This is a genomic window from Nocardioides immobilis (assembly GCF_003515065.1).
Taxonomy (GTDB): Bacteria; Actinomycetota; Actinomycetes; order Propionibacteriales; family Nocardioidaceae; genus Nocardioides; species Nocardioides immobilis.
The window spans coordinates 1-56105 of sequence record NZ_QXGH01000031.1; the positions used below are offsets into that span (position 1 = coordinate 1).

The window sequence follows — 56105 nt, forward strand, 5'->3', positions numbered from 1 at the left end:
GAGGTGGCCGAGGAACTCAACGACCGCCCCCGCGCATGCCTCGATGACCGGTCCCCATCGCAGCTCATGCGACGATGGCGGCAACAACTCATCACTATCTGATTCGCGACGATCGCTGGAAACCGCCTCCGTTACCGCCGCAGCGACGTCGAGGCGTACATCGAGCAGAACGCCGACCCCCGGGACATTGCCTGACGGCGAGCTAATGCGCCGGCAGCTTGGATTGTCACTTCGTTCGTCGGCGTTCATGCTGCCCTTACGATCCGATGACACCACCAGCACAGTCCGCAGCATGGAGGTACACCTCATGGCCGACCTGCCGCCCCGTTTCGTTGTCCAACCGCGGCGACGACCGATCCCTAGCCTCTCGTCAAGGGGGCGCTGAGATGGCACGTAGGCGCATCCCCATCGGTGGGTACGGCGAGATTTCCTACACCCAGCGAGGACGAGTGTGGCGGGCCATCACGCGAACCCGCGACCGCGACGGCGTTCTGCGCCAGGTCACAGCCAGCGGCCCAAGCAAGGAGAGTGCCCGTCGCACCCTTGTCGCGGACATCGAGTTGCGCCACGAGACTGGCGCTGGTGTCAAAGCGGATGGCATAGCGCCTGATACCAAGATCTCTGTGCTTGCCGATGAATGGATCAAGGAGTGCGAAATGCGAGACCTGAAGACAAGGTCTCTGCGGATCTACCGCGACTCGGTTCGGCTCCACATCAAGCCGTACATGGGCGAATGGCTGGTCGGTGAGGCGACCACCGGTGCAGTCGATCGGGTGCTAAAGGAGCATCGTGACTCAGGCCGTGACACCAGCGCTCTGCGCAAGCAGCTTAATCAGATGTTCGCCCTGGCCGTACGTCATGACGCGCTTGCATCGAACCCGGTCACCAACGTCGCGAAGATCAAGCGCAGGAAGCCGAAGGTGCGAATCCTGGCGGACACGGCCCAGGTCGCGGAGATCCGCGGCCTGATTGAGAAGTGGGAGACAAAGGACCGTCCCGGCCCCAAGGCGTCTCGCGACTTGCGCGACCTGACCCTGCTGCTGATGTCGACCGGCGCCCGGATCGGCGAAGCCCTGGCACTGCGATGGCAGGACATCAACCTTCTGGCCGAGCGCCCCTACCTGATGATCACAGGCACCATCATCCAAGAGAAGGGCATCGGGACCTGGCGTCAGGAAGAGGGTAAGTCGTTGCAGGCGACCAGGCCGTTAGAGATCCCGCCGAGTGTGGTGACCATGCTCCTGGAGCGCCAGATGGCGCAGGGGCACAACCCCATCGACAGTGTCTTCCCGAGCCGTGTCGGCACGTGGACCCCGTACTCCACGATGTATCGGCGCTGGAATGACGCGACGAGGGGGACGAAGTACGACTGGGTGACATTCAAAACGTTCCGCAAGCAGGTGGGGACCCTGATCGCGCGGGAACTCGGCGCGAAGGTCGCCAAGGACCAACTCGGGCACGCCAACGAGGTGACCACCGAGACCTTCTACATCGCGCAGAGCGTCGATGCTCCGAAGGTCTCGGGACTCATCGAGAAGTTCATCCGAGACTCTGCCCCCAGCAGTTGACCCCCAGCCGATCTAGGCCGTCACGCGTGTCCGACGAGGCCTCACACGTCTGCCGCTACCTGGAAAAGCGCCTGGTCACGGTTTCAATCCGTGACCATAGTGTGACCAAAGCCGGATTTGGCAAATCCAAAAGGGCCCCTGCCTGGACGTTTGCCCAGGTCAGAGGCCCTTTTCTCGCTCCCCCGGTTGGACTCGAACCAACAACCCTCCGGTTAACAGCCGAATGCTCTGCCAGTTGAGCTACAGGGGACCGGCGTCCGGCTCAGCCGGACAGCCCGCACAGATTAGCAAGGTCCGTCGGCGCCGATGAAATTGGTAGGGCCCTACTCCCCCACATCGCCGCGTGCCGACGCGAGTGCCTCGTCCACGACCGCTGCGACGGCGGGATCGGCGGGATCCAGGCCGTCGTCGTACTCGACGAACCACGCGATCGCGCCGGACCCTGCTGGCGCGCGACGGCCGAGGACGCGGACCGCGAGCCGGTCGCGGACCGGTACGTGCCGCTGGACCACGATGCTCGCGGTCACCCGCTCCCGGACCAGCGACAGCAGCCGGTCCGGGTCGACCAGCGCGACGCGGTGCTCGGGCTGCGGTGCGCCGTAGGTGCCGATCTCGACCACGCGGAGCACCCGTTCGTCACTGTCCCACTCGGCCGTCGCGATCTCCTCCCAGGGCAGCCGGGGCGGCTCGCGGTCCGGCAGGTAGAGCGCGTCGCGAGTCGCTGCCGTTGCGCTGCCCTCGGGGCTGGCGGCCCACGCGAGCACGCGTTCGCCGCGGGCGACCGACGGCAGGTCGCGCCTGCGTCTCATCACTGATCGAGCCTGTCGAGCCTCACGAGCCGATGATCCGGTCGCGCAGGGTGCGGCGGTGCTGCTCGAGGGCGGCCAGCTCGCCGAACATCTTGTTGTAGTCGTTGGGGTGCTCCACCGGGTTGGTGCGCTGGAGCCGCGACTTGATCTCGGCGATCCGGCGCAGCGTCGTGAGCTCGAGCAGGCGGAACACGTGGAGCGCGACGTACGACGCATCCGGCTCGCGGGTGGCGCGGATCGGCTCGACCGCGAGTGCGCTCACCGCCGTGAGGACCTCCGGGTCGGTGGCGCTGTCCCGGATCTTGCTGACCCAGCCCGGGTCGCCGTCGCCGGCGGCGGGACCGCCCGCGGCCTCGACCAGTGCCCACACCGCGCGGTAGGTCGGATGGGTGAAGTCGTTGGCGCCGATGTCGCCCGTCGTACGGCCGATCGCCAGCGGGTGCTGGAGGACGAGCTTGAGCGTCTCGCGCTCGATGCCGAAGCGCGGGTCGAGCAGGTTCGGCACTGCCGGGCGGGCCGGCCGCTCGGCATCGGGCGGGACGTCGCGCCGCTGCCCGCGCTCGTCGGGGCAGCTCCCCCGCTTGGCCACCAGGCGCACCTCGGACAGGACCTGGTTGGTGTCGATGTCCGCGCCGATCATCTTCGAGATCTCCTGCGCAAACGCCGTCACCTTCGACTGGTCCCGCACCGAGGAGACCAGCTGGGCGGCTTCGCGCATGGCATCGATACGGCCGTCGGCACGGTCGAGGTCGAACTTGCCGATGACGTTGGCCAGCACGAACCGGTACAGCGGCTGCCGGGTCGCGATCAGCTCACGGACCGCGGCGTCGCCCGACTTGATCCGCAGGTCGCAGGGATCCATGCCCTCAGGCGCGACCGCGACGTAGGTCTGTGCGACGTACTGGTGGTCGCCCTGGAAGACCTTGATCGCGGCCTTCTGGCCGGCGGCGTCGCCGTCGAACGTGAAGATCACCTCGCCACGGAACTCCTCGTGGTCGGCGAGCAGCCGGCGCAGGACCTTCGCGTGGTCTTCGCCGAAGGCGGTGCCGCAGGTCGCGACCGCGGTGGTGACGCCGGCCAGGTGGCACGCCATCACGTCGGTGTAGCCCTCCACGATCACGGCCTGCGAGGAGCGGGCCATGTCGCGGCGAGCGAGGTCGACGCCGTACAGCACGTGGCTCTTCTTGTAGATCGCGGTCTCGGGGGTGTTGAGGTACTTCGCCTCGATCTTGTCGTCGTCGAAGATCCGGCGGGCGCCGAAGCCGATCGTGTCGCCCGACGTCTCGCGGATCGGCCACACCAGCCGCCCGCGGAACCGGTCGTAGGGCCCGCGGCCGACCGCGACCAGCCCTGCAGCAACCGCCTCGTCGAGCGAGAACTTGCGGTCGCGCAGGTGGTGCCAGAGGGCCTCGCTGTCGCGTGGGGCGAAGCCGACCCCGAAGTGCGCGGCGGAGGCCTGGTCGAAGCCGCGCTCGGAGAGGAACTGGCGCGCCTTCAGGGCCTCCGGTGTGGCGAGCTGACCGGCGTAGTACTCCTGCGCCACCGCGTGCGCCTCGATCAGCCGGCGCCGCTGCGGACCCTTGGGCCGGTCGTCGTCGCCGCCCTCCTCGCGCCGCAGCTGGACGCCGTACTTGTCGGCCAGCCGCTCGACCGACTCGACGAAGGTGAGGCCGTCGACCTTCATGACGAACGCGATGACGTCGCCGCCTTCTCCGCAGCCGAAACAGTGGAATCCTTTACCTGGGCGCACGTTGAACGAGGGTGACTTCTCGTCGTGGAACGGGCACAGACCCTTGAGCGAGCCACCCCCCGCGTTGCGGAGGGTGACGTAGCCGGACACGACCTCTTCGATCTTGGCCTTCTCGCGCACGGTCTGGATGTCGTCATCGCGAATCCGACCGGCCATGCTGGCGATCCTAGGCGCAGCCCCCGACGTCAGTACTCACCGCTCATCACGTTGGCCAGCGGTTCCCCTGCTGCGAACCGGTGCAGCTGGTCGCGCACCAGGCGGTAGGCACGCGGCCACATCGCGCTGCTGGCGCCGCCGACGTGGGGTGAGACCAGCAGGTTCGGGACGTCCCAGAGCGGACTGTCGGCCGGCAGCGGCTCCGGATCGACCACGTCGAGAGCGGCGTGGATCCGCCCGGACCGCAGCGCCGCGACCAGGTCGTCGGTCACGACGACCGGTCCGCGCGACACGTTGACGAGCAGCGCGCCGTCCTTCAGCCGGGCCAGGAAGCCGGCGTCGACCAGGCCGCGGGTCTCCGCCGTGAGCGGCACGATGAGGACGACGACGTCGGCTTCGGGGAGCAAGTCGGGCAGGGCCGAGATCGGGTGGACGCCTTCCCGCGCCGACCGGGCGACCCGCACCACGTCGACCTCGAACGGCACCAGCCGTGCCTCGATCGCCGCCCCGACCGCGCCGTACCCGACGATCAGGACTCGCTTGTCCGCGAGTGCCGGGCGCCAGCCGGGCGACCACTCTCGCCGGTCCTGGGCTCGGACGAACCCGGGAATGCCTCGGAGCGAGGCCAGGATCAGGGTCAGGGCCAGCTCCGCCGTCGACGTGTCGTGGATGCCGCGGCCGTTGCAGAGCGTCACGCCGGGCGGCACCCGGTCGCGGAGGTTGTCGACGCCCGCGGTCAGGGTCTGCACGACCCGCAGCGCCGACATCCGCGTCATCACCTCGGCCACCGCGGGACCGACCTGGTACGGCGGCACGTAGAACGCGACGTCGCCGACGGTGTCGGGCACGTCCTCGGTGGGATCGACCACCTCGTAGCGCAGGTCGGACGGCGGATCATCGAGGACGTCGGGCGCGAACGGCAGCCAGACCAGCGGGGACACGGCTGGCGAGTCTACGACCGGTCGCGGCCGGTAGTCTCCGGCCGGTGGAGGTCGTCGAGGAGCGGTACGGCGCGGCCGACCGTGAGCGGATCGTGCCGGAGCCGCCGAAGCGGGTCGACGCGCCGGAGCGGAAGCCGTTCGAGCGCGACCGCGCGCGCGTCGTACACGCGGCGTCGTTCCGACGGCTCGCGGCGAAGACGCAGGTGGTCGGGCCGCAGAGCGACGACTTCGTCCGCAACCGGCTGACCCACAGCCTCGAGGTCGCCCAGATCGCGCGGGACCTCTCGCGCGCCCTCGGCACCCACCCCGACATCGCCGAGACGGCGGCGCTCGCGCACGACCTCGGGCACCCGCCGTTCGGGCACAACGGCGAACGCGCCCTCAACCGGCTCGCCGTCGACTGCGGCGGGTTCGAGGGCAACGCCCAGACGCTGCGCCTGCTCACCCGGCTCGAGGCGAAGACGTCGGACGCCGCCGGTGGATCGGCGGGACTCAACCTGACCCGGGCGACGCTCGACGCCTGCACGAAGTACCCCTGGCCGATCGCCGACGCGCCGCAGCCCGGCGGCGTGCACAGCGACGGCATGACCCGTGAAGGCACCAAGTTCGGCGTGTACGACGACGACCTCCCCGCCTTCCGCTGGCTCCGCCAGGGGGCGCCGGACGGTCGCCGCTGTGTCGAAGCGCAGGTCATGGACCTCGCCGACGACGTCGCCTACTCGGTCCACGACGTCGAGGACGGCACCGTCGCCGGCAAGATCGACCTCACCCGGCTCGACAGCGCGGCCGTCTGGCAGACGGTCCGCGCGTGGTACGCCCCCGACACGACCGACGACGCACTCGACGACATGCTCGCCCGGTTGCGGCGGATCGGCAGCTGGCCGACCACGTCGTACGACGGAAACCGGGGCAGTCTGGCCGCGCTGAAGAACCTGACCAGCGACCTCATCGGCCGCTTCTGCGGTGCCGTGCAGCAGGCGACGTTCGCGGCGAGCGACGGCCCGTTCGTCCGCTACCACGCGGACCTGGTGATCCCGGAGGAGACCTGGGCCGAGATCACCGCGCTCAAGGGCATCGCGGCCTACTACGTGATGCAGGCCGACGAGCGCGTCGCCCTCCAGCAACGCCAACGGGAGCTGCTCGCGGAACTGGTCACCGTGCTGCTCGACCGGGCCCCCGACGAGCTCGACGAGACCTACCGTGCCGACTGGAACGCGGCCGCCGACGATGCCGGTCGGCTCCGGGTCGTCATCGACCAGGTCGCCTCTCTCACCGACGCCTCGGCCCGCGGCTGGCACGCGCGACTCACCGAAGGCCGGTGAGCAGGCGGACGAGCGACGTAGGATCAACCCAGGTCGACCGAACGCCGTCGCAGCCTGTGCCGGGCAGCCGACCGTCAGGGAGAGGCGGCGCCATGGGTGCCCCGCATCAGTACCCGTACCCGCATCGCTACGCCCAGCCGCTCGGAGCACTCCGGCTGCGGCTCGCACCAGGCTTCGGCGGAGCCGAGGTGGACGGGGCCTGGTGGCCGTACGGCCGGGACCTGACCCGTGAGGTGCCGCACCTGGTCGACGACTTCCCGAAAGGACGCGGCCGGGTCGACCGCGTCGTCTACGCCCCCGACGACTGGGACGTCGTCGCCACCGAGGTCTTCACCGGCCACGGTCGGGTCAAGGTGGGCTTCCTGCCCGCCGACCGCCCCGGAGGACTGGTGCTGCTCCGGCTGACCGGCTCCGGGATCGTCCGGCTGCGCGTCCTGTGGACGCCACCGGACCCGTCGATCCGGTTCTGACCGCGCGAACCTCGACTCGCGCCGTCCGACTCAGTACGTCGTGACGTGCACGTGGTCGTAGTGGTTGGCGGTGGTGGACCCACGGTCCTCCATGCCGCGCCAGCCCTCGCCGGAGCGCTCCACGGACCAGATTTGCTGGGAATAGATCAGGTAGCTGACGCCGAGCTCGGAGTAGTGCTCGCGGATGAACTCCGCGACCTGCCAGCCCCGGTCGCCGGACACCATGATGTCGACGGCGATGCCCTGGGCGTGCTCACCGTCGCCACGGAAGGTTCCGTAGACGGTGATCTCCGGGAAGTTGGCGCACACCGCTTCGTGCACCTTGACGATGTTGGGGCTCACGCCCGGCGAGACGGAGCTGCCGTTGGTGCACTCGCCGCCGATCGCGAACGGCTTCTCGGCGCTGAGGTAGCCGGCGGTGACCCAGCGGGCCTCGCCGTCGAGGACGATCTCCTCACGGCCCTTCAGCGAGCGGCCGGTGACGAGCACCTTCTTGCCGCTGTCGAGCACGCCGACCTGCTTCGCCTTGCCGTCGGGCCGGGTCCACAGGTTGAGCTCGGTCGTCGTCCACCGCTGGGTGTCGGCCCGGTTGACGGCCTGGCGAACCGCTGCAGGGGCCAGCATCTTGTCGGCCTGGCTGAGAGGAGCGACGGCTTCCTGCTGGACCACGCCACGCGTGCCACCGTTGTCACGGGAGATCGTGCCGAGCTCGCGCCGGTCGATGCCGATCCCGTTGGCCGCGAGCGACGAGTCGTCGGCCAGGAGGTCCTGGGCGGGCTGAGAGCCCGCGACGCCCACCGCCACGACGGCGCCGGTTGCTAGTACTGCCAAGGGGGCCGCGATGAACGCTGCCCGAGGCCTGCGTTGCGCGGTCTCCCGCTTGTGGCTGTGAGTGCATGCCACGCGCTGATTCCTTTGCTTTCGCCTTGTTCTGTCAGATGCCCGGGCCACCGTAGCGGCCCGGACATGAACATCGACTAAACCAGACGACTTTTCCACAGGCGAATCCTCGCCCGTTGTTTCGGGGTGTTCCCCGTCACCCTCCGGTGGTCTCGTCCACCGCTTCCTGGAGGTGGCAGTCGCTCCCGTCGGCGTCGTCGAGCCAGCCTTCGGGGAGCACGACCCGGCTCCTCGGAGAGCCCTGACGACCCCGCGGAGCGCCCAGCTCGGACACCGGGAAGGGCTCGCTCGGGTCGAGGTCGGCGAGCAGTCGGTCGAGGTCCGCGAGGGTCGAGACGAGGCCGAGCGAGCGCCGCATCTCGCCCCCGGCACCGAAGCCCTTGAGGTACCAGGTGACGTGCTTGCGGAACTCCTTGCAGCCCCGCTCCTCCCCCATGTGCTCGACCAGGAGCTCGGCGTGGCGGCGCATCATCGCTGCGACCTCGCCGAGGGTCGGCAGGGTGGTGACCTCGGTGCCCTCGAAGGCAGCGGCGAGGTCGCGGAACAGCCACGGCCGGCCCAGGCAGCCGCGGCCGACCACCACGCCGGCGGCGCCGGTCTGCTCGACCATCCGGACGGCGTCCGCGGCCTCCCAGATGTCACCGTTGCCGAGCACGGGGATGTCGACGTGATCGACCAGCCGGGCGATCGCGTCCCAGTCGGCCTCGCCTGAGTAGGCCTGCGCGACGGTGCGCCCGTGCAGGGCGATCGCCGCGCAGCCGGCCTCCTGGGCGATGCGGCCGGCGTCGAGGTAGGTGAGGTGGTCGTCGTCGAGTCCCTTGCGGGTCTTGATGGTGACCGGCACGCCGTACGGCGTCGCGGCCGCGACGGCCTCGTCGAGGATCCTCGCCAGCAGGCCGCGCTTCCAGGGCAGCGCGCCACCGCCGCCCTTGCGGGTCACCTTCGGCACCGGGCAGCCGAAGTTGAGGTCGATGTGCGCCACGCCGTAGTCGGCACAGAGGATCTCGGCGGCCTTGCCGACGTACGTCGGATCGGTGCCGTAGAGCTGCACCGACCGGACCTGCTCGGCCTCGTCGAACACGAGCATCCGCTGCGTCGTCGCGTCGCCCTCGACCAGCCCGCGGCTGGTGATCATCTCGCAGACGTAGAGCCCGGCGCCGTACTCGGCGCACAGCCGGCGGTAGGCAGCATTGGTGATCCCCGCCATCGGGGCCAGCACGATCGGCGTCGGGACATGCAGCGGCCCGAGCTGGAGGCCCGGGTACGGCGCTGCGGTGGTCGACGTCACCCGCCCATTGTCCGGGCGCGGGGCCGGTGGGGCGAAATCAGCCGGGCTCAGCCGTCCTGCTGGCCCTGCCTGCCCTTCTTCTTGTCCTTCTTCTTGTCCGGCTTCTCGATCGGGGTGATCTCGCCGGTCCACGTGATGGGCGGCAGCTCACCGACCAGGTCGAAGGCGGCCGCGTCGAGCTGCTGGTCGACCGGCAGCAGGTAGACGAAGCAGAGGTCGGCCGACTTGCCGGGGCGCAGCTGCTCGGGCAGGTTGCCGCCGGGGCAGGGCTCGAAGATCTCCTTCTGGAAGTCGAGCGGCTCGTACATGCTCGCCGAGCTGGAGAGCCCGTAGAGCGGCACCAGCAGTGCGCTCACGTCGGTCGGGCCGACGTTGGTGGCCGTCGCGTGCACGAAGTAGGGCACCTGGCCCTTCATCTGCTGGCTGATCACCCAGCCCTCGAACGACTCCTTGTAGGTGGTCTCGTTGATCTTCTCCACCGTGAGGTCGAGCGCGACGACCGTGTCCTGCCGCGGGCGCCAAGCGATCGTCGCCTCGTCGCCGAAGCCGAGCACCGCGCCCGGCTCGGTCAGCGTCACCCCGTCGGGCACCGGCAGGTAGCCGGTCGGCGCCACCTCCGTGCTGGTCTCCTCCGTCACCGTCGGCTCGGTCGTCGGGTCGTCCTTGTCCTCACCGTCGCCGTCGGAACCGCCGCACCCGGCCAGCAGCCCGAGCGCGAGCGCCAGGACGATCACAGGGCCGAGCGTCGCAGCACCCGCACGCATCGTCATCGAGGAGACAGGGGTCACGGGCACATTGTGGCAGCAAAGCCGCGCCGAGAGGTCGGAGGTCAGCAGCCCACGAAGCGCTCGGCGAAGTAGGACGTGAGCCGGTCGAGGCTCACCCGCTCCTGCGCCATGGTGTCGCGCTCCCGCACGGTCACCGCATGGTCGTCGAGCGTCTCGAAGTCGACGGTGACGCAGTACGGCGTACCGATCTCGTCCTGGCGCCGGTAGCGACGGCCGATCGCACCCGAGTCGTCGAAGTCGACGGTCCAGGCGCGGCGCAGCTCGGAGGCGACGTCCTTGGCCTTCGGCGTGAGGTCGGCGTTGCGCGACAGCGGGAGCACCGCGACCTTGACCGGCGCGAGCCGGGGGTCGAGGCGCAGCACCGTGCGCTTGTCCACGCCGCCCTTGGTGTTGGGCGCCTCGTCCTCGGAGTAGGCGTCGACGAGGAAGGTCATCAGGCTGCGGGACAGGCCGGCCGCCGGTTCGATGACGTACGGCGTGTAGCGCTCCCCCGCCGCCTGGTCGAAGTAGCTGAGGTCCTGGCCCGAGGCCTCGGCGTGCGTCGAGAGGTCGAAGTCGGTGCGGTTGGCGATGCCCTCGAGCTCACCCCACTCCGAGCCGGCGAACTTGAAGCGGTACTCGATGTCGACGGTGCGCTTGGAGTAGTGGGAGAGCTTCTCCTTGGGGTGCTCGTAGTGGCGCAGGTTGTCGGCGGCGACGCCGAGGTCGACGTACCAGGCGGTGCGGTTGTCGATCCAGTACTGGTGCCACTCCTCGTCCTCGCCGGGCTTGACGAAGAACTCCATCTCCATCTGCTCGAACTCGCGGGTGCGGAAGATGAAGTTGCCCGGGGTGATCTCGTTGCGGAAGCTCTTGCCGACCTGGGCGATGCCGAACGGCGGCTTCATCCGGCTCGAGGTCACCACGTTGGCGAAGTTGAGGAAGATGCCCTGTGCGGTCTCGGGGCGCAGGTAGTGGAGGCCGGACTCGTCCTCGATCACGCCGAGGTAGGTCTTCAGCAGGCCGGAGAACTGGCGCGGCTCGGTCCAGGCACCGCGGGTGCCGCAGTTGGGACAGGCTACGACCGCGAGGTCGACGTCGTCCGGGTTGCCACTGTGTCCATCCTTCTTGGCCTTCTTCTCGGCGTACTCCTCCTGCAGGTGGTCGGCGCGGAACCGCTTGTGGCAGGACTGGCACTCCGTCAGCGGGTCGCTGAACGTCGCGACGTGGCCGCTGGCCTCCCAGGTCTGGCGCGGCAGGATCACCGAGGAGTCGAGGCCGACCACGTCGTCGCGCATCTGCACCATGGACTTCCACCACTGGCGCTTGATGTTGTCCTTCAGCTCGACGCCGAGCGGGCCGTAGTCCCAGGCGGAGCGGGTGCCGCCGTAGATCTCGCCGCACGGGTAGACGAATCCCCGCCGCTTCGCGAGGGAGACGACCTGGTCGACGGCGGAGGGAGGCGGCTTGGCCACGGTGATTCCTTCTCTATGGGGCTGCCCGGCCGGCTGCCGGGAAGTCGTTCGTTGGTCGAGGAGCTCGCACTGGCGAGCGACACGAGACCTTAGGTTACGCGGGCGTCGTGGACGTTCAGAACCGAGTTAGGCTCCACGACCTCGTAGGCGCTCGGCTCGTCGACGGCCCGGCTGAGGATCGGCACCGCGCGGAGCTTGACGTCGTACGACGAGAGCGCCCGCCGGTAGGCGCCGACGCTCTCCCACCGGGTGGTGAGCACCCAGAGCCCGGGGTCGTCGAGGTTGCGCCCGATCTCGCCACCGAGATAGCCCGGCCGCTCGGCGAGCGCGTCGTGGGCGCCCGCGAGGTCGGCCCGGAACGCGGCGGCCGCGTCCGAGGGGTCGGACGGCACGCGGAACCTGTTGACGACGAGCACGCGGCGACCCTACTGTCTATGACAGTTGTCATAGATACCGAGTGGAGCCACCGTGACGCAGACCGAGCCGACCACCGCGCCGACCTGGCAGAAGACCGCCTGCATCCTCTGCGAGTGCAACTGCGGCATCGAGGTGCAGGTCGAGGACCGCCGGCTGCTCCGGATCCGGGGCGACAAGTCGCACCCGTCGTCGGAGGGCTACACCTGCGAGAAGCCGCTCCGGCTCGATCGCTACCAGAACGGCACCGAGCGGCTCACCTCTCCCCTGCGCCGCCGCGCCGACGGCTCCTACGAGGGGATCGACTGGGACACCGCGATCGCCGAGATCGCCGACCGGCTGCGCCAGGTCCGCGACGAGCACGGCGGCGACAAGATCTTCTTCTACGGCGGCGGCGGGCAGGGCAACCACCTGGGCGCCGGCTACGGCCAGTCGCTCCAGGCGGCGGTCGGCGCGAAGTACCGCTCCAACGCGCTCGCCCAGGAGAAGACCGGCGAGATGTTCGTCGACGGCCGGCTCTACGGCGGCCACACCAAGGGCGACTTCGAGCACGCCGAGGTCGTCGTCTTCGTCGGCAAGAACCCGTGGCAGTCGCACTCGTTCCCCCGCGCCCGGCCGGTCCTCAAGGAGATGGCCGCCGACCCCGGCCGCTGCATGGTCGTGATCGACCCGCGACGCAGCGAGACCGCGGCGATGGCCGACATCCACCTCCAGGTGAAGCCGGGCACGGATGCGTGGTGCCTGGCGGCACTCGGAGCGGTGCTCGTCCAGGAGGACCTCGTCGACCACGCGTTCATCGCCGAGCACACGACGGGAGCCGAGCCGGTGCTCGCGGCGTACGCCGACGTCGACGTCGTCGACTACGCCGCGCGGTGCGGCGTACCCGAGGACCTGATCCGTACGACGGCGCGGCGGATCGCGGCCGCGAAGAGCGCGTGCACCTACGAGGACCTCGGCATCCAGCAGGCCCCGCACAGCACGCTGAGCTCCTACCTGAACAAGATGCTGTGGATCCTCACCGGCAACTTCGCCAAGAAGGGTGGGATGTTCCTGCACTCGATGTTCGCGGCGATCGCGGGCTCGGGCGGCGGAGGCGGCGCCCGTCGTACTCCCGTGACGGGCGCCCGGATCATCTCGGGACTGGTGCCGTGCAACTCGATCGCCGAGGAGATCAACACCACCCATCCCGACCGGTTCCGGGCGATGTGCATCGACAGCGTCAACCCGGCGCACTCGTTGGCGGACTCGGCGAGCTTCCGCACCGCGATGCGGTCGCTGGACCTCACCGTCGTCGTCGACATCGCGATGACCGAGACGGCGCGCGAGGCCGACTACGTGCTGCCGGCGTCGAGCCAGTTCGAGAAGTGGGAGTGCACGTTCTTCAACGTCGACTTCCCCGCGAACGTCTTCCACCTCCGGGCCCCGCTGATGGAGCCGCTGGAGGGCACGCTCCCGGAGCCGGAGATCTACGCCCGCCTGGTTCGTGAGCTCGGGGTCGTCGACGACGCGACGCTGACGCCGCTGCGCACGGCCGCGGAGCAGGGGCTGGCGGAGTTCGCCGAGGCGTTCTTCGGTGCCGTCACGGCCGAGCCTCAGCTGATGGGCGTCGCCGCGCACGTGCTCTACGAGACACTCGGCCCCACGCTCGGCACGGCCCGCGGCACCGCCGCGATCTGGGGCCTCGCGCAGCTCTGCGCCATGAACCAGCCCGCTGCAGTCGCGCGCGCCGGGTTCACGGGGGCCGGGTTCGAGCCGGGCAACCGGCTGTTCGAGAAGGTCCTCGAAGGTGAGGGCGTGGTCTTCACCCGCGACGACTACGAGCACGCCTGGGACTACGTACGACGCCCCGACCGGCGGTTCACCCTCGAGGTGCCCGAGCTGATCGAGCGGATGCGGGCGCTCGCCGACGAGCCCAGCGCCTGGACCACCGAGGACTTCCCGTTCGTTCTCTCCGCCGGCGAGCGGCGGGCGTTCACCGCCAACACGATCATCCGCGACCCGTCCTGGCGGCGCCGCGACGCGCAGGGGGCGCTCCGGATCAACCCCGACGACGCGGCGTCGTACGGCGTCGCCACCGGCGACTCGCTCCGCGTGGTGACCGAGCGCGGCAGCGCGGAGGCCACCGTCGAGGTCACCGACACCCTGCAGCCCGGCCACGTCTCGCTGCCCAACGGGATGGGCGTCGAGCACGCGGACGGCACCCCGGGGGTGGCGCCCAACGAGCTCACCTCGCTGCACCACCGCGACTGGCTCGCCGGCACGCCGTGGCACAAGTACGTGCCTGCCCGGCTCGAGCGCGTCTGAGGAGCCCCCACGCCGGTTTGACTCACCCGCCTTGCGCAGTTGAGAATGATTCTCATGCGCTTGTCCGTCGTTCTTCCTGCCGTCGCCGCCCTCGCTCTCGCCGCCTCCGGCTGCTCCGCCTTCGACGAGGGCGGCCCCAGCACCGATGACGGAGTGACGGTGGCGGCCGCGTTCTACCCGCTGGCGTACGTCGCCGAGCGGGTCGCCGGCGACCACGCCGAGGTCGAGCTGCTGACCCAGCCGGGCAAGGAGCCGCACGACCTCGAGCTCGACGTCGACGAGACCGCGAAGATCTCCGCGGCCGACCTCGTCGTGTTCGAGAACGGCTTCCAGCCCGCCGTCGACGATGCAGTGGAGCAGAACGCCGAGGGCGTCGCCCTGGACGTGGCGGACGTCGTGGACCTGGTCCCCGCCGAAGAGTCGCACGAGGAGCACGCGGAGCACGAGGGCGAGGAGGAGCACGACCACGGCGACGCCGACCCGCACTTCTGGCAGGACCCGCTGCGGCTCGCCGACCTCGGCGACGCAGTGGCCGACGAGCTCGCCGAGATCGACCCCGACAACGCCGACGACTACCAGGCCAACGCCGTGGACCTGCGCAGCGACCTCGAGCGACTGGATGAGCAGTACGTCGCGGGCCTCGCCGACTGCGAGCGTGACACGATCGTGGTGTCCCACGACGCGTTCGGCTACCTGGAGAAGTACGACCTGCACATCGCCCCGCTCGTCGGCCTCTCCCCCGATGCCGAGCCGTCGCCGGCCGTGATCGGGGACCTGCAGGAGCTCATCGGCGAGGAGGGGATCACCACCGTGTTCAGCGAGCCGCTGGAGCCCGACCTGGTCGCGGGCCTCGCCTCCGACCTCGACCTCGCGACCGCCACCCTCGACCCGATCGAGGGACTGGCGGACGCCGACAGCGACGAGGACTACGGTTCCCTGATGGAGACGAACCTCGAAGCCATCCGAGAGGCCAACGGATGTCGGTAACCACCGACTCCGCGACACCGGCCGTCTCGATCACCAACGGGGCGGTCGAGATCGGCGGACGTCCGGTGCTGCGTGGGATCGACCTGTCGGTGGAGGTCGGCGACTTCCTCGCACTCATGGGGGCCAACGGGTCCGGCAAGTCCACGCTGGTCCGTGCGCTCGTCGGGCTGCGCCCGCTGAGCGTCGGCGAGGTCCGGATGTTCGGGACGCCCCTCGACGACTTCGCCGAGTGGCCGCGGATCGGCTTCGTCCCGCAGCGCGCGACGGCCGCCTCGGGAGTGCCGGCCTCGGTGTGGGAGGTCGTGGCCGCCGGCAGACTGACCCGTCGCCGTCTGCTCCGTCCGCTGTCGCGCGCCGACCGCGCGGCCATCGAGGAGGCGCTCGAGGTGGTCGGCCTCGCCCACCGCCGGCGCGACGCCGTCAGCCACCTGTCCGGTGGCCAGCAGCAGCGCGTCCTCATCGCCCGTGCGCTCGCCGGCCAGCCCGACCTGTTCTTCCTCGACGAGCCGACCGCCGGCGTCGACCTGCCCAACCAGCAGGCACTCGCGGGGGCGCTCGCCGCGCTGAAGGCGCGCAAGGCGACCGTCGTCCTCGTCGCCCACGAGCTCGGCCCGCTCGCTCCCCTCGTCGACCGCGCGGTCGTGATGCGCGACGGCCGGCTCGCCTATGACGGACCGCCCCTGCGCGACCACGAGGCACACGAGCCCTGGTTCGGGGAGCCGCACACGCACCATCACCACCACGCGCGCTCGGTGCACCACGACCACGCGCCCCAGGTCACGTCCCCGCTCGACCCGCCGAACGGATCCCACCGATGAGCCCGGCCGAGCTGTTCGCGCTGCCCTTCATGCAGCGCGCGCTCATCGCTGCCCTGTTCACCGGCATCGCGGCTCCGGCAGTCGGGACCTTCCTCGTGCAGCGGCGGCTGGCGCTGATGGGTGACGGCATCGGTCACGTGGCCGTCACCGGCGTCGCGATCGGGCTGATGACCGGCGCCTCTCCCATCTGGGCCGCGGTGCTGGTCGCCGTCGCCGGGTCGGTGCTGATCGAGATCATTCGCGAGCGCGGGCAGACCAACGGCGACGTCGCCCTGGCTCTGCTGTTCTACGGCGGTCTGGCGGGCGGCATCTTCATCACCGGGCTCGCGGGCCAGAGCGCCGCGAAGCTCAACACCTTCCTCTTTGGCTCCCTCACCACGCTCTCGGTCGACGACGTCATCGTGACGATGGTGCTGGCCGCCGCGGTGATCGTGCTGTGCCTCGGGCTCGCGCCCCAGCTGTTCGCCGTGGCGCAGGACCAGGAGTTCGCCCAGGTGGCTGGCCTACGGGTCCGCTACTACAACGTCCTCGTTGCCGTGCTCGCCGCCGTCAGCGTGACGGTGGCGATGCGCACGGTCGGCCTGCTGCTGGTCTCCGCACTCATGGTGGTGCCGGTCGCGACCGCCCAGCAGGTCACCCGCTCCTTCCGCACGACGATCGGCGCGGCGATGGTCCTCGGCTGCGTGGCGTCCGTCGGCGGGCTCGTCGTTGCCGCGGTCGCGTCGACGAACGACATCAACGCCCAGACCGGCCCGACGATCGTGCTGCTGGCGCTCGCCGGGTACGTCGTCGCGTGGCCGGTCGGCGTGTGGCTCCGGCACCGGGCACGGCTGCGCGCGCCGTTCCCCAGCGGCGGTACGACCGAGCACGAGACCGCGCCGGAGCACGCGCACCAGCACGGGCCGGGCTGCGGTCATCTCGCGGTCCCGCACGACGACCACGTCGACTACGTGCACGACGGCCATCGGCACGCGGAGCACGCCGGGCACTACGACGAGCACTAGCCCGGCGCGGCGGCCGTTCGGCTCAGGTCAGTTGTCGGTCATGCCGGGCAGGCATCCGGGCACCCCGGCGGTACGGCCGAGGTTGAACGCCTCGATCCGCTGGAACGAGTCACCGTGGTCACCCGACATGCCCCACGGCACCTCGTCGGCGATGAAGTTGAGACCGTCGACGATCTCCTTCTCGTCGCCTTCCTCGAACGTCAGGTTCCCGTCTTCACGCTGCCCGTAGAGCACAGCGCCGGCGAGGCAGTCGGCCTGCAGCTCGTATTGCTGCGACTGCAGCTCCATCGAGAGATCGGCCTGGATCGCGTGACCCCACTCGTGGGCGATGATCAGGTAGGGCCAGGCGTCGCCGATCTCGTAGCCGAGCTCGATCAGCGTCTGGTCCCACGCGACGTAGTCGCCGTCGGGGCAGTAGAACGCGTTGCCCGGCGGCAGCGCCTCACCGAAGCAGGTGGGCGCGTTCGCCTCGTCGTAGCCGTCGTAGAGGCCGACCACGTTCGGCGCCGTGTAGCGACCGGTGAAGTAGTCCTTCCAGTGCCGCTTCCACCAGTCATCGGTGATGAGGACGGCGGTCTCCACGTCCTCCGCCAGCTCCGCCATGTCGACGCTGCCGGTCGGTGAGATCGTCATCTCGACGGTGCTCTCGGTGGTGGACGGGTCGCTCGGCGCGGTGGTGGTGCTGGTCGTCTCGGTGTCCTCGGCGCCCCGGGTCTCCGTGACTGTCACGGTCTCGGGGTCGCTCGCCTCGTCGTCCCCGTCGCCGCCACAGGCGGTCAGGAACAGGGACACGGCAACGGTGAGGGCGGTGAGGACGCCGGCGCGGGGAGAGCTCATGACGTCGAAGCGTACGGCTCGCGGGCGTGTGTCGGGGGCCGAATCGCCACTCAGGCGGGATCGGCTCCGCCGTACCTCCGGTCGCGCCGCGCGTAGGTCTCGACCGCCTCCCACAGGTGGCGCCGGTCGACGTCGGGCCACAGCACGTCGGAGAACACGAGCTCGGCGTACGCCGCCTGGTAGAGCATGAAGTTCGAGAGCCGCTGCTCCCCCGACGTACGCCAGATCAGGTCCGCGTCCGGCAGCTCGGGGACGTAGAGGTAGCGCCCCAGGGTGCGGTCGTCGATCTTGGCCGGGTTGAGCTTCCCGGCCGCGACGTCCTGCGCCATCGCCCGGGCCGCGTCGCCGAGCTCGGAACGGCCGCCGTAGTTGACGCACATCGTGAGCGTCAGGACGTCGTTGCCCTTGGTCATCTCCTCGGCGACCTGGAGCTCCTTGATGACCGACTTCCACAGCCGCGGCGCGCGGCCGGCCCACCGCACCCGCACCCCGAGCTCGTGCATCTCGTCGCGGCGCCGCCGGATCACGTCGCGGTTGAACCCCATCAGGAACTTGACCTCGTCCGGGCTGCGCGACCAGTTCTCGGTAGAGAACGCGTAGGCGGAGATCGCCTTCACCCCGATCTCGATCGCCCCCTCCACGACGTCGAAGAGCGAGTGCTCGCCCTGCTCATGGCCCCGCGTGCGCGGCAGCCCGCGCTCCTTAGCCCACCGCCCGTTGCCGTCCATCACGATCGCGACGTGCTCGGGCACCAGCTCTGCCGGGATCGCCGGCGGCCGGGCGCCCGACGGGTGCGGGGTCGGAAGGCGGGGCTCGGTACGTCGCTTCGGCGGTGCAGTGCGTCGGGAGGCGCGGGTCACGGCTGCAGTTTGTCAGGGGGTGGGCGTCGTACCCGCCATTCGGGTCCCTCATCGGACTGATCTGCGACAGGAATGCCGGGTGCGACACCCCGACCGCGCCCAGGCTCAGCGCTCGACGTACGCCAGCGACCTCAGGCCCCGCTCGAGCTGCCACTGGACGAACGCGGCGACCAGCCCGCTCGCCTCACGGGCGTGACGGGGGTCGGCGGCCTCCACGACGGGCCAGTCGCCCGCGAGCAGTCCGCCCAACAGCGTCAGCGTCTCGGTGGCGGGGCTGGCCGAGCCAGGGATCCGGCAGGTCGCGCACAGCACCCCACCCATCGCCGGGTTGAACCACCGGTGGGCGCCGGGCGAGCCGTCGGCGGCGGGGGTGGGCACGCGCCCGCAGTGGGCGCAGTCGACGCACGACGGGGCGTAGCCGGCGACGGCCAGCGACCGCAGCAGGTACGAGTCGAGCACGTGACCGGGACGCCGCTCGCCGGTCGCCATCGCCCGCAGCGCGCCGAGCAGCAGCTGGAACTGCTGCACCGCCGGCTCCCGCTCCTCGACCACCAGTCGCTCGGCGGTCTCGAGCATCGCGGTGCCGGAGGTGTAGCGGTCGTAGTCCGCGCCGACGGCGGCGGCGTACGCCCCGCGGGTCTCGGCCTGGGTGATCGTGTCGAGGTTGCGGCCCTCGGCGAGCTGGAGGTCGACGTGGGTGAACGGCTCGAGCCGGGAGCCCCACCGCGAGGTCGTACGACGCACGCCCTTCGCCACCGCGCGGACCCTGCCGTGCTGGCGGGTCAGCAGCGTGATGATGCGGTCGGCCTCACCCAGCTTGTGGGTGCGGAGGACGATCGCCTCGTCGTTGTAGAGAGGCACCTACCTATTGTGCTCGCCCTGCGGTCAGTTGGCCGTACGACGGGTCCGACGCGCCGGGCGCCAGCAGTCGAGCACGAACTTCGTCGCCATCAGGTCCAGCCGCTCGGGCGACCGCCTCCACTCGAGGATCGACCCCGCCCGGTCGAACGTCGCGTTCGGCAGCTCCTTCGCCAGCATCTCGGCGTCCGACGTCGGGTGCAGCGGGTCGCGCGGGTGGCCGACGACGAGCGTCGGCGCCTTGATCCGGCGACGCTCGGAGGCGGGCGGCGCCACCCGGCCGAAGAAGAGCCCGTGGACGTACGCCGCGAGCGGGCCGGGCTTGTGGTCGACCGAGTCGAGGCCGATCCCGACCCACCACGGCACGATCCCCCGCGGCACCCGCCGGGTGACGAACCGGAGGCTGGTGAACGCGATGGGCAGCACCCGCGCAGCGAGCAGGAGCGGCGCGAACGACACGATCGCGACCTCGAGCGCGTTGTCGAGCACCGGCATCTCTACCAGCAGCCCCCGCACCCGCTCCGGCGCGATCGCGGCCACCTCGAGAGAGACGTTGGCTCCCAGCGAGGTGCCGCCGATCACCGCCTCGCCGGCGCCGACCTCGTCGAGCAGCGCGACGACCTGGTGGGCGAACGCCGTCACCGAGTAGGCGAACGGGTCGTCCGGCCGGTCCGACCGGCCGTGGCCGAGCAGGTCGAGGGTGACCACGTGGGCACCGGCCGAGGCCAGCGACCGCGCGAGGTGGTCGTGCATCCGCCGGGGCATCAGCAGGCCCGGCAGCAGCACCACCCACATGTCGCCGGTGCCGTACTCGGTGTACTCCAACCGGTCGCGACCGCCGTCCGTCTCGAGGAAGTACTGCCCGACCCGCTCGGACGCGAGGTGTCGTTCGCTCACGGCACCATCCTCGCAGGTAGGTCAGCCGACCTGCGGGATGGTGATGGCCTGCGCGCGGTTGGCCGCACACACGACCGCACGCAGCGAGGCGGTGACGATGTTGTGGTGGATGCCGATGCCCCAGACGATCTCGCCGGAGATCTCGCACTCGACGTACGCCGCCGCGACCGCGTCGCCGCCTGACGAGAGCGCGTGCTCGGCGTAGTCGAGCACCCGGATGTCCGCGCCCGCCTGCCGCATGCCGTCGACGAACGCGGCGACCGGACCGTTGCCGAGGCCGGAGATGACCCGCTCCTCGCCGCGGACGACGAGGTGCACCTGCTGCTCGTCGTCGCCCTCGGCGTCGGTCACGGAGGTCCAGCTCGCCAGGGAGTACGGCTCGTCACGGTGGAGGTACTCGGCCTGGAAGATCGACCAGATCTCCTCCGGCGTCACCTCGCCGCCCTGGGAGTCGGTGTGCTCCTGGATGACCCGGCTGAACTCGATCTGCGCGCGGCGCGGCAGGTCGAGGCTGTGCTCGGCCTTGAGGACGTAGGCGACGCCGCCCTTGCCGGACTGGCTGTTGACCCTGATCACGGCCTCGTAGGTACGGCCGACGTCCTTCGGGTCGATCGGGAGGTACGGCGCCTCCCAGGGGATCTCGCGCACGGAGATACCCTGCTCGGCGGCCCGCTTGTCGAGGTCCTCCAGGCCCTTCTTGATCGCGTCCTGGTGCGAGCCCGAGAACGCGGTGTAGACGAGGTCGCCGGCGTAGGGGTGGCGCGGGTGGACCGGCAGCTGGGTGCAGTACTCGACCGTGCGCCGGATCTCGTCGATGCCCCCACTGCCCGCGAGGTTCACCTGCGGGTCGATCCCCTGGCTGAACAGGTTCATCGCCAGCGTGACCAGGTCGACGTTGCCGGTGCGTTCGCCGTGGCCGAACAGGCAGCCCTCGACCCGGTCGGCACCGGCCATCAGCGCCAGCTCGGTCGCCGCGACCGCCGTACCCCTGTCGTTGTGGGGGTGCAGGCTGATCGCGGTGACGTCGCGCCGGGTCAGGCCGCGCCCGAAGTACTCGATCTGGTCGGCGTAGGTGTTGGGCGTCGACATCTCGACGGTCGCCGGCAGGTTGAGGATGATCTCGCGCCCGGGCTCCGGCTGCCACACGTCCGAGACCCGCTCACACACCTCCAACGCGAAGTCGGTCGGCGTCTGGGTGAAGATCTCGGGGCTGTACTGGTAGCCGAAGTCGGTGTCGGCGAGCAGGTGCTCGGCGTGCTTCATCACCCACTCGGTGCCGCGGGTCGCGATCGCGATGCACTCGGCCTCGGTCACGTTGAAGACCACGCGCTGGAAGAGCGGCGCGGTGGCGTTGTAGAGGTGCACGGTCGCCTTGTCGGCGCCGACCAGCGACTCGACGGTGCGCTCGATGAGGTCCTCGCGGGCCTGGGTCAGCACCGAGATCCGTACGTCGTCGGGGATCTTGTCGCCCTCGACGAGCTGGCGCACGAAGTCGAAGTCGGTCTGGCTCGCGGACGGGAAGCCGACCTCGATCTCCTTGTAGCCCATCCGGACCAGGAGGTCGAACATCTTCATCTTGCGGGCCGGGCTCATCGGGTCGATGAGCGCCTGGTTGCCGTCGCGCAGGTCGGTGGAGAGCCACCGTGGCGCCGCGGTGATCTTCTGGTCCGGCCAGGTCCGGTCAGGGACGGTGACGGGCTCGAACGGGGTGTAGCGGTGGATCGGCATGCCGCTGGGCTGTTGCGGCGGAATGGTGGTCATGGCTTCCTCGGCTGAGTTTTCGAAGGGGCGCCGGTCGCGCACGACACTCCGCAGCGAGGGGGTCCGGCTTCAGACCTCGCTGCGGCAACGAAGAAGCAGTGCACGCATCATGACGATCCTCAGGTTAGCATCCGACGACGAGGTGCGGATCGGGGGACACGGCCTGATCGGGTCGATAACGTTCCGGCCCATGGCCCGGGAAAAAGACAGCGGAGTGACCGAGGTTCGGTTCCATCACAGCGACTCGCTGCCCGCCGTGCTCGGGCAGGCCGAGTGCTCGCTGCTGGTCTCGACGTACCAGGCCGGACAGCTGGTGGCCGTCGGAGTCAGCGAGGAGAGGGTCAACTTCTCCTTCCACCGGTTCGACCAGGCGATGGGCGTGGCGGTCGGAGCGGACCAGGTCGCGGTGGGAGCACGGGGCCAGGTGTGGTTCCTGCGTGAGCACTCCGAGATCGCGCCGCAGCTGGAGCCCAAGGGTCGCCACGACCGCTGCCTCCTCGCACGCTCATCCACGGTGACCGGCGGCATCCAGGGCCACGAGCTGGCCTGGGGCGCGCCCGGCGGTGCAGACAACGAGCGCCCGCTGTGGATCGTCAACACCCTCTTCTCCTGCTTGGCGACGATCCACCCCGACTACAACTTCGTGCCCCAGTGGCGGCCACCCTTCATCTCCGAGCTCGCCGCCGAGGATCGCTGCCACCTCAACGGGATGGCGATGCGGGACGGGGCCCCCGCGTTCGTGACGGTGATGGCGCGCACCAACGAGACGGGCGGGTGGCGGAAGCTGCCCAAGAACAGCGGTGCCGTGCTCGACGTCGCCACGGGCGAGCCGGTCACGACCGGCCTGACGATGCCCCACTCCCCCCGCTGGCACGACGGGAGCCTGTTCGTGCTCAACTCGGGCCTCGGCCGGCTCGAGCGCGTCGACCCGTCGAACGGTTCCCGCGAGGTGGTCGCGCTCCTGCCCGGCTACGCGCGCGGGCTCGCGTTCCACCGCGGCCTCGCGTTCGTCGGGCTGTCGCGGATCCGCGAGACCGCCGTCTTCGGCGAGGTGCCGATCGCCGAGTTCCACGACCAGCTCAAGTGCGGCGTCGGCGTGATCGACATGAGCACCGGCGCGACCGTGGCGACACTGGAGTTCGCCACCGGTGTCGAGGAGATCTTCGACGTACAGGCCGTGCCGCAGGCGCGGTGCCTCGCGCTCGGCGGCTCGGTGGGCGACGGCGACGAGGTCTGGGTCGTCCCCGCTCCCGGGTAGGCCGATAACGTGGGCGGATGGCCCGGCTTCTCGTCGTCCACCACTCCCCCACCCGCTCGACACAGGCGTTGCTGGAGGCCGCCCTGGCGGGCGCGGGCGACGACGCGATCGAGGGGGTGGAGGTCGTCGTACGGCCGGCGCTGGAGGCGACGGCGGACGACGTACTCGCCGCCGACGGCTACCTGCTCGGCTCTCCGGTCAACTTCGGCTACATGAGCGGGGCACTCAAGCACTTCTTCGACACGACGTTCCTCGCTGTCGGCGGCGCGCTCGACCCGAGCGGCGGCGCGGACGAATCCGAGGGTCGGACGAAGGGCCGGCCGTACGGGCTGTGGATGCATGGGCGGTACGACCTCACCGGCGGCGTCCGCGCGGTCCAGTCGATCGTCGGCGCCCTCGGCTGGAAGCAGTCGTACGACGTGCTCGCCGTGCTCGGCGAGGTGGGCGAGGATGAGCGATCGGCTGCCTACGAGCTGGGCGCTACGATCGCCGCACTGCTCAGCAACTGACACGAGGGGGAGATCGGCGATGACGCACGTCCGCGCCCTCCTCGCCCTGCTTGCGGCCCTGGTGGTGCTGACGGCCTGCGCGACCGAACCGCAGGGTGAGAACGTCGATCCCGACCAGGTGGACTCGACCGAGCTCCCCGAGGTGGGGGCCTGCCGGGTCCTGACACCGGACGACGTCCAGCAGGTGCCCGCCAACGCGACCCGCACCGTCGACTGCGCCGACAAGCACACCGCCGAGACGTTCGCCGTCGGTGAGCTCCCGGACGAGTTCGACGACGTCGACTACGACGACGAGGCCCTGGGCGAGTACGCCTACCGGACCTGCACCAAGAAGTTCGAGAAGTTCCTCGGCGCCGCCGACGAGAGCCTGGTGCTCCGCGCGATCGTCAGCTGGGCGTGGTTCCGGCCGTCGGAGAAGGCGTGGGACGACGGGGCGCGCTGGTACCGCTGCGACGCGGTGGGCGGCACCGCATCGAGCGACGAGTACCGGCCGCTGCCGCCGACGGTGAAGGGACTCCTGCTCGGCCGCCCCGACGACCGTTGGCTGGTGTGCGCGGTCGGCGACACGGTCGCGGACGGCGAGAAGGTGCCCTGCTCCCAGGACCACGACTGGCGCGCCGTGACCACGATCAAGCTCGGCGAGCCCGAGGACCGCTACCCCGGCGACGAGGTCGTCGCGAGCCGCAGCAAGGCGTTCTGCGCCAACTCGATCAAGGCCTGGCTCAACTATCCCGCCCGCTTCGAGTACGGCTTCACGATCTTCCACGAGGCCGAGTGGCAGGGGGGCAACCGGCGCTCCGTCTGCTGGGCGAAGACGAGTGAGTGACCTCGGCGTACGCCGGCGTGCGGTGTCGGTGCTGCTGTCGGCCCTTGTCGCCGTGACGGTCGCGGGTTGCGCGGGCGACGACAAGGAGCCGTCGGCCTCTCGTCCGACGCATCCGACTCCCCCGCCGACGGCCGCACCGCCACCCCAGGCACCGGCCGAGGGCGCCTGCTACCGCCTGACCTTCCGCCAGGCCCTCGCGCCGACGAGCGCCGCCCGGCCGATCCCCTGCGCCGACCCGCACACGTCGGAGACCTATGCCGTCGGCACCCTCGACACCGTGGTCGACGGCCATCTGCTCGCGGTCGACTCCCAGCGGGTCCAGAAGCAGGTCGCCGAGGCCTGCCCGGCTGCGCTCACCCGCTTCCTCGGCGGCGACCAGGCCGCCCTGCGGCTCAGCATGTTCCGGCCGGTCTGGTTCACGCCGACCCTGGCGCAGTCCGACCGCGGCGCTGACTGGTACCGCTGCGACGTCGTGATCGTCGCCGGCGACGAGGAGCTGGCCGAGCCCGACGGTGGTCTCAAGGGCGCGCTCGACAAGGACGCGGTCCGGGACCGCTACGCCATGTGCGGGACCGCAGCCCCTGACGACCCGGACTTCGAGCGGGTGATCTGCGGCGTCGAGCACACGTGGCGGGCGATCCAGGTGGTGCCCTACCCGGCCGGCAGGTACCCGGGCGTGCCGGCGGTCCGCGACCGGCTCGAGTCGCCCTGCGAGGACGCCGGGCTCGACGTGGCCGAGGACCCCCTGGACTACCGGTGGGGCTACGAGTACCCCACCAAGGAGCAGTGGGACATGGGTCAGACCTGGGGCCTCTGCTGGGCCCCCGACTAGCCCCTAGAAGCCAAGCTTCCGGAGCTGGCGGGGATCGCGCTGCCAGTCCTTGGCGACCTTGACGCGCAGGTCGAGGTAGACCGGGGTGCCGAGCAGCGACTCGATCTGCTTCCGGGCCACCGTGCCGACCTCCCGGAGCCGGGAGCCGCGGTGCCCGATGACGATGCCCTTCTGGGAGTCGCGCTCGACGTACAGGTTGGCGTGGATGTCGAGGAGCGGCTTGTCGTCGGGCCGGCCCTCGCGCAGGCCCATCTCCTCGACCACCACGGCGATCGAGTGCGGCAGCTCGTCGCGGACGCCGTCGAGAGCGGCCTCGCGGATCAGCTCGGCCGCGAGCACCTCCTCGGGCGCATCGGTGAGGTCGCCGTCGGGGTAGAGCGCAGGTCCTTCGGGCATCAGCCCGACGAGAAGCTCGGCGAGCAGGTCGATCTGACCCGCGCTGCCGCCGGTGACCGAGGAGACCGGCACGATCTCGGCCCACTCGGTGCCGGTCGTGCGGCCGAGCTCGGCGATGTCCAGCAGGTGCTGTCCGATCCGCTCGGGGCTGGCGAGGTCGGTCTTGGTGGCGATCGCGATCTTGGTCGTACGGCGAACCTTGGCGAGCTCGTTGACGAGGAACGTGTCGCCCGGGCCGATCTTCTCGTCGCTCGGGAAGCACACCGCGACGACGTCGACCTCGGACCAGGTCGACGTCACCAGGTCGTTGAGCCTCTCCCCCAGCAGGGTGCGCGGCTTGTGCAGCCCCGGCGTGTCGACCAGCACCAGCTGGCCGTCCGCACGGTGCACGATCCCGCGGACGACCGTGCGGGTCGTCTGTGGCTTGTCGGACGTGATGACGATCTTCTGGCCCACCAGGGCGTTGGTGAGCGTCGACTTGCCGGCGTTGGGGCGGCCGACGAAGCAGGCGAAGCCGCTGCGGAAGCCCTCGGTCGCGGTGAAGGTCGCCGGGGCCGGTGCCGGCAGGCCGGCGAAGTCCTCGTCGAGCTCGTCAACATCATCGACGTCGTCGAACTCCTCCACGGCGTCATCGGGGTGATCGAACTCGCGGTTCATTGCTGCACCTGCTCCTGTGAGGCTCGGTCGTAGTCGGCCCAGATCTCGTCGTCCGACTTCCCGGCCGCCTTGCCGGCGCGCCAGATCGGGCCCGGGTCGACGGGTCGGGGCTGCCGGGCCACGACCGCGCGCCAGTAGCCCATCACGTCGTACGCCGTCGACGGCAATCGCCGCTCGCGCATGAGGAACTTCCGGATGGCGCGCATCTGTGCCGACTCACCGGCCATCCAGAAGTAGCCGTCCCCTTCGGGCCAGTCGATCTCCTCGACCACGGCCGCCAGCCGGCTGGTGCCGTCGTCCGGCAGGGTCAGCCAGGTGGTGTCGGCGCTGTCGGGCAGGCAGCGGCCGAGGTCCTCGGGCAGGTCCGGGATCTCCGCCCAGATCCGGGTCGGCACCGCAGCCGCGTGGGTCTCGGCGATCCGGGCCATCGCCGGCAGCGCGGTCAGGTCGCCGACCAGCAGCAGCCAGGCGGCATCGTCGGGCATCGCGAACGAGCCCTTCGGCTCCGTGATCGTGACCTGGTCGCCGACGCAGTCGCCGCTCGCCCACTCGGTGACCAGCCCGACGTCGTGGACGACGACGTCGAGGACCAGCTCGGCTCGGTCCCAGGACCGGACCGTGTAGTAGCGGCTCTGGAACTGGCCGGGCACCACCAGCCCGACCCACTCGTCCGGGATGCCGGTCGACGGGAAGTCCGCCAGCCCGGGACCGCCGAGGGTGAGCCGCACCAGGTGGGTCGACAGCTGCTCGCGCCGGAGCACGTCGGCGACGTACTGCTGGGCGCGGGTGCTCACCCGCCCAGGCTATCGAGTGGCGTTGACGACCGCGGTGTAGGTACGGCGAGCCGCGTCCGGCACCAGGAACAGCGACCGCCGTCGAGCCTCGAAGTGACTACCAGGTGGGCCGCAGCGGGAACCCGTTGCTGCCGTCGTCACCCACCTTGGCCGCCAGGATGTGGTGCAGCTGGATCTCGTTGCGCTCGAAGGCGAGCCGGGACGCCGCCATGTAGAGGCCCCACACGCGACAGGTGTTCTCGCCGACCTCGGCGACGCACTCGTCCCAGTGCTCGGCGAGGTTCGCACACCAGCCGGCCAGCGTCCGCGCGTAGTGGAACCGGATGTTCTCGACGTCGTGGACCTCGAGACCGGCGTCGTGCACCGCACTCACCAACCGACCCGGCGCGGCGAGCTCGCCGTCGGGGAACACGTAGCGGTCGATGAACTCTCCGGTCCGCGTCGACTGCTGGTTGTTGGCCCGGGTGATGCAGTGGTTGAGCAGGCGGGCCTCGGGCTTGAGCTTGTCCTTGAGGAACCCGAAGTACGACGGATAGTTGCGCACGCCGATGTGCTCGGTCAGCCCGATCGAGCTGACGGCGTCGAAGTCCCCCTCCTCGACCAGCCGGTAGTCGAGGTGGCGCACCTCGGCCAGGTCGTCGAGCCCCTGGCGCTTGATCTCCTGCTGCGCCCATTCGGCCTGCTGGCGCGACAGGGTCACCCCGAGCGCCTTCACGCCGTACTCCTTGGCGGCGTGGCGAACCATCCCACCCCAGCCGCAGCCGACGTCGAGCAGCCGTTGACCGGACCGGAGGTCGAGCTTCCGGGCGACGAGGTCGTACTTGGCGGCCTGCGCCTCCTCCAGAGTTGCGGCCTCATGGGGGAAGACCGCGCAGGTGTAGGTCATCGACGGCCCGAGGACCAGCTCGTAGAACCGGTTGGACACGTCGTAGTGGTGGCTGATCGCCTCGGCGTCGCGGCGCAGGCTGTGGCGGACACCCTCGAAGACGCGGCGGGCCCGGGACGGCGCCTCCTCCGGCGGAGGGGGCGGGGGCACCAGATGGTTCACGCCGAGCGAGCGCACCAGGTTGACCAGCTCCGACGGTGTCGGCCGACGGAACTTGATGCCGGTCTTGAGCACCACGAGGGCGTCGTAGGGGTCGCCCGGGTGAGCGCCGGACAGCTGGAGGTCGCCGGAGACGTAGGCCCGGCCGAGTCCGAGATCGGGGTCGGGCGAGCTCATCAGGTAGCTCAGACCGCGCTCGGTGGCGATGTGGAACCGGTACGGCGCGTCCTCGGGGCCGGCCGCGCTGCCGTCGTAGGCCGTGACGCGCAATGGTACGGGCTCCCTCAGCAGAGACTCGAACGCCTCCGCGATCGTGAGCTTTGCCAAAAATGGGCGCTGGGTCAGGGTCTGAGACATCAACGGCTCCTCACAGCCTTGTCGTAGAGAGTGGTCAACCGGTCGTCGGGGTCGTAGCGCCGTTTCACCGCTGCCAGCGCCGGCCCGTTGTAGAGCCGGTCGAACGTGTCGGCGTCGTAGAACGCCTCGGAGTAGAGGCTCTTGTGCCCGCCGAGCTCGTGCACCTTCGCCTCGATCGCCCGGTTCTTCGGGGCCTGCGCCGCGTCGGGACCGACGTGGACGGTGCCCCAGAAGCCGACGTTGACGTACGTCGACCCCGGCTCGAGCGGGTAGGCGGTCCATGCCCGGTGAGCAACCAGCGGGCACAGCCAGACGGGGCGCATCCCGATCTCGGCGTCGAACCAGTCGAGGAACTCGGCCAGCCGGTCGACCGGCACCTCGATGTCCTGCACCACCCGCTCGCGCAGCGGCCGGCCGGCGCGGCGGTCGAGCCGGTCGGCGATGGCGAACTGACGGTCGAGCTTGAGCAGCCTCATGTAGACGTCCGAGCGACGCCGGCTGGCCGGCCAGAGCCGGCGGACGAGCGGGTGCTGGGCGCCGAAGGCGCCGGAGCACCAGAACCAGTCGGTGTCCCAGCGCCACAGGTAGTCATAGATCGTCAGCAGGTCGGTCTGCCGCTGCTGGATCGAGCGGTAGTAGACCTTTTGGCCGGTGTAATCGGAGACCTGGGTCTCGATACCACCGGAGGGGTCGTCGGTCCAGCGCGCGAGGGTGAGGTAGTACTCGCCCGGCGCGAACGCGACCCCGTCGAGGCCGTCGACGGGCCGGCCGTCGTGCTCCTTGGTCTGGGTGATCTCCTCGATCGACTTGGCGAGCAGGCCGGGGTCGTCGAACCGCACGTGCCGGAGCGCGACGTACGGCGCCACCCGCTCGAGGGCGATCCGCAACCGCGTGGCGTAGCCGAGACTGCCGTAGGAGTTGGGGAACGCGTCGAAGAGCTCGTCGCCAGGCCCGACCGTGACCACCTCGCCGGCACCGGTGAAGATGTCCATCTCGAGGACCGACTCGTGCGGGAGCCCGTTGCGGAAGCTCGTCGACTCGATGCCGAGCCCGGTGACCGCGCCGCCGAGGGTGATCGTCCGCAGCTGCGGGACGACCTGGGGCATCAGCCCGTGCGGGAGGGTCGCGTCGACCAGGTCCTCGTAGGTGCACATCCCCTGCACGTCGGCCGTGGGCGGGCCGTCCGCCGGATCCGGGTCGACCGCGATGACGCCGGTCAGGCCGCTGACGTCGAGCCCCGGCGCGCTGCTGGCGGCGCGCGCGCGGAACAGGTTGGTGGTCTGCTTCGCCAACCGGACCGGTTCACCCGGCGGAATGGCTGTGTAGGAGGTCCCGAGCCGATCGACGGCCCGCACGTGTTCTTCCCAGGCACGGTCTGCCACACGTCGAAACTACCGCGCGCCGGTGACAACACGCCTCCCGTTTACGCGACATTTGTTGCGACAGCATGTCGCCGTACTGCTGGGGATCGGTACAGGCAAAGAGTTCCAGGAAACCGCTGTCACGGTGCCGATGGCGTGTCAGGATCCCTAACCGTGCGCCGACTCCCCCATGGACTCGACAGCTCCGCGTTCCTGCTCGCGGTCTCTGCTCCCGTGGCTTCCGGCGCCGCCGCGGCGGGCCCGCCCCTCTGAGAGGGGCGGGTCGCCGCCACTTCCGCCTGGGCGGGCGGGTCAGACCGTGATGGTCGAGGCGATCGCGCCCCGCGAGTCACCGAGATGTACGACGACGCCGTCGGCGCCGCTGAAGTCGCTCAGCGGCGCGCGGTCGAGCGAGGCCAGCTCGCCCGACTCCCCCAGCACGACGATGGCGTCGATCCCTGCCGACCCGGACGCGACGGCCATCGCGATGCAGGCCTGCACCGCGGAGATCTGGAGACTCGGGAGATCCACCGTCGCTGCGGCGTAGGTCCGGCCGTCCGTGTCGCGCGCCGCAGCTCCCTCGGCCGCACCGATGCGCGCGCGGGTGGCGCGGGCGAGGGTGACGAGCTTCTTGTCCTCGGCGGAGATCTCAGCCATGCCGACCATTATCGGCGTGGTCTCGGGACGGTCGCTGCGCGGCCTCCTCGACCAGCCCGGCCTCGGCCGGCTCCAGCCGCCGGATCCGCACCGTGCCGACCTTGTTGCGGCGGCCGGCAGCCTGCTCGGCCTCGAACCGGAGCCCGTGGCACTCGACGGCAGAGCCGGGGATCGGAACCTTGCCGAGGTGCTTGGCCATCAGGCCGCCGATCGAGTCGACGTCCTCCTCCTCGACGTCGAACCCGAAGATCTCGTCGAGGTCGTCGATCGGGTAGCGCGAGGACACCCGCACCTCCCCGTGGGCGAGGTGCTCGACATCGACGGCCTCCTCGTCGTACTCGTCGGTGATCTCACCGACGATCTCCTCGAGCAGGTCCTCGATGGTGATCAGGCCGGCGGTGCCGCCGTACTCATCGACGACGACGGCGATGTGCTGACGGCGGGCCTGCATCTCGCGCAGCAGGTCGTCGACCGGCTTGGAGTCCGGGACCCAGAGGACCGGGCGCATGATCTCCTCGACCCGCTGGGTGAGCTCGACGTCGGGAGCCTCGAAGTCGCGGCGGACGACGTCCTTGAGGTAGGCGAAGCCGTGGACGTCGTCGAGGTTCTCGCCGATCACGGGGACCCGCGAGAAGCCGGAGCGGAGGAAGAGCGAGAGGGTCTGCCGCAGGTTCTTGTAGGTCTCGATGTAGACGACGTCGCCGCGCGGCACCATCACCTCGCGCACCGTGGTGTCGCCGAGCTCGAAGACGGAGTGGATCATCTTCCGTTCCTCGGACTCGATCACCGCCGATGCCTCGGCGATGTCGACCAGCTCGCGCAGCTCTGTCTCCGTCGAGAACGGACCCTCGCGGAAGCCGCGGCCCGGCGTGATCGCATTGCCGATCATGATCAGCAGCTTGGGGAACGGCCCCAGGATCCGGGTCAGCGCCCACAGCGGCAACGCGGACCACAACGCGACCAGGTCGGCGTGCTGCCGGCCGAGGGTGCGCGGAGCGACGCCGACCACCACGAACGACACCACGAGCATCGCGCCGACCGCGATCCCGACCCGGGCCCAGAAGGACTGGTCGACGAAGTGGTCCGTGATCAGGACCGCGACCAGCACGATCGCGGCGATCTCACAGAGCATCCGGACGAAGAGGGCGGTGTTGAGGTACGGCGGCGCGTCATCGAGTACGACGACCAGCCGCTTCGCGCCCGGACGCCGCTCGCTCTCCAGCTCGCCCGCTCGGGCGCGCGAGAACCCGCCGAGCGCGGCTTCCGCCGCAGCGAAGAGCCCCGCCAGCACGACGAGGATCGCCGCGATCACGAGCAACCACAGGTCGCCGGCCGCCATGGGTGTGTCCGCTCAGCCGGCCTGGGACGAACCGGGCGCAGCGCCGTCGCTCCACTGGGCGAGCAGCTGGTCCTGCAGCCCGAACATCTCCCGGTGCTCCTCCGGCTCCGCGTGGTCGTAGCCGAGGAGGTGGAGGATGCCGTGGACGGTCAGCAGCTCGAGCTCGGCGACGGTGCCGTGGCCGGCCGCCTCGCCCTGCCGTTCTGCGACCACCGGGCACAGCACCAGGTCGCCGAGGACACCCTCCTCGGGCTCCTCGGTCACCAGCCCCGGCCGCAGCTCGTCCATCGGGAACGCGAGCACGTCGGTCGGGCCGTCCTTCTCCATCCACTGCGCGTTGAGCTGCGCGATGGTCGGCTCGTCGACGGCCTTGATGCAGAGCTCGGCGAGCGGGTGCACGCGCATCTGGTCCATCACGAACCGGCTCAACCGCGCCAGGTGCTTCACGTCGACGCCGGTGCCGGACTCGTCGAGGACCTCGATGCTCACGAGAGCATTGTCATCCATCGCGGCGCTTCGGTCGCGCGACAGGTCCCGGGTGGACCTGCTCGGCGCGGGCGTCGTAGACGTCGTAGGCCTCGACGATGCGTCCGACCAGCTTGTGGCGCACGACGTCGTGCGCGGTCAGCCGGATGAAGGTCAGGTCGTCGACCCCGTCGAGGATGTCTTCGACGATCCGCAGCCCGGACGTGGTGCCCGACGGCAGGTCGACCTGGGTCACGTCACCGGTGACCACGATCTTGGACCCGAACCCCAGCCGGGTGAGGAACATCTTCATCTGCTCGGGCGTGGTGTTCTGCGCCTCGTCGAGCACGATGAACGAGTCGTTCAGCGACCGGCCCCGCAGGTAGGCGAGCGGGGCCACCTCGATGGTCCCGGCGGCGAGCAGCTTCGGGATCGACTCCGGGTCGATCATGTCGTGGAGCGCGTCGTACAACGGCCGCAGGTAGGGGTCGATCTTCTCACTGAGCGTGCCGGGCAGGAAGCCGAGCTTCTCCCCCGCCTCGACCGCCGGCCGCGACAGGATGATCCGGTTGACCTGCTTGGACTGGAGGGCCTGCACCGCCTTCGCCATCGCCAGGTAGGTCTTGCCGGTGCCGGCGGGGCCGATGCCGAACGTGATGGTGTGCTTGTCGATCGCCTCGACGTAGCGCTTCTGGTTGACGGTCTTCGGGCGGATCGACCGGCCGCGGTTGCTCAGGATGTTGAGCGAGAGCACGTCGGCAGGACGCTCGGTCGTCTCGGCGCGGAGCATGCCGATCACCCGCTCGACGGTCTCGGGCGTCACGCCCTGACCGGTGCGGAGGATCGCGACCAGCTCCTCGAGGAGCCGTTCCGCGAGCGCGACCTCGCCGGGGTCGCCGTGGAACGTGATCCGGTTGCCGCGCACGTGGATCTCGCAGCCGAAGCTTTGCTCGATCATGCCGAGATGCTCGTCACCGGGACCGAGCAGGCTGACCATGTCGATGCTGTTGGGCACCACGACGGTGTGACGGATCTGGTGCGTCGATGTGTTGGTCATCCAAGCCCTTAGCTGGGCTTCCTTTCCGGTACGGCGACAGGGTGTCCCTCATGTTACGCCGCTTCAACGCACAGGCCGACTGTGTTTAGTCCCGGTACGGTCCCGCGGGTGTTCGTCCAGGGCGCGTACCGTGTGCGCATGACGCACCAGGACGAGTACGACGAGGAGCGGGTCGAGCCCGCGCCCGACGCCGAGCCGTCCTGGTTCCCCGGCAACCACCTGCCGGAGGACGCCCGGAAGCTCGGGCTCACCCACCACGTGCCGGACGGCGCGCTGCTGGAGTTCGCCGGCTCGCTCGACGGAGCCAAGCCCTACCACCGGATCACGGCCTGGGTGCTGCTCGTCGTGTTCGGGCTGCCGGTGCTCTTCGCCCTGATGCGGCTCCTGCAGGCGCTCTAGCCCGGCGGCCAGGTCATCGGGCGACCGCCCAGCACGTGCAGGTGCGCGTGGAAGACGGTCTGGTGCGCGGCGGCGCCGGTGTTGAGCACCATCCGGTAGCCCCCGTCGTCTCCGTCGATCCCCTCCTGCGCGGCGATCTCGCGCGCCGCGTCGAACAGGTGCACCGCCGTTGCCGGCTCCGCCTCCGCGAGCGCTGCCGCGTTCGGGTAGTGGCTGCGCGGGATCACCAGGACATGGGTCGGCGCCTGCGGGTTGAGGTCCCGGAAGGCGACCGTCGTCTCCGACTCGTGAACGATCGTCGCCGGGATGTCGCCCGCGGCGATCTTGCAGAACAGGCAGTCCGGATCAGACGGTGCTGGATCAGACGGTGCTGGATCAGTGGGAGAGGTCACACCCCCACCTTCCCAAATCGGGGCGCGCCGACGTCAACCCGGTCCGCGGGGAGCGCGTGGAACTAGCGTGACCGCTTATGCAGCGACTACCGGGATCGCGCCGCACCCGACCTGGGGCGTCGGCGTGAACGAGGCATCCCCGGACGCGACCGATGCCAGGGCGGACGCCGATGCGGCGATCGAGGCGCTCTACCTCGCGCACTGGAACCAGCTGGTGCGGCTGTCCGTGCTCCTCGTGCACGACCAGGGCATGGCCGAGGAGATCGTCCAGGACGCGCTGGTCGCCGTGCACCAGAAGTGGGACCGACTGGCCGACCACCACAAGGCGCTGGCCTACCTCCGCCAGGCGGTCGTCAACCGCTCGCGCTCGGCGCTGCGGCACCGGGGTGTCGTGACCCGCTACCTCGCGCGGCAGCAGGGGCCCGACGTGGCACCCGGTGCCGACCAGCCCGTGCTGGGTGACAGCCGGCGACGGATGGTGCTCGACGCCCTGCAACAGCTCCCCCGGCGCCAGCGCGAGGTGCTGGCGTTGCGCTACTACCTCGACCTGTCCGAGGCGGAGATCGCCGAGACCCTCGGCATCAGCCGCGGCGCGGTCAAGAGCCACGCATCCCGCGGCTCCGCGACCCTGCGACCCATCCTCGAAGGACTCGGCCCGGACCTGAGGACCGACCAATGAACGGCAAGGACATGCATCCCAACGATTCGGGCAACGACGACCTGCGGGCCGTCTTCCACGACGCGGTCTCCGACGTCGAGCCCCGCGACCGGCTCGCGGAGGTACGACGCCGCACCCGCGCGCGCCGTACGACGAAGGCCCGGTGGGCTCCTGTGCTCGTCGGTGCCGGCGCCGTCGCCGCGACCGTGGTCGCAGCGACCTTCGTCGTGGGCGGGCTCGGCGACGACGACCGGGACGACGAGCCACCCGTCGCGGGCGGCCCGACGAGCGAGGAGTCGACGGTTCCGACGACGTCTGCGGCCGGCCTGTACTTCGTCGGGGAGACCGGCACCGGTCTGCGGCTGTTCCGCGAGTTCCAAGCGGTCACGCCGACCAGCGACCCGGCCGAGAAGGTGCTCTTCGCGCTGCAGCGGCTGGCTTCCGACCTCGGTCCGAAGGACCACGGCTACCGCACGCTGTGGCCGGAGGACTCGTTCACCGCGGTGGAGGTCGAGGACGACCGGATCGTCGTGGAGCTCGGGACCGAGGCGGCACTCCAGCCGACGGACCCCACGGGAGCCGCCTACCTCGGAGTGCAGCAGGCGGTCTACACCGCCGAAGCCGCGCTGGGCGAGAGGCTCCCTGTTGCCTTCGAGCAGGGCGGCGAGCCGGCGCGTGAGGTGCTCGGGCTCCGCGTCGGAGCACAGGTGGATCGCGACACGTCGTTCGGGATCACCGCTCCGGTCAACATCACCGACCCCTCCGAAGGCCTCCTCGTCGAGGACGGCACCCTGAGCGCCAACGGCACCATGTCGACGAACGTCCGGCGGGTCGAGTGGACCCTGTCCCTCGGCGGCGACGTCGTCGACCAGGGCGAGGCCACGCACATCGACATCGAGGGCCCCGACGCCCGGGCGACGCTCGGCGCGCCCGGCTGGGAGACCAGCGAGATCGACCTGAGCGGCTTGGCACCGGGCCAGTACGTCTTCACCGTCACCGGTCTCGACGTCGGACAGACGTCGGACACCCCCAGTGAATTCAGCGACACGCGGACGATCACGGTCCGCTGACCATCCACCACCGAGAGGATCGAACCATGAAGCGCCACGCCTTCCCCCTCGCCATCACCGCAGTAGTCACTGCCCTCGTCCTCTCGGGCTGCGGCGACGACGAACCGTCCAACATCGCCGACGACCCGGCCTCCACGCCGGAGTCGGAGACGTCCGACGCATCGCCGACCGACGCGACGACCCCACCCACCGACGCGCCGACCGAGTCCGAGACGACCGGCGGCACGACCGAGACGGTCACCGTCCCGGTCTACTTCGTCGGTGACACCCCACGCGGGCCGCGCCTGTTCGCGGAGCAGCGCGAGGTCGAGGCCGACAACCCGCTGGAGGAGGCAGCCGCGCTGATGGTCGCCGGTGACGCGGCGGACCCGGACTACCGCACGCTGTTCCCCGAGGGCGGCGGCTTCGAGAGCATCGAGTACGACGGCGAGAAGTTCGCCGTCACCCTCCGCGACGACGCGTGGAACACGCCCGCCCCCGGGATGACCGAGGCCGAGGCGAAGCTCGCCGTGCAGCAGCTCGTCTACACGCTGCAGGGAGTGGAGGGCGCCGAGGTGCCGATCGTGGTCCTGCCGTCGGGCATGCTCTTCGGCGACGCCCCAGTGGTCGGCGCGGCCGACGAGCTGTCGACCCGGGCACTCGTCAACGTGCTCTCCCCCGCGGAGGGTGCGACGGTCACCGACACGTTCACCGCGAGCGGCGAGGCCAGCTCGTTCGAGGCGACGGTGCCGTGGCAGGTCCGCGACGAAGCGGGCGAGACCGTGCTCGAGGGCTTCTCCACGGCCGAGGGCTACATCGACGGCCTCTACCCGTGGCAGGCCGAGGTCGACGTCAGCGAGCTCGCGCCCGGCACCTACACGTTCGTGGCCATGACCGACGACCCGTCGGGTGGCGCCGAGGGTGGCGAGCCGACCGAGGACACCAAGACGATCGTGGTCGAGTAGCGGAGAACACCGCGGGACTGGCGGTCGACGCGGGTCAATGATGGTGGGTTTCCGTGATTCGCGCGGAAGCTGCACCTTCTACCGTCGATCCATCCACTCCCGACCACTGATCGGCTCCGAACCATGACCGACGAGGAACCCCGACCCGCGGCCCACGAGGGCCTCCCCGTGCCCATCCAGCTCCCCCAGCAGCACTACCAGCCGTACGTCGCTCCGCCGGCACCGTACGGCTACCGCCCGGCCATGCCGTACGGCCAGGTCCCGGCGGCGCCGTACGGCATCGATCCGCTGACCGGCCTGCCCTGGTCGGACAAGTCCAAGGTCACCGCGGGCGTGCTGCAGATCTTCCTGCCCATCGGGATCGGCAGGTTCTACATGGGGCAGCCTGGGTTGGGGGTCGCCCAGCTCCTGGTCGCAGTGTTCACCTGCGGGATCGGCATGTGGTGGTCCGCCATCGACGGCATCGTGATCCTCTCCGGCCATCCCCGGGACGGCAGGGGGCTGCCGCTGAAGCCCGCCTGAGCACGCGGTGGCGCTCGGTCAGTGGGTCCGCAGGTAGGCCAGTACGGCCCGGGCCTGAGCCCGCGCGCCGGCGGAGTTGGGGTGCGCGGGCACGCCGATTGCCAGGTCGTTGACGGACGGTCCGAACGCCTCGGCGTACCGCACCCTGGGTCCCTTGCACATGTCGTGGCCGATGGTCGGGGTGTAGGTGTCGACCAGCTCCGCACCGCCCCGGCGGGCTGCCCGCGCGACCATCGCGTTGAGCCTGAGGAACGTGTCGTAGAGGTAGGCCATGTCCTTGGTGGTGACCGGCACCAGCGGCCAGCAGCCGCGCTGGGGCACCGCGGCGAGGTAGTTGACCGCCAGGATCCGGGCCTCCGGGGACAGCTGGTGGATCCGTCGGAAAGCGCGCACGAGCTTGATCTCGGACTCGGCAATCGCGACTGCGAGCCGGTCGACGCCACCCGCGGTGAAGTAGCTCTTGCAGCCTCCCACCGGCAGCGTCGAGGTCGAGATCAGTGGCAGCGGAAGCTCCGGCAGCGGGAGCAGGTCCATCGGGATCGTCTCGATGGGCAGCAGGCTGATGCAGGCGAGGGCCGCGCCCGCGATGCCGGCGTCGTTGCCGCCGATGCCCACGGTCACGAGGTCGGTGGTGGGCGTCAGTCGGTCGTACTGCGGCGGGTTGGTGCCGCCGAGCGGCAGTGCCTGCGCCCCCGCGAAGTGCTCTGTCGTGGCCGAACCGCAGGTAGCGTCGCGAAGCACCGGGATGCCGAGCTCGTTGGCCACCAGCTTGGGGTAGTTCACGCGGGACTGGGCGCAGTCGATCGGGACATGGGTCGTGTCCGGCAGCCCGTTGCCGTCGAGGAAGACGACGTCGGCGGACCAGGAATCCCCGAGGGCGACGTATTCGTCGAAGCGTGGCGCCGCGACGGACGCGCTGTCGGGCTCGCTCCTGTCGGCCAGTGCCGGCGTGGACGGGAGGCCGACGAGGGTGGCGATGACCGCCACCGACGCCACGATCCGGATGCGCATGCCCTCATCAACGCCCGAAGCGCCTCCAGGTCACACGACCTACTCAGGGCAGCTCCCTCGGCGCCTCGAACTCGAGGTGGTGCCGGAGCTGCTCCAGGCCGGCCACCAGGTGGCGGCCGGCGATGCTGCGGGCGAGGAGCTCGGCGAAGCGGCCCATCACCAGGCCGCCCAGCTCGACCGTCATCGCCATCGTCACCTCAGCGCCGTCGGGATGCTCGGTCACCTCGACCTGCATCGAGTGGCGGGTGCCGCGGACGGAATGCCAGCGCAGGGTCGGCGCGGCGCTGACGACGTGGACCCGCCCGCCCACGTGGATCGCGCCGATGTCGAGGAACATGTCCCACTCCTCGGCGCCGTCGACGCCGGGGCCGATGAACTCGAACCGCCCGAGACCGGCGACGAGCGGTAGCAGCACCCCGGGATCGGTCGCGGTCTTGGCGACCTCCTCGAGCGGACGTCGTACGACGATCGACTCGGTCGCGGTCGTCGCCATCAGCCCAGCACCGGGAGGATCGTGCGCGCCGCGAGCGACGAAAGGGCGACCTGCATCGCGGACGTGACGTAGTCGTAGGCGTCGTCCCAGTCGGGCTCGTCGCCGTACCTCTCCTGCAGGTCGATCGGCGGCAGCACCTGCATCCGGATCTTCGCGGGGAACGGGAGGTGCGGGAGACCGCCCGGCAGCAGGCCCCACGGGATGCTCAACGTGAGCGGGACGGACTTGATGCGGAGGAACCTGTCGAAGCCGAGCAGCTGCGCCGTCTTCCGGCCGTCGTTGAGGATGAGGACCGTCTCCTGGCCGCCGGTCGCGACCACGGGGACGATCTTGACGCCGGCGTCGTGCGCGAGCTTGAGGAAGCCCATACGGCCGTCGAAGACGATCCGGTTGCGGTCGCGGGTCGGCCGCAGCGCCTCGACATCACCGCCGGGATAGACGAGCACGTTCGCGCCCTGCGCCAGCACCTCGCGGGCCCGGTGCGGGCCGGCCTTGACCATGCCGAACTTGCGGGCCAGGTCACCGATCAGCGGGGTGTCGGTGATGACCCGGTGCGCGAGGCCGATCACCGGGCGGCCCTCGACGGTGAAGTAGGTGTTGTAGGCCAGCAGGAACAGCCAGGTGTCGGGGACGCTCGCTCCCCCGCTGTGGTTGCCGACGAAGAGCACCGGCTCGTCGGGGACGTGCTCGAACCCGTCGACCTCGGCGCGGAAGTACAGCTCGAACGCGAGCCAGAGCCGCGGAAGGATCCGGCGGATGTACTCCGGGTCGCGCCCCTCGATCCCGTCCGGCACCCGGTGCAGCGACGGAAGGCGAACCAGCGCCATGGCACCCCCTTCTCCGCCAGTGACTAACTGTCTGTGCCGAACACTAGTGTCCTTGCACATGCGATTGACCCGCCAGCGCCTCAACCGCACGCTGCTGCTGCGTCAGCACCTCCTCGAGCGGGTCGCGATGTCGCCCGAGGAGATGGTGCGCCACCTGGTCGGCCTCCAGGCCCAGGAGAACCTGCCGCCGTACCTCTCGCTCGCCGCCCGGCTGACCGGCCTCGACCCGCACAACGTGAGCGCGCTCCTGGAGCAGCGGCGCCTGGTGCGGCTGCTGACCATGCGCGGCACCATCCACCTGTTGACGCCCGACGACGCCGCGGAGCTCCGGCCGTGGGTCGCACCGCGGATCGAGCAGGAGATCCGGGTGAGCCAGTCGATCGGCGACGCCCGGGAGATCGCGCGGCCGGAGGCCGAGGCCGCGCTGCGCGAGGTGCTGGCCGACGGGCCGCTGCCGCAGAAGGACATCGGCCTGCGGCTCGCGGAGCGGTTCTCCTACCCCGCGACCCAGCTCGGCCAGCTGGCCCGCTCCATCGCACCACTCGCCCAGCTGCCGCCGCGCGGTTGCTGGAAGTCGTCGGGCGGCGTCGTCTACGACTACGTCGACCGCTGGACAGGGGTGCCGATGGCCGAGCCGGACGTGCCCGCGCTGGTGCGGCGCTACCTGCGCGCGTTCGGGCCCGCGACCGCCGCCGACGTCACCGCCTGGTCCGCGGTGACCCGGCTCGGGCCGGTGCTCAAGGGCATGGACGACCTCGTGCAGCACGAGGACGAGGACGGCCGGGTGCTCTACGACGTCGACGGGGCGCCGATCGCCGACGAGGACGCCCCCGCGCCGGTGCGACTGCTCGGCACCTACGACAACGTGTGGCTCTCGCACGCCGCCCGCGACCGGGTCACCGACGCCGAGGCCCGGAGGTCGTGGATGGGCACCAACGGCGGCATCGGCAACACCGTCTTCGCCGGCGGGTGGCTCGCCGGCATCTGGCGCGTCGAGGACGACCGGGTCCGGATCGACCGGCTGCACCGGGACCTCACGAAGCGCGAGCAGGCCGAGCTCGACGAGGAGATCGCGCGCACCGAGGCCTTGCTCGCCTCGTAGCCCCACCCGCCTCATCCGTCACATCACCCGGCCAGAACTGGCGCTTGTCGGCCGTTGCATTGGCCGACAAGCGCAGGAATCACCGGCGGACCGGGGATTCCTGCAGCCCTACCCCCACCGCCCCGTCCGCGACAGCAGCGCCGCGACAGCGGCCACCCCGGCAGTGGAGGTGCGCAGCACCTCGGGGCCGAGACGTACGGCGACCGCCCCCTCGGCGACGAACCCGGCGACCTCCTCGTCGGTCAGCCCGCCCTCGGGCCCGACCACGACCAGGATCTCGCCCGCGTCCGGGAGGGCGATCGCGCCGAGCGGCTCGCTCGCGTCCTCGTGCAGGACGACCGCCAGCTCGGCGCCGCGGATCATGTCCAGCACGTCCGCGGTGGTGGCGAGTGGTGGGACGACCGGGTGCCAGGCCCGGCGGGCCTGCTTGGCGGCCTCGCGCGCGGTGCTCTGCCACTTCGCGTGGGACTTGGCGGCCCGCTCGCCCTTCCAGACCGCGACGCTGCGGGTGGCAGCCCACGGGACGATCCGGGCGGCACCGATCTCGGTGAGCACCTCGACCGCGAGCTCTCCGCGATCGCCCTTCGGCAGCGCTTGCACGACGGTGACCGATGGCGCCGGCTCACTGACCTCGTCGACCGCTGTCACCCGGACCTCGAACGAGCGCTTCGAGGTCGCGCTCACCACGCCGGTGACGATCACGCCGATGCCGTCGGCCAGCGTGACCTGCTCACCGACCCGCAGGCGCCGTACGACGACGGCGTGGTGGGCCTCGTCGCCCTCGACGGTGACGATCACGCCGCGGGTGACCCCGGCGAGGGACGGCACCACGTGCTGCGGGAGCGTCACCGGTCGAACCTCGGCGTCAGTGCTGGTTGAACGCGTCGCGGAGCCGCCCGAAGACCGACTTCTGCGTCGCCCGCACGCGGCCGGTCGGCTGCTCCTCACCACGCAGCGTGGCCAGCTCGCGGAGCAGCTCCTCCTGGCGGGGGTCGAGCCGGGTCGGGGTCTCGACGGTGACCGTCACGATCAGGTCGCCGCGGCCGCCGCGCAGCCCGGGCACGCCCTGGCCGCGGACGACGCTCTCGCTGCCGGACTGCGTGCCGGGCGGGACCTCGAGCTCGAAGCTGGTCTGGAGCCCCGACGCTGCTGCACCCTCGGCGTCGACGAGGTCTGCCTCGAGCGTCGGCAACGTCAGCGTCAGCCCGAGCGCCGCCGCGGTCATCGGTACGACGACGGTGCAGTGCAGGTCGTTGCCGTGGCGGGTGAAGGTCGGGTGGGGCGCGACGTGGATCTCGACGTAGAGGTCTCCCGGCGGACCACCGCCCGGGCCGATCTCGCCCTGCTCGCTCAGCTGGACGCGGGTCCCGGTGTCGACGCCGGCGGGGATCTTGACGGTGAGGGTACGGCGCGACCGCACCCGCCCGTCGCCCGCGCACTCGCGGCACGGGTCGGGGATCACGGAGCCGAACCCGCGACACGCGGGGCACGGCCGCAGGGTGCGGATCTCGCCGAGGAACGAGCGCTGGACGTGGGCGACCTCGCCCTGCCCGTGGCAGGTCTCGCACGCGACCGGCTTGCTGCCCGGGGCCGCGCCGTCGCCGCCACAGGTGGTGCAGCGGATCGCCGTGTCGACCTTCAGCTCGCGGGACACGCCGAACGCCGCCTCGGCAAGGTCGACCTCGAGCCGGATGAGCGCGTCCTGGCCGCGTCGGGTCCGCGGCCGCGGGCCGCGGGTCGCGCCACCGGCCGAGCCGCCGAAGAACGCGTCCATGATGTCGGTGAAGGAGAAACCGGCTCCCTGGCCGCCGAACCCACCGCCGAACGGGTCGCCGCCACGGTCGTAGGCCGCCCGCTTCTGCGGGTCCGACAGCACCTCGTAGGCCGCCGACACCTTCTTGAACTGCTCCTGCGCCTCCGGGTCGGGATTGACGTCGGGGTGCAGCTGGCGGGCGAGGCGCCGGTAGGCCTTCTTGATGGCGTCGGCGTCCGCGTCGCGGGCGACACCGAGGAGGTCGTACAGGTCCTGGCTCACGTGCTTCCTTGCTTCTCTGGGTGGGTGCGTCTGGGACGGGGGGTCAGCCCTCGTCGAGGATCCTCGACACATAGCGGGCGACGGCGCGAACGGCCGCCATCGTGCTCGGGTAGTCCATCCGGGTCGGGCCGACGATGCCGAGCGAAGCGAGAGCGTCGTCAGGCCCGTAGCCGGTCGCGACCACGCTGGTCGACGACAGCTCCTGGTAGGGGCCTTCGGCGCCGATGCGGACGGTGACGGCGCCGCCGCTGGTGGCCTCACCGAGGAGCTTGAGCAGCACCACCTGCTCCTCGAGCGCCTCGAGCAGCGGCCGGACCGCGGAGTCGAAGCTGTCACCGAAGCGGGCGAGGTTCGCCGTACCGCCGACGGCGATGCGCTCGTCGGACCGGTGGTCGCTCATCGCCTCGACCAGGACGTCGACCACCGCGGTGGTGGCCGCGGGGGCCGGCTGGTCGCCGGCGAGCAGGTCGTGGAGCGCGACGGCGGCCTGCGCGATCTGCTCGCCCGTCGCGGCGAGGTTGACCCGCGACCGCAGCGCGGCCAGGTCGTCGTCGCCCAGCTCCTCGCCCAGCTCGACCAACCGCTGCTCGACCCGCCCGGTGCTGAGGATCAGCACGACCAGCAGCCGGGAGGGGGTCAGCGCGACGATCTCGATGTGCCGCACGGTCGATCGGGACAGCGTGGGGTACTGCACCACGGCCACCTGGCGGGTCAGCTGCGACAGCACCCGGACCGACCGGTGCACGACGTCGTCGAGGTCGACCGCGCCGTCGAGGAACGTGGCGATCGCCCGCCGCTCGGCGGAGCTCATCGGCTTCACGGTGGTCAGCCGGTCGACGAACAGCCGGTAGCCCTTGTCGGTCGGCACCCGCCCCGCGCTGGTGTGGGGCTGCGCGAGGTAGCCCTCGTCCTCGAGCGCGGCCATGTCGTTGCGGATGGTGGCCGGCGAGACGTTGAGGCCGTGCCGCTCGACCAGCGCCTTGGAGCCGACCGGCTCCTCGGTCGCCACGTAGTCCTCGACGATCGCGCGCAGCACGGCGAGCCTGCGGTCCTCCTGCATCTCGCCTCCTGTCTGGTCAATCGTTGGTCAATCGTTTGGCACTCGGATCTCGGGAGTGCCAAGGATACCGCCGCCGGCGAGGACGGCGACGCACCCTGTCGCCACGGGATCGTATAGGTTAGGCTTACCTAAACTGAGCGAAGGAGCGATCGTGACCGTCGACAGCAGCCACCGCACCGAACCGGCCAACGCAGCTCAGCTCGCCGCCGCTGCCCGCAGCATCCTGGCCTGTCCCGACGACGTCCAACTCGTCGTCGACGGCGTCGACGACATCGCCGCCGGCCTCGACGACGCGGACGGCACCGGCGGCGGCGGTCTCGACCTCCGCGACATCGAGGGGAGCCCGGTCTTCACCTGCCCGGCCGGCACGCCGCTCGCGCAGGCCGCCGCCGCCGGGAGGAACGCGCTCGTCACGCTCACCAGTGGCCTCGGCCGGCCCGGCTCCCCCTCCCGACGCGCGTCGGTCACCCTGGCCGGCCGACTGGCGATCGCTGACCGGGAGGAGTGCCCGTGCTGTGACCGGGTGCGGGACACGCTCTGCCTCGAGCTCGACTTCGTGCTGCTCACCTACCCGGGCCGCGAGCCGGGTGAGCAGGTCCAGCAGCGGGTGCCGCTGACGGCGTATTCCTCCCCTGCCCACCAGCTCAACCGCGGCTTCCTCCAGCGATCCGTCGAGCACGCGAACAACTGCCACCAGGACGATCTCCGGCAGGCGATCGCCACGACGACCGACACCCGGCTCCGCGACGTCGTCGGCGTCCACCTCGCCGACCTGCGGCCGGACCGGGTCGAGGTCCGCTGGGTCGACGTCTCCGGCGCGCACGCCCGCACCCTGGAGTTCGGACGCTCCGCGACCACCCCGGCCGAGCTCGGCCGACTGCTCCGGGAACACCTCCACGACACCATCTGCTGACACCCCGTACCGTCCGGGTGTGCCGTTCACCGAGATCGCCGACCGGGTGTGGGTCGCCCGCTATCCCTGGCTCGACGTCAACGTCAGCGTGGTCGGCGGTGACCGCGGCCTGGTCGTCGTCGACACCCACAGCTCGGCGCGCGTCGCACGGGAGGTCGTCGCCGACGTGCGGGCCCTCCGTGCCGGCGAGGTGGTGGCGGTGGTCAACACCCACGAGCACTTCGACCACACGTTCGGCAACGTGACGTTCCGCGAGGAGTACGGCGACGCCCTGCCGATCCACGCGACCGACGAGGCCGCCGAGCGGACGGTGAGCGCGGGCGAGCGGATCAAGCGGACCTACGCCGACGCCGCCGACGACCCGCACCGCGACGAGGTCCTGGAGACGCCGATCGTGCCCGCCGACCACGTGTTCTCGTCGGCCAGCGTGATCGACCTCGGTGACCGCGGGGTCGAGCTGGTCCATCCCGGCCGCGGGCACACCGGCGGCGACCTGGTCGTCCGGGTGCCCGACGCCGACGCGCTGCTGGCCGGCGACCTGGTCGAGGAGTCCGCACCGCCGGCGTACGGCGCCGACTCGTTCCCGATGGACTGGCCGCTGACCCTGCACCTGGTGCTCAACCTGACCACCCCGGGCACGGTCATCGTTCCCGGCCACGGGGCCCTGGTCGACCGGGCGTTCGTCCAGGACCAGCGCGCCGACATCGGCGTCGTCGCCGAGACGATCCGCGACCTCGCCGGGCGCGGCGTGCCGGTCGACGAGGCGCTCGCCGCCGCGGACTGGCCGTTCCCGCGCGAGGGGCTGGCGGACGCCGTACGACGGGGCTATGCGCAGCTCCCCCGCGCGCAGAAGCGGCTGCCGCTGATCTGAGGATCGACGGCCCCGGTTGGGGTGAGGTCATCGAGCAGGAAGTGCCCTAGCCGAGGGATCGGCCGCCACCTCGGGCATCGGCGCGAACACCTCGAGCGGTTCGGCCTTGCCCTTGAGCGGGACGCTGCCGCGCGAGACCAGGGGCACCTCACGCTGCAGCATCGCGGCGGTGGCCGCCGTGATCAGCACGTCGTCGCCGGTCTGGCGCGTTGCCGCCTCGACCCGGGCCGCGGTGTTGACGGCGTCACCGATGACACTGAAGTTCAACCGACCGGCTCCGCCGATCGACCCCGCCACCACGCGGCCGGTGTTGACGCCGGCGGCGACCCTCAGCCCGGCGTCCTTGGCCGCGACGGCCGCGACGATCTCGCAGGCAGCCGCCACGGCGCGGTCGGCGTGGTCCGGGAACAGCTCGGGCGCACCGAACACCGCCATCAGGCCGTCGCCGATGAACTTGTCGATGTGTCCGCCGTGCCGGTCGACGATCGGGACGATGACCTCGAACATCCGGTTGAGGGCGGCGATCACCTCGGGTGCAGGGGCGCTCTCGGCGTACGACGTGAACCCGCGGACGTCGCAGAACATGATCGACACGTCGATCTCGACCCCCTCCTCCGGGAACTGCCCCGAGAGGATCAGCGCGGCGACCTCCTTGTCGACGTACGTGCCGAACGCCGCGCGCATCTGCTCACGCTCCTCCAGCCCGCGGGTCATCAGGTTGAAGTCGTGGGCGAGCTCGCCGAGCTCGTCGCTCGTCATCACCGGCACCCGGGTGGTCAGGTCACCGTCGGCGACCTTGGCCATCGCTGCGCGCACGCGCTCGATCGGCATCGTGATCGCCTCGGCGAGCAGAACCGACAGCTCCTGAGAGAGCGCCAGGCCCACGCAGACCGACGCCACGACCGCGAGCACCAGATCGTCGGACCCGTCGCGATCGCCGAGCAGGCTCGCTACGAGCAATGCCGTTGCGATCGTGTAGACCGAAGGTCCGAGCATGATCCGCTTGCGCACCGGCAACCCGAGACGCGCGAACGGGAAGTCGTCGGGCAGCACCTTGGCGATGTCGGCGACCAACGGCCGGGACAGCATCTCGCCCGCTGAATAGCTCAGCACCGTGGCGTAGACGGCAGGCACCACGCACGCGAGCACGAGCGCGAAGAAGTCGACCCACCGCAGGTCGAACAGGATGACGCCGAAGACGCTGGTCGGCAGGACGACGACGGGGTTGATCCACCAGCTGTTGCGGCGGAACTGACGGTAGGTCAGGGTCGCCGCCGTCTCCCAGGCGCTGACGGTCTCCGCCGGTGTCGGGTCGGCGGTGTCGTGCCAGGTGCGGACCGCGCAGAACGCCGATCGGGTGCGAACCGACGCGGCGAAGATCGCGATCGCGGTCAGGATCGAGCCGAACGTCGCGAGCCGGGCCACCTGGTGCGCGCTCGCGTCGTAGTAGGACGCCAGGATGACGACCGTCACCAGGGCGACGAAGACCGACACGAGTGCCTGGCCGATCGCCAGCACCAGCCAGTAGCGCGATCCAAGGCGCTCGTACAACCACGCGGTGATGCGATCGAGCACGTTTCGAGTGTGACGGCTGCCGGTGACATCCGTCCACCGAACAGGAGGTTCGGCGCGGCAGCCCGACGGTCGCCGCGGAGCGCCGTACGGTTTCAGGTCGTGACCGATCGTTACGGGACCGACGTGCTGGCCGGGGACTGGAAGAAGCCGAAGAACGGCCGCGCCGTGGAGGCGCCGGCCGAGATCGGCGCGGTCGTCGAGGAGGTCACCGCGGACTGGTGCGGTGAGATCGTCGCGGTCGACCGAGACCTGCACACGCTCACCCTCGAGGACCGGCGCGGGAAGCGCCGTACCTTCCCGCTCGGGCCGGGCTTCCTGCTCGAGGGCAAGCCGGTGATCCTGACCGCCCCGGTCCGCCGTACGGCGCAGCCGGCGAAGCCGACCCGTACGGCGAGCGGGTCGGTCGCCGTGCACGGCGCCAAGGCCAGGGTGGCCCGCGCCAGCCGGATCTTCGTCGAGGGCCGCCACGACGCCGAGCTGGTGGAGAAGGTCTGGGGCGACGACCTGCGGATCGAGGGCGTGGTCGTCGAGTACCTCGGCGGCGTCGACGACCTGGCCGACCACCTGGTCTCGTTCAAGCCCGGTCCGCAGCGGCGGGTCGGCGTCCTCGTCGACCACCTGGTGCGCGGGTCGAAGGAGTCGCGGATCGCCGACGCGATCGTGCGCGGGCCGAACGGTCCGCACGTACGGATCGTCGGGCACCCCTTCGTCGACATCTGGCAGGCGGTCAAGCCCGAGCGGATCGGGCTGAAGGCGTGGCCGACCATCCCCCGCAACATCGAGTGGAAGAAGGGCGTCTGCCAGCACCTGGGCTGGCCGCATCGCGACCAGGCCGACATCGCCCGCGCGTGGCAGCACATCTTGTCGAAGGTCGGCTCCTTCGCAGACCTCGAGCCCGAGCTGCTCGGCCGGGTCGAGGAGCTGATCGACTTCGTGACGGTCGAGTGAGCCAGGGGCGCCGTCAGGACCGCAGCACGCGACCCTGCGCGTCACGCGGGCTCGACGAGGCGAGGATGACGATGCCGTCGATCACCGACCACAACCACAGTGCCCACGCCACCGGCACGAACACGAAGCCGATGATGAAGATGAAGAGCACCCAGAAGAGTGCCCAGGCCACGAAATGGCCGATCAGCTGGACCAGCCCGATCGCGATGTGGCCGGTGTAGAGCCGCCCGACGCCGAGCACCCCGACGAACGGCAACAACAGCTGCAGCAGGCCGGCGACGACCTTGCTCTTGTCCGAGTACGCCAGCCCGGTGGCCGGATCGACGGCGAAAGGCACCGGCACCGGGACGGCCACGCCGTACGGAACCGGCGGCGCGCCGTACTGCTGGTACGGCATCTGAGGAGGCGATGGGTAAGGGACCGGCGCCGCTGAGTAAGGGGCGGGCTGCGGCGTGATGTCCCGCGACTCGGGCGGGTTCCCCAGGTCGGCCATGGCCGGACCCTAGTGGAGCGCGGTCGGCGGCGGTGGGCTTTCGGAGAACCGCTCCGCGGCCAGCGCGGCTCAGCTCATCCGCATCGGGCGGCCGTTGCCGTCGCGGGGGTTGCCGACGAGGATCATGATGCCGTCGATGAACGGCCACAGACCGCCGATGCCGCAGGTGAAGAGGGTGACCAGCAGCTGCGCGACGCCCAGGCCGGTCTGGCCCATGTACATCCGGCCGATGCCCAGCGGGATCACGATCTGGAGCAGCCCGGCGACGAGCTTGGTCTTGTCGGAGTACGGCAGCCCGGTGAACGGGTCGACGCCGTACGGCGCGGCCGGGTTGAACCCGTACGGCGCCGGCGGTTGCTGCCCGGGCGGTTGATAGGGCTGGTACTCCGGCGGCTGCTGTCCCACGACACGAGCATACGGACGTTCAGGGCAGCACGTCGCGGACCACGAGGTCGGCGAGCAGCCGGCCGTGCCGGGTCAGCACCACCCGGCCCGCCTGCTGCCACGGGCCGGCCTCGACCAGCCCGCGCCGAACCAGGTCCGGGAGCGCGGCGCGCCCGGCGTCGTCGAGGGTGTCGCCCGCCAGACCCTCGCGGATCCGGACCTCGAGCAGCACCCGCTCCACCCGCTGCGTCTCCGCATCCAGCACCTCCCGGGCGTGCGCGGGGCTGGCACCGGCCGCGAGCCGGTCGCCGTACGCCGCGGGATGCTTGACGTTCCACCACCGCACGCCTCCGACGTGGGAGTGGGCGCCCGGCCCGATGCCCCACCAGTCGGCGCCGGTCCAGTAGCCGAGGTTGTGCCGGCAGCGGGCCTCGCTCCCCCTCGCCCAGTTGGAGACCTCGTACCACTCCAGGCCGGCGGCGGTCAGCAGGTCGTCGGCGGCGACGTACTTGTCGGCTAGGTCGTCCTCATCCGGCATCGGCAGCTCACCCCGCTTGACGCGGCGGGCGAGCGCCGTGCCCTCCTCCACGATCAGCGAGTACGCCGAGACGTGGTCGGGCTCGCAGGCGAGCGCCGCCTCGACCGAGGTCGCCCAGTCCGCCCCGCTCTCCCCCGGAGTGCCGTAGATGAGGTCGAGGCTGATCTGGTCGAACCCGGCCGCGCGGGCGGCCGCCACGACAGCGGGCACCCGCTCCGGGTCGTGGGTGCGGTCGAGCGTGGCGAGCACGTGCGGGACCGCCGACTGCATGCCGAACGAGATCCGGGTGTAGCCGGCCGCCCGCAGCCGCTCGAGGTAGGCCCGGTCGACGGAGTCGGGGTTGGCCTCGGTCGTCACCTCCGCGTCCGGCACCAGCCCGAACTCGTCGTCGATCGCGCCGAGCAGGCGGCCCAGGTCGGCGGCCGGCAGCAGGGTCGGCGTGCCGCCGCCGAGGAAGACGGTCGCCACCGGCAGGTCCCGCTCACCGAGCACCTCGCGCGCCAGCCGGACCTCGTTGACCGCGTGGTCGACGTACGTCGCGCGCGAGACGCCGCCCCCCAGCTCCTCGGCCGTGTAGGTGTTGAAGTCGCAGTAGCCGCAGCGGACCCGGCAGAAGGGGACGTGCACGTAGAAGCCGAACGGCCGGGTCCCGAGCGGCGCCAGCGCCGCGACGGGGAGACTGCCGTCCTTCGGGAGGGGGTCCCCTTCGGGCAACGCGGACGGCACCAGCCCAGTGTCTCAAAAGTTGAGTACCGGTACCCATCCCGGCGATGACCGCCGCTGTCAGGATCGGCACGTGCTCACGACGACCCGCGCCGCCGCGGCGCGCCGGCGACTACGACGGGTACGTCGCGGACCGTGCGGACGTCAGCAGCTCGGAGTCCGTGGACGTCGTCGGTGCCGCGGGGATGCTCTACACCTACTCCGACCACGACTTCACCGTGATCCGGGCGGTCGAGGGCGCGGCCTTCATCGAGCTGCGCGGCACGTTCCTGAGTCGAGCAGAGTTCGACGACTTCCTCGCGGGCCTGCACACGGCCAGCGAGGACGAGTTCACGGCCGCGCTCGACGACGCTGGCGTCACGCCGGAACGTTGAGGGTGCGGCTCAGCCGTAGAACGAAGCGATGAGGTCCTCGTTGTTGGCCTCGACGACCGAGCGCTTGACCTTGAGCGACGGCGTCAGCTCGCCGGACTCGATGGTCAGGTCGTGGTCGAGGAGCTCCCACTTCTTGATGGTCTCCCAGCGGTTGAGCTGGGAGTTGAGCTCGTCGACGTAGTCGCCGATCATCGAGCGCACCTTCTCGGAGCGGACCAGCTCGGTGTAGTCCGTGCCGCCCATCTCGTTCTCGGCGGCCCAGCCGGCGATGGCGTCGGGGTCGAGGGTGATCAGTGCGACGACGAAGTTGCGCTCGGCGCCGAACACCATGAACTGGCTGACGTAGGGGCAGATCGCCTTGAACTTCGCCTCGATCGCAGGCGGCGCGATGTACTTGCCACCGGAGGTCTTGAAGAGCTCCTTGATCCGGCCCGTGATCCGCAGGAAGCCGTCGGCGTCGAGCTCGCCCTTGTCACCGGTGCGCAGCCAGCCGTCGGCGGTCATCGCCTCGGCCGTCGCCTCGTCGCGGTTGTGGTAGCCGGCCATGATGTGCGGGCCCTTGAGCTGGACCTCGCCCCCGTCGCCGATGCGCACCTCGGTGCCGGGGAACGGCATCCCGACGGTGCCGATCTTGTACTGGTCGGGGTGGTTGACCGTGGCGCCCGCGGCGTTCTCGGTCATGCCGTAGCCCTCGAGGATGAGGATGCCGGCGGCGTGGAACCACTGGGCGATCTCGGCGTTCAGCGCGGCCGAGCCGGAGATGAAGAACTTCACGCGTCCGCCGAAGCGCTCGCGGACCTTGCTGAAGACGAGCTTGTCGAAGAGCGCGTGCTGGACCTTGAGCGGCAGCGGGACCGGCTTGCCGGCCATCTTCAGCGCGTCGACCTTGGTGCCGACCTCGAAGGCCTTCTTGAAGATCTTCTCCTTGGCGCCGCCCTCGGCGGCCTGCATGGTGACGATGCGCGCGTGGGCCTTCTCGAAGATCCGCGGGGCCGCGCCCATGAAGGTCGGCTTGACGACACCCAGGTTGTCGACGATCTTCTCGACGCGGCCGTCGATCGCGGTCGCGAAGCCGCAGGCGAGCTGGGTCGAGAGCAGCACCTTGCCGAAGGAGTGGGCCATCGGCAGCCACAGGAACTGCAGGTCGTCCTCATTGAGGATGTCCTGCGCCTTGATCGCCTCGCCCTCGAACACCCACGCGCGGTGGAGCGTGCGGACACCCTTGGGGCGCCCGGTCGTGCCGGAGGTGTAGATCAGGGTGGCCAGCTGGTCGGGCCGGATCTCCTTGCTCACCGACTCGATCGCGTCGGGGTGCTCGGCCAGGTAGGCGTCGCCGAGCTCGGCGAGCGCGTCCATGGAGAGCACGAACTGGCCGTCGGCGAGACCTTCGTCGAACGAGATCACCTTGTCGAGGCCCGGCAGCTCGTCCCGGTGCGCCTGCAGCTTCTCGAGCTGGGTGGCGTCCTCGGCGAAGACGAAGCGGCACTCGGAGTCGCCCACGATGTAGGCGGTGTCCTCGGCGCCGGTCGATGGGTAGACCGTCGTCGTCGCGCCGGCGGCACACATGATCGCCAGGTCGGCGAGAATCCACTCGTAGCGGGTGGACGACGCGATGCCGACACGCTGCTCCGGCTCGAGGCCGAGCGAGAGCAGACCGGCCGCGAGGCGTCGTACCCGATCGCCCGCCTGGGACCAGGTCACCGACTCCCAGGCGTCACCCCGCGGGAAGCGGAACGCCTCCTTGGAGCCGGACGTGGCGACGCGATCCAAGAACTGGATCGCCACGTTCTGCGGCATGTGCTCGAGGAAACTGGTGTCGTGAGTGATGGGCATGACGCTCCTCATGCGGTTCCGAGACCGACGGGTGATGGGACGTAACTTAGATCACTCCCGAACCCACCGGTAGCACGCCCCCTTCACCGCGCGAGGTAGTCGTCGACCTTCTGCCGCAGCCGGGGCGCGAGCCCGTCGATCGCGAGCAGCTCCGGCAGCCGGGTCCGGTCCAGGTTGAGGGCGACGAACAGGTCCCGCACCGTGACACCGTGCTGCGGCTCGTGCACGACCTCGATGGCGTCGCCGGCCGCGATCGAACCGGTCGTGAGGACCCGGAGGTACGGCCCCGGTCGCCGCTCGAGCGTGAACCGCTTCACCCAGGCGGTGTTGTCGAACCCGCCCAGTCCCAGCCAGCCCTTGAAGTCGTTGCAGGGCGTGCGGACGCTGGCGATCTCCAGCACCACCTCGCCGATCTGCAGTCGGGTGCCGACGGCGGCGTTGGTCAGGTCGATCCCCTCGGTCGTCAGGTTCTCGCCGAACAGGCCGTCACGGATCTCCCGACCGAGCTCCGCCTCCCAGAAGTCGAGGTCCTCCCGCGCGTAGGCGTAGACCGCCTGGTCGACGCCGCCGTGGTGACGGGTGTCGGAGACCTGGTCCCCGGCGATGCCGAGCTCGGTCACCCCCACCGGTCCGGTCACCGGCTGCTTGTCGATCGACGTGCGCCCGATGTCGGCCCACGCGGCTTCCTTGGGCTGGCCGACGTGGACGGAGAGGAGGCGAGGCATACCGCGATCGTCCCAGGTGGCGGTCGTCAGCGTCGCGTGATTATCCCGTCGCGACGTACGACGAACGCCCGCGGTCGTGGAGCAACTACCGCGGTGATGAGGATGCTCCCCCAGCGCTATGACCGGTCACTGCGCCGAGGGAGCGACCCCTACACCGAGGAAGTGGGCGGGAGCGGCAACGCCCGGGACACCGTGATGCTGGTCTGGGTCGTGACGTAGCCGAGGTGCTCGTTCAGCCGCGCCATCGACGCGTTGCCGGCCTGGGTCCAGGTGTAGACCTCGCGCAGCCCGTGGTCCGCCGCCCAGTGCAGCGTCCGGCGCTTGAGGTGGGAGGCGATGCCGCGGCCGCGCCAGTCCCGCCGTACGGCGGTCAGCGCGTTCTCGGCTCGGTCGGGATTGTCCTGGTCCAGCCGGAGCCCCGCGCACCCGATCACCTCGCCGTCGTACAGGGCGAGGAACATCGGGTCGCCGCCCCAGGTGGTGTTCCACTGCTCGGCGCTGATCGCGAGTGGGGTGTGGAGTGCGAAGTCGCCGAGCGCCTCCCTGCCGAACCGCTCGTAGCAGTCGGCCCAGAGCCCGGGCCGCTCGCTCGAGGTGACGACCTCGACCCCGTCCGGCGGCGACGGTGCAGGCGGGCCCTCGGCGCCGACGGTGCGGACCTGTTCGATCTCCCGGTCCACCTCGACGAACCCGAAGCGATCGGCGAACGCCAGCGAGCCCTGGTCGTCGACGCTGCCCAGGAGCACCGGCAGGCCGAGGCCGGCGCAGTGCTCGGCCAGCGCCTCCAGCAGGGCTGTTCCGACACCCTCGCGCCGGTGCTCCGGCAGCACCCGCGGCGCGGCGAAGCCACCGCCGGCGGTGTCGGACTCGTCGGCGATGCCGGAGCCGACCACGGTGCCGTCGTCCCGACGGGCCAGCACCAGGAGCCGCTTCGGCGACTCCTGCGCCTTCATCTCGGCGACCGACATGCACCGCTCCCCCGGCGCGACCGCGATCCGCACCGCGCGCCACGCCTCGAGGTCGTCGTCGGTCGCACAGGCGGAGATGTCCATGACGCAAGAGTGACCGGACGAGGGCGTGCCGTCGACCGATTTCAGTCCTGGACGGCCTTCGCGACCGTGATGCAGCAGGTGACGCGCTCGCGCTCCTCGGCGGACAACGGTCGCCCGGCGCGGGCGGCGTCGGCGTAGGCCCAGTGCACGTTGAGGATGCTGCGCACGACCACCCAGTCCCTCGCCCGCGCCTCGTCGAACTCGGCGGCGTCGACCAGCAGGTGGAACCGGCGGCGGATGCCGTCACGCACCGACCCGCCCCCGATAGCACCGCCGTACTCCTCGAAGCGGTTGCGCAGCATCGGCTCGATCTCGTAGTGCGGGTCGCCGTTCGTCGGCTTCGGGTCGATGGCCAGCCAGGCCGGCTCGCCGCCGCGCTCGCCGAGCAGCACGTTCTCGTAGTGGAGGTCGGCGTGGATCACCGCGGTGGCCGGCTCGGCGCACAGGTCGCGGGCGAGGGAGACCGTCTGGTCGACGAGGCGCCGCGGAACGGGTACGGCGTGCGCGTCGCGCTCGAGGGCGGCGGCCCAGCGTCCGACGTACGACGCCTGCTCGCGCAGCTGAGGCATCGGCGGGACGTGCAACCGGCTGTAGAGGCCGGCGACGATCTCGCAGGCCTCCTCGTCCCATCGGTCGCTGAGGTCGGTCGGCTCCAGCCGTTCGAGCAGGAGTGCCCGCCGGCCCGGATCGGCGCGCAGCAACCGGGCGGCTCCCCTGCCGCGCCACCGCTGGAGAGCGAGGTGCTCGTGATCGGACTCCTCCGCATCGGCATCCGTGTGCAGCTTGAGCACGGCGGCGACCCCGGACGGCGTGCGCACCGGCAGCACCAGCGAGCAGAAGCCGTGCATCGACTTCCCGTCGGCGCTGAGCTCCCACTCGTCCAGCAGCCCGGTGGCCAGCCCGGGAAGCCGGTCCAGCCACGCCTCCCAGGCCGGGCCCAGCGACCGCTGCCGGTCGAGTCCGGGCGGGATCGTCAGCACCGGTGCCTCAGCGGAGGTCGTCGACGGAGATGAGGGTGGGCACGCCGTTCGCGACGTCGATCAGCAGGTCCTGGTCGGCGACGACGTAGCCCTCGGCGCCGGAGAGCTGCTCGCCGGTCGCGGTGTCGAGCACGACCTGGCCGAGCGGGTCGGTGCCGTTGGCCCGGAAGGCGACCACCCCGGAGCCGACCTGCGTCGACAACCCGTCGACCTCGTCGCGTGGCACGTCGGAGGTCCACCTCACCTTGCCGGTCGCGAGGTCGAGGCCGACGATCGTCCCGTCGGTGTCGAACGCCACCACGGTCGACGTCGACAGGTCGGCGGCCTCGGTCCAGATGCCGGTGAGCCGGATGTCCTCCTGCGCCTTCCAGACCACCTCGAGGCTCGGCAGGCGGACCAGCCGGACGCCGTCGACGGTCTCGAGGAGGAGGCGGTCGTCGTCGA

General features: G+C 70.7%; 59 protein-coding genes and 1 tRNA gene (1 of these 60 running past the window's edge). 21 read left to right on the plus strand and 39 right to left on the minus strand.

Annotated elements, in window-relative coordinates; genetic code table 11:
- The coding region (locus D0Z08_RS32725; RefSeq protein WP_220454324.1) for a hypothetical protein at window positions 1–294 on the minus strand (294 nt) is incomplete at its 3' end.
- Window positions 295–386: 92 nt separating this feature from the next.
- On the opposite strand from D0Z08_RS32725, the gene D0Z08_RS23625 reads away from it, so the two are divergent.
- Complete coding sequence (locus tag D0Z08_RS23625; RefSeq protein ID WP_182481458.1) at window positions 387–1568, plus strand: tyrosine-type recombinase/integrase; 1182 nt, start codon at window positions 387–389, stop codon at window positions 1566–1568.
- 177 nt (window positions 1569–1745) lie between these two features.
- Here the strand turns inward: D0Z08_RS23625 and D0Z08_RS23630 are convergent.
- The 4 genes from D0Z08_RS23630 to D0Z08_RS23645 form a co-directional block, all read right to left on the minus strand.
- Window positions 1746–1818 (minus strand) — tRNA-Asn (locus D0Z08_RS23630).
- A 73-nt stretch (window positions 1819–1891) separates the two neighbouring features.
- The gene (locus D0Z08_RS23635) at window positions 1892–2380 is read right to left on the minus strand and encodes a hypothetical protein (RefSeq protein WP_147381522.1); all 489 of its coding nucleotides are present in this window, start codon (window positions 2378–2380) and stop codon (window positions 1892–1894) included.
- 19 nt (window positions 2381–2399) lie between these two features.
- Window positions 2400–4283 carry a DNA primase gene (dnaG, locus tag D0Z08_RS23640; RefSeq protein WP_118927746.1) on the minus strand — a complete coding sequence of 628 codons (1884 nt, stop codon included), beginning with the start codon at window positions 4281–4283 and terminating at the stop codon, window positions 2400–2402.
- 29 nt (window positions 4284–4312) lie between these two features.
- Window positions 4313–5224, minus strand: coding sequence for a 2-hydroxyacid dehydrogenase (locus D0Z08_RS23645; protein ID WP_118927747.1), 912 nt, complete (start codon window positions 5222–5224; stop codon window positions 4313–4315).
- 44 nt (window positions 5225–5268) lie between these two features.
- On the opposite strand from D0Z08_RS23645, the gene D0Z08_RS23650 reads away from it, so the two are divergent.
- Window positions 5269–6546, plus strand: a complete 1278-nt coding sequence (locus D0Z08_RS23650) for a deoxyguanosinetriphosphate triphosphohydrolase (protein ID WP_118927748.1) — start codon at window positions 5269–5271, stop codon at window positions 6544–6546.
- A 92-nt stretch (window positions 6547–6638) separates the two neighbouring features.
- Window positions 6639–7016, plus strand: coding sequence for a DUF5994 family protein (locus D0Z08_RS23655; protein WP_118927749.1), 378 nt, complete (start codon window positions 6639–6641; stop codon window positions 7014–7016).
- Window positions 7017–7046: 30 nt separating this feature from the next.
- Here D0Z08_RS23655 and D0Z08_RS23660 read toward each other — a convergent pair whose 3' ends face one another.
- The 5 genes from D0Z08_RS23660 to D0Z08_RS23680 all read right to left on the minus strand — a co-directional run bounded on the left by D0Z08_RS23660 (window position 7047) and on the right by D0Z08_RS23680 (window position 11862).
- The gene (locus D0Z08_RS23660) at window positions 7047–7847 is read right to left on the minus strand and encodes a VldE C-terminal domain-containing protein (RefSeq protein WP_147381523.1); all 801 of its coding nucleotides are present in this window, start codon (window positions 7845–7847) and stop codon (window positions 7047–7049) included.
- A 205-nt stretch (window positions 7848–8052) separates the two neighbouring features.
- Window positions 8053–9204, minus strand: coding sequence for a tRNA dihydrouridine synthase DusB (dusB, locus tag D0Z08_RS23665; protein WP_220454325.1), 1152 nt, complete (start codon window positions 9202–9204; stop codon window positions 8053–8055).
- 47 nt (window positions 9205–9251) lie between these two features.
- A complete protein-coding gene (locus tag D0Z08_RS23670) occupies window positions 9252–9992 on the minus strand; it encodes a hypothetical protein (RefSeq protein ID WP_147381524.1) in 741 nt (246 codons plus the stop codon).
- A 41-nt stretch (window positions 9993–10033) separates the two neighbouring features.
- Entirely contained in the window at window positions 10034–11446 is a 1413-nt protein-coding gene (locus D0Z08_RS23675) for a glycine--tRNA ligase (protein ID WP_118927752.1), read from the minus strand.
- An 89-nt stretch (window positions 11447–11535) separates the two neighbouring features.
- Window positions 11536–11862 carry an antibiotic biosynthesis monooxygenase family protein gene (locus D0Z08_RS23680; RefSeq protein WP_118927753.1) on the minus strand — a complete coding sequence of 109 codons (327 nt, stop codon included), beginning with the start codon at window positions 11860–11862 and terminating at the stop codon, window positions 11536–11538.
- Between the two features lie 52 nt (window positions 11863–11914).
- On the opposite strand from D0Z08_RS23680, the gene D0Z08_RS23685 reads away from it, so the two are divergent.
- From D0Z08_RS23685 to D0Z08_RS23700, 4 genes are read left to right on the plus strand one after another with little or no spacing between them, the layout of a single operon-like run.
- Window positions 11915–14164 (plus strand): molybdopterin-dependent oxidoreductase, encoded by a 2250-nt coding sequence (locus D0Z08_RS23685; protein WP_118927754.1) that lies wholly within the window; start codon window positions 11915–11917, stop codon window positions 14162–14164.
- A 54-nt stretch (window positions 14165–14218) separates the two neighbouring features.
- Window positions 14219–15151 carry a metal ABC transporter substrate-binding protein gene (locus D0Z08_RS23690; protein WP_220454326.1) on the plus strand — a complete coding sequence of 311 codons (933 nt, stop codon included), beginning with the start codon at window positions 14219–14221 and terminating at the stop codon, window positions 15149–15151.
- Window positions 15142–15969 carry a metal ABC transporter ATP-binding protein gene (locus D0Z08_RS23695; RefSeq protein ID WP_118927756.1) on the plus strand — a complete coding sequence of 276 codons (828 nt, stop codon included), beginning with the start codon at window positions 15142–15144 and terminating at the stop codon, window positions 15967–15969. Before D0Z08_RS23690 ends, D0Z08_RS23695 begins: the two co-directional genes overlap by 10 nt.
- Window positions 15966–16973, plus strand: a complete 1008-nt coding sequence (locus tag D0Z08_RS23700; RefSeq protein ID WP_118927757.1) for a metal ABC transporter permease — start codon at window positions 15966–15968, stop codon at window positions 16971–16973. The genes D0Z08_RS23695 and D0Z08_RS23700 overlap by 4 nt, the downstream gene beginning before the upstream one ends.
- Before the next feature lie 27 nt (window positions 16974–17000).
- On the opposite strand, the gene D0Z08_RS23705 is transcribed toward D0Z08_RS23700, so the two are convergent.
- From D0Z08_RS23705 to leuA, 5 genes are all read right to left on the minus strand, one after another.
- Window positions 17001–17810 (minus strand): neutral zinc metallopeptidase, encoded by an 810-nt coding sequence (locus D0Z08_RS23705; protein WP_118927758.1) that lies wholly within the window; start codon window positions 17808–17810, stop codon window positions 17001–17003.
- A gap of 50 nt (window positions 17811–17860) precedes the next feature.
- On the minus strand, window positions 17861–18670 hold the full coding sequence (locus D0Z08_RS23710) for an isoprenyl transferase (RefSeq protein ID WP_118927759.1): 810 nt from the start codon (window positions 18668–18670) through the stop codon (window positions 17861–17863).
- 105 nt (window positions 18671–18775) lie between these two features.
- Window positions 18776–19531: a DNA repair protein RecO gene (gene recO, locus D0Z08_RS23715; RefSeq protein WP_118927760.1), complete on the minus strand. Its 756-nt coding sequence runs from the start codon at window positions 19529–19531 to the stop codon at window positions 18776–18778.
- Between the two features lie 24 nt (window positions 19532–19555).
- Window positions 19556–20425, minus strand: a complete 870-nt coding sequence (locus D0Z08_RS23720) for an alpha/beta fold hydrolase (protein ID WP_245994365.1) — start codon at window positions 20423–20425, stop codon at window positions 19556–19558.
- Window positions 20426–20446: 21 nt separating this feature from the next.
- Window positions 20447–22186: a 2-isopropylmalate synthase gene (gene leuA, locus D0Z08_RS23725; RefSeq protein WP_118927761.1), complete on the minus strand. Its 1740-nt coding sequence runs from the start codon at window positions 22184–22186 to the stop codon at window positions 20447–20449.
- Window positions 22187–22295: 109 nt separating this feature from the next.
- On the opposite strand from leuA, the gene D0Z08_RS23730 reads away from it, so the two are divergent.
- Genes D0Z08_RS23730 through D0Z08_RS23745 form a run of 4 tightly spaced genes read left to right on the plus strand, consistent with a single transcriptional unit; the run spans window position 22296 to window position 25611 of the window.
- Window positions 22296–23444 carry a TIGR03032 family protein gene (locus D0Z08_RS23730; protein ID WP_245994367.1) on the plus strand — a complete coding sequence of 383 codons (1149 nt, stop codon included), beginning with the start codon at window positions 22296–22298 and terminating at the stop codon, window positions 23442–23444.
- A gap of 17 nt (window positions 23445–23461) precedes the next feature.
- On the plus strand, window positions 23462–23953 hold the full coding sequence (locus D0Z08_RS23735; protein WP_118927763.1) for a flavodoxin family protein: 492 nt from the start codon (window positions 23462–23464) through the stop codon (window positions 23951–23953).
- Window positions 23954–23972: 19 nt separating this feature from the next.
- Complete coding sequence (locus tag D0Z08_RS23740) at window positions 23973–24779, plus strand: septum formation family protein (protein WP_118927764.1); 807 nt, start codon at window positions 23973–23975, stop codon at window positions 24777–24779.
- Entirely contained in the window at window positions 24772–25611 is an 840-nt protein-coding gene (locus D0Z08_RS23745; RefSeq protein ID WP_182481459.1) for a septum formation family protein, read from the plus strand. The genes D0Z08_RS23740 and D0Z08_RS23745 overlap by 8 nt, the downstream gene beginning before the upstream one ends.
- Window positions 25612–25614: 3 nt before the next feature.
- Here D0Z08_RS23745 and era read toward each other — a convergent pair whose 3' ends face one another.
- The 8 genes from era to D0Z08_RS23785 all read right to left on the minus strand — a co-directional run bounded on the left by era (window position 25615) and on the right by D0Z08_RS23785 (window position 33739).
- Window positions 25615–26664, minus strand: coding sequence for a GTPase Era (era, locus tag D0Z08_RS23750; RefSeq protein ID WP_118927766.1), 1050 nt, complete (start codon window positions 26662–26664; stop codon window positions 25615–25617).
- Window positions 26661–27458, minus strand: coding sequence for a siderophore-interacting protein (locus D0Z08_RS23755; RefSeq protein WP_118927767.1), 798 nt, complete (start codon window positions 27456–27458; stop codon window positions 26661–26663). Before D0Z08_RS23755 ends, era begins: the two co-directional genes overlap by 4 nt.
- A 97-nt stretch (window positions 27459–27555) precedes the next feature.
- On the minus strand, window positions 27556–28860 hold the full coding sequence (locus tag D0Z08_RS23760) for an SAM-dependent methyltransferase (protein ID WP_118927768.1): 1305 nt from the start codon (window positions 28858–28860) through the stop codon (window positions 27556–27558).
- Window positions 28860–30242 carry an FAD-binding oxidoreductase gene (locus tag D0Z08_RS23765; protein WP_118927769.1) on the minus strand — a complete coding sequence of 461 codons (1383 nt, stop codon included), beginning with the start codon at window positions 30240–30242 and terminating at the stop codon, window positions 28860–28862. Before D0Z08_RS23765 ends, D0Z08_RS23760 begins: the two co-directional genes overlap by 1 nt.
- Window positions 30243–30533: 291 nt before the next feature.
- Window positions 30534–30878 (minus strand): cytidine/deoxycytidylate deaminase family protein, encoded by a 345-nt coding sequence (locus tag D0Z08_RS23770; protein ID WP_118927841.1) that lies wholly within the window; start codon window positions 30876–30878, stop codon window positions 30534–30536.
- The gene (locus D0Z08_RS23775) at window positions 30871–32217 is read right to left on the minus strand and encodes a hemolysin family protein (RefSeq protein ID WP_118927770.1); all 1347 of its coding nucleotides are present in this window, start codon (window positions 32215–32217) and stop codon (window positions 30871–30873) included. Before D0Z08_RS23775 ends, D0Z08_RS23770 begins: the two co-directional genes overlap by 8 nt.
- Window positions 32218–32229: 12 nt before the next feature.
- Window positions 32230–32706: an rRNA maturation RNase YbeY gene (gene ybeY / locus D0Z08_RS23780; RefSeq protein ID WP_118927771.1), complete on the minus strand. Its 477-nt coding sequence runs from the start codon at window positions 32704–32706 to the stop codon at window positions 32230–32232.
- A gap of 10 nt (window positions 32707–32716) precedes the next feature.
- On the minus strand, window positions 32717–33739 hold the full coding sequence (locus D0Z08_RS23785; protein ID WP_118927772.1) for a PhoH family protein: 1023 nt from the start codon (window positions 33737–33739) through the stop codon (window positions 32717–32719).
- 138 nt (window positions 33740–33877) lie between these two features.
- Between D0Z08_RS23785 and D0Z08_RS23790 the strand changes: the two genes are divergently transcribed.
- Window positions 33878–34138, plus strand: coding sequence for a hypothetical protein (locus tag D0Z08_RS23790; RefSeq protein WP_147381525.1), 261 nt, complete (start codon window positions 33878–33880; stop codon window positions 34136–34138).
- Here the strand turns inward: D0Z08_RS23790 and D0Z08_RS23795 are convergent.
- Entirely contained in the window at window positions 34135–34530 is a 396-nt protein-coding gene (locus tag D0Z08_RS23795) for a histidine triad nucleotide-binding protein (protein WP_118927774.1), read from the minus strand. The genes D0Z08_RS23790 and D0Z08_RS23795 overlap by 4 nt on opposite strands.
- A 67-nt stretch (window positions 34531–34597) precedes the next feature.
- On the opposite strand from D0Z08_RS23795, the gene D0Z08_RS23800 reads away from it, so the two are divergent.
- From D0Z08_RS23800 to D0Z08_RS23815, 4 genes are all read left to right on the plus strand, one after another.
- Window positions 34598–35209: a SigE family RNA polymerase sigma factor gene (locus D0Z08_RS23800; protein WP_245994369.1), complete on the plus strand. Its 612-nt coding sequence runs from the start codon at window positions 34598–34600 to the stop codon at window positions 35207–35209.
- Window positions 35206–36258 carry a GerMN domain-containing protein gene (locus D0Z08_RS23805; RefSeq protein WP_118927776.1) on the plus strand — a complete coding sequence of 351 codons (1053 nt, stop codon included), beginning with the start codon at window positions 35206–35208 and terminating at the stop codon, window positions 36256–36258. Before D0Z08_RS23800 ends, D0Z08_RS23805 begins: the two co-directional genes overlap by 4 nt.
- Window positions 36259–36284: 26 nt before the next feature.
- The gene (locus D0Z08_RS23810; protein WP_118927777.1) at window positions 36285–37202 is read left to right on the plus strand and encodes a Gmad2 immunoglobulin-like domain-containing protein; all 918 of its coding nucleotides are present in this window, start codon (window positions 36285–36287) and stop codon (window positions 37200–37202) included.
- A 123-nt stretch (window positions 37203–37325) separates the two neighbouring features.
- A complete protein-coding gene (locus D0Z08_RS23815) occupies window positions 37326–37724 on the plus strand; it encodes a TM2 domain-containing protein (RefSeq protein ID WP_118927778.1) in 399 nt (132 codons plus the stop codon).
- Between the two features lie 18 nt (window positions 37725–37742).
- On the opposite strand, the gene D0Z08_RS23820 is transcribed toward D0Z08_RS23815, so the two are convergent.
- From D0Z08_RS23820 to D0Z08_RS23830, 3 genes are read right to left on the minus strand one after another with little or no spacing between them, the layout of a single operon-like run.
- Window positions 37743–38735 (minus strand): SGNH/GDSL hydrolase family protein, encoded by a 993-nt coding sequence (locus D0Z08_RS23820; RefSeq protein ID WP_118927779.1) that lies wholly within the window; start codon window positions 38733–38735, stop codon window positions 37743–37745.
- Between the two features lie 43 nt (window positions 38736–38778).
- The gene (locus D0Z08_RS23825) at window positions 38779–39228 is read right to left on the minus strand and encodes an SRPBCC family protein (RefSeq protein ID WP_118927780.1); all 450 of its coding nucleotides are present in this window, start codon (window positions 39226–39228) and stop codon (window positions 38779–38781) included.
- Window positions 39228–40055, minus strand: coding sequence for a 1-acyl-sn-glycerol-3-phosphate acyltransferase (locus D0Z08_RS23830; protein ID WP_118927781.1), 828 nt, complete (start codon window positions 40053–40055; stop codon window positions 39228–39230). The genes D0Z08_RS23825 and D0Z08_RS23830 overlap by 1 nt, the downstream gene beginning before the upstream one ends.
- A 58-nt stretch (window positions 40056–40113) precedes the next feature.
- On the opposite strand from D0Z08_RS23830, the gene D0Z08_RS23835 reads away from it, so the two are divergent.
- Window positions 40114–41157 carry a winged helix DNA-binding domain-containing protein gene (locus D0Z08_RS23835; RefSeq protein WP_182481460.1) on the plus strand — a complete coding sequence of 348 codons (1044 nt, stop codon included), beginning with the start codon at window positions 40114–40116 and terminating at the stop codon, window positions 41155–41157.
- Window positions 41158–41265: 108 nt separating this feature from the next.
- Here D0Z08_RS23835 and D0Z08_RS23840 read toward each other — a convergent pair whose 3' ends face one another.
- From D0Z08_RS23840 to hrcA, 3 genes are read right to left on the minus strand one after another with little or no spacing between them, the layout of a single operon-like run.
- Window positions 41266–42006 carry a 16S rRNA (uracil(1498)-N(3))-methyltransferase gene (locus D0Z08_RS23840; protein ID WP_118927783.1) on the minus strand — a complete coding sequence of 247 codons (741 nt, stop codon included), beginning with the start codon at window positions 42004–42006 and terminating at the stop codon, window positions 41266–41268.
- A gap of 16 nt (window positions 42007–42022) precedes the next feature.
- Window positions 42023–43192, minus strand: coding sequence for a molecular chaperone DnaJ (gene dnaJ / locus D0Z08_RS23845; RefSeq protein WP_118927784.1), 1170 nt, complete (start codon window positions 43190–43192; stop codon window positions 42023–42025).
- A gap of 43 nt (window positions 43193–43235) precedes the next feature.
- Window positions 43236–44252 carry a heat-inducible transcriptional repressor HrcA gene (gene hrcA / locus D0Z08_RS23850; RefSeq protein ID WP_118927785.1) on the minus strand — a complete coding sequence of 339 codons (1017 nt, stop codon included), beginning with the start codon at window positions 44250–44252 and terminating at the stop codon, window positions 43236–43238.
- Window positions 44253–44403: 151 nt separating this feature from the next.
- On the opposite strand from hrcA, the gene D0Z08_RS23855 reads away from it, so the two are divergent.
- Complete coding sequence (locus D0Z08_RS23855; RefSeq protein WP_118927786.1) at window positions 44404–45165, plus strand: hypothetical protein; 762 nt, start codon at window positions 44404–44406, stop codon at window positions 45163–45165.
- Between the two features lie 19 nt (window positions 45166–45184).
- Window positions 45185–46036, plus strand: a complete 852-nt coding sequence (locus D0Z08_RS23860; RefSeq protein ID WP_118927787.1) for an MBL fold metallo-hydrolase — start codon at window positions 45185–45187, stop codon at window positions 46034–46036.
- A 27-nt stretch (window positions 46037–46063) separates the two neighbouring features.
- Here D0Z08_RS23860 and D0Z08_RS23865 read toward each other — a convergent pair whose 3' ends face one another.
- Window positions 46064–47611, minus strand: a complete 1548-nt coding sequence (locus tag D0Z08_RS23865) for an adenylate/guanylate cyclase domain-containing protein (protein ID WP_118927788.1) — start codon at window positions 47609–47611, stop codon at window positions 46064–46066.
- 99 nt (window positions 47612–47710) lie between these two features.
- On the opposite strand from D0Z08_RS23865, the gene D0Z08_RS23870 reads away from it, so the two are divergent.
- A complete protein-coding gene (locus D0Z08_RS23870; RefSeq protein ID WP_118927789.1) occupies window positions 47711–48559 on the plus strand; it encodes a DUF3097 domain-containing protein in 849 nt (282 codons plus the stop codon).
- A gap of 13 nt (window positions 48560–48572) precedes the next feature.
- Here D0Z08_RS23870 and D0Z08_RS23875 read toward each other — a convergent pair whose 3' ends face one another.
- From D0Z08_RS23875 to hemW, 3 genes are all read right to left on the minus strand, one after another.
- Window positions 48573–49052 (minus strand): TM2 domain-containing protein, encoded by a 480-nt coding sequence (locus tag D0Z08_RS23875; RefSeq protein ID WP_147381527.1) that lies wholly within the window; start codon window positions 49050–49052, stop codon window positions 48573–48575.
- A gap of 69 nt (window positions 49053–49121) precedes the next feature.
- Complete coding sequence (locus tag D0Z08_RS23880) at window positions 49122–49457, minus strand: TM2 domain-containing protein (protein ID WP_118927791.1); 336 nt, start codon at window positions 49455–49457, stop codon at window positions 49122–49124.
- Window positions 49458–49476: 19 nt separating this feature from the next.
- Entirely contained in the window at window positions 49477–50700 is a 1224-nt protein-coding gene (gene hemW, locus D0Z08_RS23885) for a radical SAM family heme chaperone HemW (protein ID WP_118927792.1), read from the minus strand.
- A gap of 44 nt (window positions 50701–50744) precedes the next feature.
- Here hemW and D0Z08_RS23890 point away from each other — a divergent pair, with 44 nt between their 5' ends.
- Entirely contained in the window at window positions 50745–51071 is a 327-nt protein-coding gene (locus D0Z08_RS23890; protein WP_118927793.1) for a hypothetical protein, read from the plus strand.
- A gap of 9 nt (window positions 51072–51080) precedes the next feature.
- Here D0Z08_RS23890 and D0Z08_RS23895 read toward each other — a convergent pair whose 3' ends face one another.
- The 5 genes from D0Z08_RS23895 to D0Z08_RS23915 all read right to left on the minus strand — a co-directional run.
- Window positions 51081–52904 (minus strand): AMP-dependent synthetase/ligase, encoded by a 1824-nt coding sequence (locus D0Z08_RS23895; protein WP_118927794.1) that lies wholly within the window; start codon window positions 52902–52904, stop codon window positions 51081–51083.
- Between the two features lie 83 nt (window positions 52905–52987).
- Window positions 52988–53629 (minus strand): MOSC domain-containing protein, encoded by a 642-nt coding sequence (locus D0Z08_RS23900; protein ID WP_118927795.1) that lies wholly within the window; start codon window positions 53627–53629, stop codon window positions 52988–52990.
- Between the two features lie 149 nt (window positions 53630–53778).
- Window positions 53779–54681: a GNAT family N-acetyltransferase gene (locus tag D0Z08_RS23905; RefSeq protein WP_118927796.1), complete on the minus strand. Its 903-nt coding sequence runs from the start codon at window positions 54679–54681 to the stop codon at window positions 53779–53781.
- 41 nt (window positions 54682–54722) lie between these two features.
- Window positions 54723–55661 carry an aminoglycoside phosphotransferase family protein gene (locus D0Z08_RS23910; protein WP_220454329.1) on the minus strand — a complete coding sequence of 313 codons (939 nt, stop codon included), beginning with the start codon at window positions 55659–55661 and terminating at the stop codon, window positions 54723–54725.
- Window positions 55662–55668: 7 nt separating this feature from the next.
- Window positions 55669–56105: the end of an outer membrane protein assembly factor BamB family protein gene (locus D0Z08_RS23915; RefSeq protein WP_118927797.1), read on the minus strand. 673 nt of this gene lie beyond the right edge of the window; only the last 437 of its 1110 coding nucleotides appear in the window; its start codon lies off the right edge, out of view — the gene reads right to left on this strand; its stop codon occupies window positions 55669–55671.

Coding starts and splice junctions, on each gene's coding strand:
- D0Z08_RS23700 (WP_118927757.1), top strand. CDS start 15,966: ATGAGCCCGGCCGAGCTGTTCGCGCTGCCCTTCATGCAGCGCGCGCTC.
- D0Z08_RS23775 (WP_118927770.1), bottom strand. CDS start 32,217: ATGGCGGCCGGCGACCTGTGGTTGCTCGTGATCGCGGCGATCCTCGTC.
- D0Z08_RS23830 (WP_118927781.1), bottom strand. CDS start 40,055: ATGGCGCTGGTTCGCCTTCCGTCGCTGCACCGGGTGCCGGACGGGATC.
- D0Z08_RS23785 (WP_118927772.1), bottom strand. CDS start 33,739: ATGACCAACACATCGACGCACCAGATCCGTCACACCGTCGTGGTGCCC.
- D0Z08_RS23735 (WP_118927763.1), top strand. CDS start 23,462: ATGGCCCGGCTTCTCGTCGTCCACCACTCCCCCACCCGCTCGACACAG.
- era (WP_118927766.1), bottom strand. CDS start 26,664: ATGAACCGCGAGTTCGATCACCCCGATGACGCCGTGGAGGAGTTCGAC.
- D0Z08_RS23655 (WP_118927749.1), top strand. CDS start 6,639: ATGGGTGCCCCGCATCAGTACCCGTACCCGCATCGCTACGCCCAGCCG.
- D0Z08_RS23825 (WP_118927780.1), bottom strand. CDS start 39,228: ATGGCGACGACCGCGACCGAGTCGATCGTCGTACGACGTCCGCTCGAG.
- D0Z08_RS23815 (WP_118927778.1), top strand. CDS start 37,326: ATGACCGACGAGGAACCCCGACCCGCGGCCCACGAGGGCCTCCCCGTG.
- D0Z08_RS23820 (WP_118927779.1), bottom strand. CDS start 38,735: ATGCGCATCCGGATCGTGGCGTCGGTGGCGGTCATCGCCACCCTCGTC.
- D0Z08_RS23875 (WP_147381527.1), bottom strand. CDS start 49,052: ATGGCCGACCTGGGGAACCCGCCCGAGTCGCGGGACATCACGCCGCAG.
- D0Z08_RS23705 (WP_118927758.1), bottom strand. CDS start 17,810: ATGAGCTCTCCCCGCGCCGGCGTCCTCACCGCCCTCACCGTTGCCGTG.
- D0Z08_RS23900 (WP_118927795.1), bottom strand. CDS start 53,629: ATGCCTCGCCTCCTCTCCGTCCACGTCGGCCAGCCCAAGGAAGCCGCG.
- D0Z08_RS23805 (WP_118927776.1), top strand. CDS start 35,206: ATGAACGGCAAGGACATGCATCCCAACGATTCGGGCAACGACGACCTG.
- D0Z08_RS23890 (WP_118927793.1), top strand. CDS start 50,745: ATGACCGCCGCTGTCAGGATCGGCACGTGCTCACGACGACCCGCGCCG.
- D0Z08_RS23810 (WP_118927777.1), top strand. CDS start 36,285: ATGAAGCGCCACGCCTTCCCCCTCGCCATCACCGCAGTAGTCACTGCC.
- D0Z08_RS23905 (WP_118927796.1), bottom strand. CDS start 54,681: ATGGACATCTCCGCCTGTGCGACCGACGACGACCTCGAGGCGTGGCGC.
- D0Z08_RS23690 (WP_220454326.1), top strand. CDS start 14,219: ATGCGCTTGTCCGTCGTTCTTCCTGCCGTCGCCGCCCTCGCTCTCGCC.
- D0Z08_RS23835 (WP_182481460.1), top strand. CDS start 40,114: ATGCGATTGACCCGCCAGCGCCTCAACCGCACGCTGCTGCTGCGTCAG.
- D0Z08_RS23760 (WP_118927768.1), bottom strand. CDS start 28,860: ATGTCTCAGACCCTGACCCAGCGCCCATTTTTGGCAAAGCTCACGATC.
- D0Z08_RS23740 (WP_118927764.1), top strand. CDS start 23,973: ATGACGCACGTCCGCGCCCTCCTCGCCCTGCTTGCGGCCCTGGTGGTG.
- D0Z08_RS23895 (WP_118927794.1), bottom strand. CDS start 52,904: ATGCCCATCACTCACGACACCAGTTTCCTCGAGCACATGCCGCAGAAC.
- dnaG (WP_118927746.1), bottom strand. CDS start 4,283: ATGGCCGGTCGGATTCGCGATGACGACATCCAGACCGTGCGCGAGAAG.
- D0Z08_RS23770 (WP_118927841.1), bottom strand. CDS start 30,878: ATGGCTGAGATCTCCGCCGAGGACAAGAAGCTCGTCACCCTCGCCCGC.
- D0Z08_RS23625 (WP_182481458.1), top strand. CDS start 387: ATGGCACGTAGGCGCATCCCCATCGGTGGGTACGGCGAGATTTCCTAC.
- leuA (WP_118927761.1), bottom strand. CDS start 22,186: ATGACCACCATTCCGCCGCAACAGCCCAGCGGCATGCCGATCCACCGC.
- hrcA (WP_118927785.1), bottom strand. CDS start 44,252: ATGCAGGAGGACCGCAGGCTCGCCGTGCTGCGCGCGATCGTCGAGGAC.
- D0Z08_RS23730 (WP_245994367.1), top strand. CDS start 22,296: ATGACGATCCTCAGGTTAGCATCCGACGACGAGGTGCGGATCGGGGGA.
- D0Z08_RS23695 (WP_118927756.1), top strand. CDS start 15,142: ATGTCGGTAACCACCGACTCCGCGACACCGGCCGTCTCGATCACCAAC.
- D0Z08_RS23790 (WP_147381525.1), top strand. CDS start 33,878: ATGACGCACCAGGACGAGTACGACGAGGAGCGGGTCGAGCCCGCGCCC.